General features: G+C 69.5%; 39 protein-coding genes and 1 pseudogene (2 of these 40 cut by a window edge). 16 read left to right on the top strand and 24 right to left on the bottom strand.

Annotated features, from left to right (window positions below; all coding sequences use genetic code 11):
* The 6 genes from D7Y04_RS30810 to cysS form a co-directional block, all read right to left on the bottom strand.
* A protein-coding gene (locus D7Y04_RS30810; RefSeq protein ID WP_121761603.1) for a hypothetical protein crosses the window boundary here: on the bottom strand, positions 1–141 show its 5' end (the start). The gene continues 1,272 nt to the left of window position 1, outside the view; only the first 141 of its 1,413 coding nucleotides appear in the window; the start codon lies at positions 139–141; its stop codon lies off the left edge, out of view.
* Between the two features lie 61 nt (positions 142–202).
* Entirely contained in the window at positions 203–721 is a 519-nt protein-coding gene (locus D7Y04_RS30805; protein ID WP_014398200.1) for a DUF507 family protein, read from the bottom strand.
* Positions 722–859: 138 nt separating this feature from the next.
* Entirely contained in the window at positions 860–2,800 is a 1,941-nt protein-coding gene (gene uvrC, locus D7Y04_RS30800) for an excinuclease ABC subunit UvrC (protein ID WP_120596537.1), read from the bottom strand.
* Between the two features lie 11 nt (positions 2,801–2,811).
* Complete coding sequence (gene uvrB / locus D7Y04_RS30795; RefSeq protein ID WP_233601648.1) at positions 2,812–4,977, bottom strand: excinuclease ABC subunit UvrB; 2,166 nt, start codon at positions 4,975–4,977, stop codon at positions 2,812–2,814.
* Between the two features lie 79 nt (positions 4,978–5,056).
* Positions 5,057–6,742, bottom strand: a complete 1,686-nt coding sequence (locus D7Y04_RS30790) for a M28 family metallopeptidase (RefSeq protein WP_121761601.1) — start codon at positions 6,740–6,742, stop codon at positions 5,057–5,059.
* 45 nt (positions 6,743–6,787) lie between these two features.
* Positions 6,788–8,257, bottom strand: a complete 1,470-nt coding sequence (cysS, locus tag D7Y04_RS30785) for a cysteine--tRNA ligase (RefSeq protein ID WP_121761600.1) — start codon at positions 8,255–8,257, stop codon at positions 6,788–6,790.
* 128 nt (positions 8,258–8,385) lie between these two features.
* Between cysS and D7Y04_RS30780 the strand changes: the two genes are divergently transcribed.
* Positions 8,386–9,978, top strand: a complete 1,593-nt coding sequence (locus D7Y04_RS30780) for an FHA domain-containing protein (protein WP_121761599.1) — start codon at positions 8,386–8,388, stop codon at positions 9,976–9,978.
* Between the two features lie 112 nt (positions 9,979–10,090).
* Here the strand turns inward: D7Y04_RS30780 and D7Y04_RS30775 are convergent, their stop codons facing one another.
* Entirely contained in the window at positions 10,091–10,585 is a 495-nt protein-coding gene (locus D7Y04_RS30775; protein ID WP_120533482.1) for a CarD family transcriptional regulator, read from the bottom strand.
* A gap of 338 nt (positions 10,586–10,923) precedes the next feature.
* Between D7Y04_RS30775 and D7Y04_RS30770 the strand changes: the two genes are divergently transcribed.
* Positions 10,924–13,236 carry a DNA internalization-related competence protein ComEC/Rec2 gene (locus tag D7Y04_RS30770; protein ID WP_233601647.1) on the top strand — a complete coding sequence of 771 codons (2,313 nt, stop codon included), beginning with the start codon at positions 10,924–10,926 and terminating at the stop codon, positions 13,234–13,236.
* The gene (locus tag D7Y04_RS30765) at positions 13,236–13,496 is read left to right on the top strand and encodes a hypothetical protein (RefSeq protein WP_120566442.1); all 261 of its coding nucleotides are present in this window, start codon (positions 13,236–13,238) and stop codon (positions 13,494–13,496) included. The genes D7Y04_RS30770 and D7Y04_RS30765 overlap by 1 nt, the downstream gene beginning before the upstream one ends.
* A 9-nt stretch (positions 13,497–13,505) precedes the next feature.
* On the opposite strand, the gene D7Y04_RS30760 is transcribed toward D7Y04_RS30765, so the two are convergent.
* Entirely contained in the window at positions 13,506–14,711 is a 1,206-nt protein-coding gene (locus D7Y04_RS30760) for a carbohydrate-binding family 9-like protein (RefSeq protein WP_121761597.1), read from the bottom strand.
* Positions 14,712–14,897: 186 nt separating this feature from the next.
* Between D7Y04_RS30760 and D7Y04_RS30755 the strand changes: the two genes are divergently transcribed.
* Positions 14,898–15,533, top strand: coding sequence for an outer membrane beta-barrel protein (locus D7Y04_RS30755; protein ID WP_120581394.1), 636 nt, complete (start codon positions 14,898–14,900; stop codon positions 15,531–15,533).
* Positions 15,534–15,662: 129 nt separating this feature from the next.
* Positions 15,663–16,499, top strand: a complete 837-nt coding sequence (locus D7Y04_RS30750; protein ID WP_121761683.1) for an FHA domain-containing protein — start codon at positions 15,663–15,665, stop codon at positions 16,497–16,499.
* 13 nt (positions 16,500–16,512) lie between these two features.
* Here D7Y04_RS30750 and D7Y04_RS30745 read toward each other — a convergent pair whose 3' ends face one another.
* From D7Y04_RS30745 to D7Y04_RS30720, 6 genes are all read right to left on the bottom strand, one after another.
* Positions 16,513–16,953: a PH domain-containing protein gene (locus D7Y04_RS30745; RefSeq protein WP_120581395.1), complete on the bottom strand. Its 441-nt coding sequence runs from the start codon at positions 16,951–16,953 to the stop codon at positions 16,513–16,515.
* A gap of 64 nt (positions 16,954–17,017) precedes the next feature.
* A complete protein-coding gene (locus tag D7Y04_RS30740) occupies positions 17,018–17,923 on the bottom strand; it encodes a lipopolysaccharide assembly protein LapB (protein WP_120598905.1) in 906 nt (301 codons plus the stop codon).
* A gap of 56 nt (positions 17,924–17,979) precedes the next feature.
* On the bottom strand, positions 17,980–19,290 hold the full coding sequence (locus tag D7Y04_RS30735) for an adenylosuccinate synthase (protein WP_120598904.1): 1,311 nt from the start codon (positions 19,288–19,290) through the stop codon (positions 17,980–17,982).
* Between the two features lie 12 nt (positions 19,291–19,302).
* Positions 19,303–22,971, bottom strand: coding sequence for a UvrD-helicase domain-containing protein (locus D7Y04_RS30730; RefSeq protein ID WP_121761596.1), 3,669 nt, complete (start codon positions 22,969–22,971; stop codon positions 19,303–19,305).
* The gene (locus tag D7Y04_RS30725) at positions 22,968–26,213 is read right to left on the bottom strand and encodes a PD-(D/E)XK nuclease family protein (protein WP_121761595.1); all 3,246 of its coding nucleotides are present in this window, start codon (positions 26,211–26,213) and stop codon (positions 22,968–22,970) included. The genes D7Y04_RS30730 and D7Y04_RS30725 overlap by 4 nt, the downstream gene beginning before the upstream one ends.
* A gap of 653 nt (positions 26,214–26,866) precedes the next feature.
* Positions 26,867–27,220 (bottom strand): alpha/beta fold hydrolase, encoded by a 354-nt coding sequence (locus D7Y04_RS30720; protein WP_120598901.1) that lies wholly within the window; start codon positions 27,218–27,220, stop codon positions 26,867–26,869.
* 29 nt (positions 27,221–27,249) lie between these two features.
* On the opposite strand from D7Y04_RS30720, the gene D7Y04_RS30715 reads away from it, so the two are divergent.
* Positions 27,250–27,684 carry a LysR substrate-binding domain-containing protein gene (locus tag D7Y04_RS30715; protein ID WP_120598900.1) on the top strand — a complete coding sequence of 145 codons (435 nt, stop codon included), beginning with the start codon at positions 27,250–27,252 and terminating at the stop codon, positions 27,682–27,684.
* Between the two features lie 57 nt (positions 27,685–27,741).
* The gene (locus D7Y04_RS30710; RefSeq protein WP_120598906.1) at positions 27,742–28,635 is read left to right on the top strand and encodes a phosphatase PAP2 family protein; all 894 of its coding nucleotides are present in this window, start codon (positions 27,742–27,744) and stop codon (positions 28,633–28,635) included.
* Between the two features lie 145 nt (positions 28,636–28,780).
* Here the strand turns inward: D7Y04_RS30710 and D7Y04_RS45905 are convergent, their stop codons facing one another.
* Positions 28,781–30,223 (bottom strand): GntR family transcriptional regulator, encoded by a 1,443-nt coding sequence (locus tag D7Y04_RS45905; RefSeq protein WP_233601646.1) that lies wholly within the window; start codon positions 30,221–30,223, stop codon positions 28,781–28,783.
* 893 nt (positions 30,224–31,116) lie between these two features.
* On the opposite strand from D7Y04_RS45905, the gene D7Y04_RS30700 reads away from it, so the two are divergent.
* Genes D7Y04_RS30700 through D7Y04_RS30685 form a run of 4 tightly spaced genes read left to right on the top strand, consistent with a single transcriptional unit; the run spans position 31,117 to position 37,177 of the window.
* Complete coding sequence (locus D7Y04_RS30700) at positions 31,117–34,563, top strand: response regulator (protein WP_121761682.1); 3,447 nt, start codon at positions 31,117–31,119, stop codon at positions 34,561–34,563.
* A complete protein-coding gene (locus D7Y04_RS30695; RefSeq protein ID WP_233601645.1) occupies positions 34,560–35,399 on the top strand; it encodes a protein-glutamate O-methyltransferase CheR in 840 nt (279 codons plus the stop codon). The genes D7Y04_RS30700 and D7Y04_RS30695 overlap by 4 nt, the downstream gene beginning before the upstream one ends.
* A gap of 16 nt (positions 35,400–35,415) precedes the next feature.
* Positions 35,416–36,030, top strand: a complete 615-nt coding sequence (locus D7Y04_RS30690; protein WP_121761593.1) for a chemotaxis protein CheB — start codon at positions 35,416–35,418, stop codon at positions 36,028–36,030.
* Between the two features lie 31 nt (positions 36,031–36,061).
* Positions 36,062–37,177 carry a hybrid sensor histidine kinase/response regulator gene (locus D7Y04_RS30685; protein WP_199749758.1) on the top strand — a complete coding sequence of 372 codons (1,116 nt, stop codon included), beginning with the start codon at positions 36,062–36,064 and terminating at the stop codon, positions 37,175–37,177.
* Here the strand turns inward: D7Y04_RS30685 and D7Y04_RS30680 are convergent.
* Together D7Y04_RS30680 and D7Y04_RS30675 are read right to left on the bottom strand one after the other, a co-directional pair.
* Entirely contained in the window at positions 37,167–38,090 is a 924-nt protein-coding gene (locus D7Y04_RS30680; RefSeq protein WP_121761680.1) for a metallophosphoesterase, read from the bottom strand. The genes D7Y04_RS30685 and D7Y04_RS30680 overlap by 11 nt on opposite strands.
* An 84-nt stretch (positions 38,091–38,174) precedes the next feature.
* Positions 38,175–41,114 carry a choice-of-anchor D domain-containing protein gene (locus D7Y04_RS30675; protein ID WP_121761592.1) on the bottom strand — a complete coding sequence of 980 codons (2,940 nt, stop codon included), beginning with the start codon at positions 41,112–41,114 and terminating at the stop codon, positions 38,175–38,177.
* Between the two features lie 417 nt (positions 41,115–41,531).
* Between D7Y04_RS30675 and uvrA the strand changes: the two genes are divergently transcribed.
* Positions 41,532–44,405: an excinuclease ABC subunit UvrA gene (uvrA, locus tag D7Y04_RS30670; protein ID WP_121761591.1), complete on the top strand. Its 2,874-nt coding sequence runs from the start codon at positions 41,532–41,534 to the stop codon at positions 44,403–44,405.
* Positions 44,406–44,427: 22 nt separating this feature from the next.
* The gene (locus D7Y04_RS30665) at positions 44,428–45,876 is read left to right on the top strand and encodes a POT family MFS transporter (protein WP_120598167.1); all 1,449 of its coding nucleotides are present in this window, start codon (positions 44,428–44,430) and stop codon (positions 45,874–45,876) included.
* Positions 45,877–45,898: 22 nt separating this feature from the next.
* On the opposite strand, the gene D7Y04_RS30660 is transcribed toward D7Y04_RS30665, so the two are convergent.
* The 3 genes from D7Y04_RS30660 to D7Y04_RS30650 form a co-directional block, all read right to left on the bottom strand.
* Complete coding sequence (locus tag D7Y04_RS30660; RefSeq protein WP_121761590.1) at positions 45,899–47,560, bottom strand: phosphatidylserine/phosphatidylglycerophosphate/cardiolipin synthase family protein; 1,662 nt, start codon at positions 47,558–47,560, stop codon at positions 45,899–45,901.
* Positions 47,561–47,643: 83 nt separating this feature from the next.
* On the bottom strand, positions 47,644–47,874 hold the full coding sequence (locus tag D7Y04_RS45900) for a hypothetical protein (protein WP_233601644.1): 231 nt from the start codon (positions 47,872–47,874) through the stop codon (positions 47,644–47,646).
* Between the two features lie 276 nt (positions 47,875–48,150).
* Complete coding sequence (locus tag D7Y04_RS30650) at positions 48,151–49,038, bottom strand: LysR family transcriptional regulator (RefSeq protein WP_121761589.1); 888 nt, start codon at positions 49,036–49,038, stop codon at positions 48,151–48,153.
* 82 nt (positions 49,039–49,120) lie between these two features.
* Here D7Y04_RS30650 and D7Y04_RS30645 point away from each other — a divergent pair, with 82 nt between their 5' ends.
* From D7Y04_RS30645 to D7Y04_RS30635, 3 genes and pseudogenes are all read left to right on the top strand, one after another.
* Entirely contained in the window at positions 49,121–50,317 is a 1,197-nt protein-coding gene (locus D7Y04_RS30645) for an MFS transporter (protein WP_121761588.1), read from the top strand.
* Between the two features lie 24 nt (positions 50,318–50,341).
* Positions 50,342–50,677, top strand: a pseudogene (locus tag D7Y04_RS46845) (SDR family NAD(P)-dependent oxidoreductase); the annotation flags it as partial.
* Between the two features lie 85 nt (positions 50,678–50,762).
* Complete coding sequence (locus tag D7Y04_RS30635; protein ID WP_199749755.1) at positions 50,763–51,890, top strand: metallophosphoesterase; 1,128 nt, start codon at positions 50,763–50,765, stop codon at positions 51,888–51,890.
* Positions 51,891–51,898: 8 nt separating this feature from the next.
* On the opposite strand, the gene D7Y04_RS30630 is transcribed toward D7Y04_RS30635, so the two are convergent.
* From D7Y04_RS30630 to D7Y04_RS30615, 4 genes are all read right to left on the bottom strand, one after another.
* Positions 51,899–54,121, bottom strand: a complete 2,223-nt coding sequence (locus tag D7Y04_RS30630; RefSeq protein ID WP_121761585.1) for an ATP-binding protein — start codon at positions 54,119–54,121, stop codon at positions 51,899–51,901.
* A 16-nt stretch (positions 54,122–54,137) separates the two neighbouring features.
* Positions 54,138–55,304, bottom strand: a complete 1,167-nt coding sequence (locus D7Y04_RS30625) for an FIST signal transduction protein (RefSeq protein ID WP_171811825.1) — start codon at positions 55,302–55,304, stop codon at positions 54,138–54,140.
* A gap of 124 nt (positions 55,305–55,428) precedes the next feature.
* On the bottom strand, positions 55,429–56,817 hold the full coding sequence (locus D7Y04_RS30620) for a peptide MFS transporter (protein WP_121761584.1): 1,389 nt from the start codon (positions 56,815–56,817) through the stop codon (positions 55,429–55,431).
* Between the two features lie 172 nt (positions 56,818–56,989).
* A protein-coding gene (locus tag D7Y04_RS30615; RefSeq protein WP_121761583.1) for an ATP-binding protein crosses the window boundary here: on the bottom strand, positions 56,990–57,671 show its 3' end. The gene runs 2,246 nt beyond the window's last position; the window shows 682 of its 2,928 coding nt (coding positions 2,247–2,928); its start codon lies off the right edge, out of view; the stop codon is at positions 56,990–56,992.

The following is a 57,671-nucleotide window of genomic DNA, read 5'->3' as shown; positions in this document are numbered from 1 at the left end:
CGGTAGGGGACCTTCGAAGAAGTAACCGTCCGGCCGCTCGGTCCTCGCGCTGGCCTCCCGGCCCTCGAACGTGAACCCGTCGCTCCCTGGCGCCGCCGCCAGGACACCGGACAGCAAGATGCTCGTGATTGAACCCGCCATCGACGCTGCCTCCCTTGAACTTGAAGGTAGGCAGCGGAGCGGGCCGTGGCACGCCCCGGAACTAAATCAGACCGCGGGCGCGGCGGATCTGCTCGACCGTCTTGTTGTACTCGATGTCGAAGGCGCTCGTACCTTCCTGCAGGTGCTTCAGCCGCGAGCGGGCCTCCCGGTCGATCTCGTCGTCGACGTCCAGGTGCTTCTTCATGCCCTGGAACATCTTCTGACGCAGCACGTTGTCGGGGGAGTAGACCTCCTCGACGTTCCGGCTGATGAGGAGGAACTCAATCATCTGGTTGATGACGTACTCGATGCCCTCGTCCCCCATCTTGAAGCCGCGCACGTCCGCCATCTCGCGCTTCACCTGGTTGAACTTGGAGTAGTCATATCCCCGACGCTCCAGGGCCTCGCGCGTCGCCTGGTTCACACGCTCTTCGTTGGCGAGGTACTCGCGCATGATGGCGGAGAGATCCATCTCGGCGTCGGCCACGCGCATCGGCTCCACCTCGATGTCCCCGTCCTGCATGAGCTGCTGAATGGCCTCGCGCGAGATGATCGGGATCACCTTCGGATACAGCCTCATGTCGGTCCCTCGTCCTCTTCAAACGTGCTCGGATCTTCAACCGCTATAAATCAGCGCCGAGCATGGTCGCAATGAAAAACCCTAGGAACGTCGCGGGTTCCAGCGGCCAGTCCCCCCGGCGTCCGAAGCGGAACTTAATCATGCCGCACCGGGTGGCGACCCTCCATCCGCTTTTTCGTGCACGGGTTCGGAAGCGTCATCCAGGGACGCCTCGCGCACCGGGTCCTCGGTGTCGTCCTCGGGGTCGCCATGCAGACCCGCGTGGACGCGCTCGGCCATCGCCGGGCCCACGACCTCGGTCAGCTCCTCGATGCTGGCCTCGCCCACCCGCTTGAGAGAACCGAAGTGGCGCAGCAACATCTTCCGCCGGCCTTCCCCCACGCCCGGAATGTCCTCCAGCGCGGAACGCAAGGAACTCTTGCGCATGGATTTGCCCTGGAAGGTGATGGCGAAGCGGTGGGCTTCGTCCCGCATGCGCGTCAGCATGAACATTTCCGCTGAATTCTGCGGCAGGACGATGGGATCCTTGCGACCCAGGACGAAGACGCGCTCGGGGCTCTTGGCGCTCTCCGCGTCGCGGTCAAAAACTTCTTGATCGCGGCTCTTGGCCAGGCCCACCACGTCCACGCCCTCAACGCCCAGGTCCTTCATGGCCGCGTGCGCGCTGGCGAGCTGACCCTTGCCACCGTCGATGACGAGCAGGTCCGGCAGTTCGTTGTCCTCCAGGCCGCGCTTGAGCCGGCGGGTGATGACCTCGTACATGCTGGCGAAGTCGTCCTGCTTCTCCACCGATTTGATCTTGTATTTGCGGTAGCGCGACTTGTCCGTCTCCCCATCCGTCACGGCCACCTGTGAGGCCACGATGGAAGAACTCTGGAAGTGGGAGATGTCGAAGCACTCCATGCGACGCGGGAAGTTGCGCAGGCCCAGCTTGGACTGGAGGCGGGACAGGACCGTGTCCGTTTCGTCCTTGGTGCGCTTTCTCTCCACGAACGCCTGCTCCGCGTTCTTCACCGCCATGTTCACCAGCTCATGCTTCTCCCCGCGCTTGGGGACGAAGACGCGCACGCGCTCGCCCTTGCGCTCCGTGAGCAGGGCCTCCAGGCCGTCGGTGCCGTCACCGGGCTCCAGGGGCAGCAGGATCTCCTCGGGCACGAAGCCGCCCTGGTCGTAGTAGAGGTTCACGAACGAGGCGAGCAGCTCGTCGTCCGGGAACTCCTGGCTGCCAAAGGGGAAGGCCTGACCGCCGTTGAGCCGGCCCTGACGCACGTGCAGCACGTAGAACAGGATGCGGTCGCCCTCGCGGAACAGGGCGAACACGTCCTGGTCCTTGAAGTCCGTGGTGGCCACCTTCTGGCGCTCCAGGCTGCGCTCGATGGCGAGCAACTGGTCACGCACCCGCGCGGCCTCCTCGAACTTCAGCTCCATGGACGCGCGCTTCATCCGCGCGCGCAGCCCTTCGATGAGCTCCCCCGCCTTGCCTTCCAGGAACATGGCCACCTCGTCCACGCTCTTGCGGTAGTCCTCCGGTGGCACCGGATAGACGCACGGGGCCGGACACCGTCCGATTTGATGCAGCAGGCACGGCCGCTTGCGGTTGGCGAGCACGTGGTCCGTGCAGGTGCGCAGGCGGAAGAAGCGGTTGATGAGGCGCAGCGTTTCGCGGATGGCGCCCGCGCTGGAATACGGGCCGAAGTAGCGCGCGCCGTCCTTCTCGTACTTGCGCACCACCTCCAGCCGGGGGAACGACTGGGTGCGGTCCAGGCGCAGGGAGATGAACTGCTTGTCGTCCTTGAGCAGGACGTTGAAGCGCGGCTTGTGCTTCTTGATCAGCTCGTTTTCAAGAAGCAGCGCCTCCTTCTCGTTGTGGACGAGCACCGTCTCCAGGTCGCCCAGCATCGTGTCCAGCAGGGACACGAAGACGCGGGTGTCTCCGGAGCGGTTGAAGTAGCTGCGCACGCGGCTGCGCAGGTTGATGGCCTTGCCCACGTAGATGATGGTCCCGCGCTTGTCCTTCATCAGGTACACGCCGGGCTCGGTGGGCAGCGCGTCCAGCTTTTCCTGCAGCCGGATGTCCATGGCGGGCCTCGCTAGTTCTTGCGTGACCGCGAACGGGCCGAGGGCTTGGACGCCCCAGACGCGCCAGAAGAACCGCTACCCGACGGGGACGGACGGCCGCGTCCGCGCCCCTTCTTGGGCGTGGTGCCGGGCTGGTCCACCGCCTTGGGCGGCGCGCGCAAGAGCGAACGCGAGGCGGGCTTCAGGCCCAGGTCCATGTCCTTGAGCAGCTGGACGCGGTCGCGGAACTCGGCGGCCTTCTCGAACTGCATCTCGTCCGCGGCCTTGAGCATGTCGGCGCTGAACTCCTTGATGAGGCGCTGGATCTCCTTGGGCTCCAGGAGGTCGTTCTCCCCTTCCGCCGCCATGGGCAGCGCGCCCGCGCCCGCGTCGTAGTCCGGGATGTTCGCCGTGAAGTCGGTGATGTTGCTCTTCACGGACCGCGGCGTGATGCCGTGCTCCAGGTTGTACGCGCGCTGGATGTCGCGGCGGCGCGTCGTTTCATCCATGGCGCGCTTCATGGAGTCGGTCATCTGATCCGAATACATGATGACGCGCCCGTTCACGTTGCGCGCCGCACGGCCAATGGTCTGGATGAGCGACACGTGGCTGCGCAGGAAGCCTTCCTTGTCGGCGTCCAGGATGGCCACGAGCGACACCTCCGGGATGTCCAGGCCCTCACGCAGCAGGTTGATGCCCACGAGCACGTCGAACTCACCCCGGCGCAGGTCGCGGATGATGGCCATGCGCTGGATGGCGTCGATGTCCGAGTGCAGGTAGCGGACCTTCACGCCCACGTCGCTGTAGTACTCGGTGAGGTCCTCCGCCATGCGCTTGGTGAGCGTCGTCACCAGCACGCGCTCCTTGCGCGACACGCGCACGCGGACCTCTTCCAGCAGGTCGTCCACCTGGTTGCCGGCGGGGCGCGTCTCCACCTCCGGGTCGGTGAGGCCGGTGGGGCGGATGATCTGCTCCACCACCACGCCCTTGGACTTCTGCAGCTCGTACTCGGCGGGGGTCGCGGAGACGAAGACGGCCTGGGGGACCATCTCCTCGAACTCGACGAACTTCAGCGGCCGGTTGTCCAGCGCACTGGGCATGCGGAAACCGAAGTTGACCAGCGTCTCCTTGCGGGCGCGGTCGCCTCGGTACATGGCGCCAATCTGGGACACCGTCTGGTGGCTCTCGTCGATGAGCACCAGCAGGTCGCGCGGGAAGTAGTCGATGAGGCACGGAGCCGATTCACCCGGCGCGCGCCCGGTGAAGTGGCGCGAGTAGTTCTCGATGCCGTTGCAGTAGCCGACCTGTTCAATCATCTCCAGGTCGAACATGGTGCGCTGCTCCAGCCGCTGCGCCTCCAGCAGCTTGCCCTCCGCCTTGAACTTCTGGAGCTGTTCGGAAAGCTCGTCGCGGATGGTGCGCATGGCGTTCTGCCGCGCTTCCGGGCCCGCGACGTAGTGGCTGGCGGGGAAGATGACGATCTTCTCCAACTGGCCCAGCGTCTGGCCGCGCAGCGGGTCGAACTCGGTGATGCGCTCCACCTCATCGCCAAAGAAGCTGACGCGCACGGCGCGCTCTTCCTCGTAGGCGGGGAACACCTCCACGGTGTCGCCGCGGGCGCGGAAGGTGCCGCGGTGGAAGTCCAGGTCGTTGCGCTCGTACTGGGCCTCCACCAGCTTGCGCATGAAGCCGTCGCGGCCCATGTCCTCGCCTACGCTGGCGCGGATGGCCAGGTCCACGTAGCTGCGCGCGGCGCCCAGGCCGTAGATGCAGGACACGCTGGCCACGATGATGACGTCGCTGCGGGTGCGCAGGCTGTGCGTCGCCGAGTGGCGCATCCGTTCGATGTTGTCGTTGATGGACGAGTCCTTCTCGATGAAGGTGTCCGTCGACGGGACGTAGGCCTCGGGCTGGTAGTAGTCGTAGTACGAGACGAAGTACTCGACGGCGTTGCTGGGGAAGAGCGACTTGAACTCGCCGTACAGCTGCGCCGCCAGCGTCTTGTTGTGCGCGATGACCAGCGCGGGCCGCTGCACGTTGGCGATGAGGTTCGCCATCGTGAACGTCTTTCCCGAGCCGGTGACGCCCAGGAGGGTCTGGTAGCGGTCGCCGCGAAGGAGGCCCTCGGTCAACTCCCCGATGGCCCTGGGCTGGTCGCCTTCTGGCTTGTGCTCACTGACGAGTTCGAACTCCGGCATAGGGGACAGATCTAACATCCCCGCTGCTTGTGTACTGAACCTTCGTGCACGTCCGTCCGACAAAGGACGGGGCGCCCGCCTACTTCACGGCCGGGGCCTTCAGTGCCTCCAGGGACTTCAGGCGAGCGGCCTCGAACTCGTCCCCCTTGTTCCACACGGGCATTAGCGGGGCCTTCGCCACCTGGGCGCCCACGAGGAAGAACAGCCGGGTGTCCTCCACGGCGCCGGACAGGTCCCACTCCGGGCGGACCTCGTCGGAGGGCTGATGGTAGTGCTTCGCCTCCCACTGGCCGCGCTGCGCCTTGCCCCACCCTTCTGGCCGGCCAATGAAGTCCATGCCGCTGCCGAAGTAGGCGGCGGGAATGCCCTGCCGCGCGAAGTTGAATTGATCCGAGCGGTAGAAGAACCCACGGTCGGAGAGCTGATCCGCCTTCACCGTGCGGCCCTGCGTCTTCGCCATCGCGGTGACGAAGGTGTCCAGGGACGACTTGCCCAGGCCGATGACGGTGATGTCGCGCGTGCGGCCCAGCACGTTGCCACCGTCCACGTTGATGTTCGCGGCGATGCGGCCCGGGGGCATTGGCGGATGCGCCGCGAGGTACGCGGAGCCCAGCAGGCCGTACTCCTCCGCGGCCACCGCGGCGAAGAGGATGGAGCGGCGCGGCGGCGTGGGCAGCGAGGTGAAGGCGCGGGCCACGGACAGCATCGAGGCCACGCCCGCCGCGTTGTCCAGGGCACCGTTGTAGATGACGTCCTCGCCGGGCTTGCCGTCGTCCTTCTTGCCCAGGTGATCATGGTGCGCGCTGTAGAGCACCACCTCCTTCGCCAGCGTGGGGTCGCTGCCGGGGAGCAGGCCCAGCACGTTCGCGGTGGGCCGGCGGCGCACCTCGTTGGTGAGGCCCAGGGACACCTTCACGCCCAGCGGCACCGGGCGGAAGTCGCGCTTCTGGGCGGAGGCGCGCAGCGCGTCCAGGTCCTGCCCCGCGAGCTTCATCACCTGCTTCGTGGCGTCCTCGGTCGTCCACGCCTTCACCTGGAGGCGGGGCGCGTCGCCCGCGGGCAGTTCGAACTGCTCGCCGGTCCACGACGTGCGCACCACCTGCCACGGATAGCCGGCGCTCGGCGTGGTGTGGATGATGATGGCGCCCGCCGCGCCCGTCTTCGCCGCCTGCTCGTATTTGTAGTCCCAGCGGCCGTACCAGAGGCGTGCCTTGCCGCCGAAAAGGCGCGGGTCGTCCTCCGGATCATTGTTGAGGATGACCAGCGTCTTGCCCTTCAGGTCCGCGCCCTTGAAGTCGTCCCACTGGTACTCCGGCGCGACGATGCCGTAGCCCACGAACACCAACTCGGACGCGTCCAGCTTCGCCTCCGGGGCCTGCACGCCGGACACGGCGATGAAGTCCTCGCGCGGCTGGAGCTCCACGCGGCCCTCCTTCGCCTGGAAGGTCATGGGGCCCGGGCGGCTGTGGATGCCCATCAGGTCGAAGCGCTGGAGGTAGCTGCCGTCCTCCGCGCCCGGCTTGAGGCCCAGGCCCTCGAACTGCGTGGCGATGTACTCCTGCGCCAGCGCGTCGCCGCGCGTGCCGGGGCCCCGGCCTTCCAGCAGGTCGCTCGCGAGGAAGCGCACGTGCGCGCGCAGGAGGTCCGCGGTGATGGCCTGTTCGGCCGTCTTCTCCTGCGGCGTGACAGAGGGCGCGCCCGCCGCCAGGACGGGCACCGAGCCCAGAGAGCACAGCGAGACGAACAGCGCGGGGAGGAGCCTCATGCGCCCGTGCGTAGCATGGCCGCACGGGCGCCCCCCAGCGGGTTTTCAGGAGGCGGGCGCCGCCACCTTCCAGGAGGTGCCGGCAGGCGTATCCATGATGTCCACGCCCAGGGTCTTGAGGGCGCCTCGCACCTCGTCCGCCTTCGCGAAGTCCTTCGCGGCGCGCGCGGCGGTCCGCTCGGAGAGCAGCCGCTCCACCTCCGCCACGTCGATGCCACGCTCACGCACCGCGCGGTCGCGACGGCGCAGGAGCCACTCACCCGGGTCGTCCTCGAAGACGCCCAGGACGCGGGACGTCTCGCGCACCTGCTCGCGCAGCGCCTGGAGCGTGCGGCCCACCAGCGGCTTGTCCTTCACGGGCGGCTTGTCGGTCAGCTCGTTCATGAAGCCGAAGAGCCCGGACAGCGCGCCCAGCGCGCTCGCGGTGTTGAAGTCGTCGTCCATGGCGGACTCGAACTCCGTGAGGAAGCGCGCGGGGTCGCCGTGCAGCGGGCCCTTGCCGAAGTCCTTGCCCGCCACGCGCTCGTCCACCTTGCGCAGCGTTTCGTAGAAGTACTCCATGCGCCCTTCCGCGTCCTGGAGCGCCTTCTCCCCGAAGTTGAGCGGGTGGCGGTAGTGCGTGGAGAGGAAGAAGAAGCGCAGGGCCTCCGCGTCCACCTTGGCGAGCGCGTCGCGCAGGCGCACCACGTTGCCCAGCGACTTGGACATCTTCGCGCCTTCCAGGTCCAGGAAGCCGCAGTGCATCCAGTACTTCGCCATCGTCTGGCCGGTGGCGGACTCGCTCTGGGCGATCTCGTTCTCGTGGTGGGGGAAGATGAGGTCCAACGCCCCGCCGTGGATGTCGAAGGTGCGGCCCAGGAACTTCTCGCTCATCGCGGAGCACTCGATGTGCCAGCCCGGACGGCCCTTGCCCCAGGGGCTGTCCCACGACGGCTCACCGGGCTTCGCCGTCTTCCACAGCGCGAAGTCCAAAGGCTGGCGCTTGAGGTCGCCGGGATGCACGCGCTCGCCCTGGCACAGGTCGTCCAGGTGGCGCTTGGACAGCTTCGCGTAGTCCTCGTCCTTGTCGACGGCGAAGTACACGTCGCCCTTCGCCTCGTAGGCGTAGTCCTTGTCCACGAGCGTCTGGATGATGGAGACAATCTCCGGGATGGTCTCGCTCACGCGCGGGGACACGTCCGGTTCACGCAGGTGCAGCGCGCGGGCGTCCTCGCGGAAGGCCTCCACGAAGCGCGAGGCCAGGTCCACGGGAGCCTCACCCGTCTCGTGCGCGGCCTTGATGATCTTGTCGTCGACGTCCGTGTAGTTGCGCACGTACGTCACCTTGAAGCCCCGGTAGCGCAGGTAACGGACCACCACGTCGAAGGACGTGAAGGTGCGCGCGTTCCCGATATGGATGTAGCTGTAGACCGTAGGCCCACAGACGTAGACCTTCACTTCGCCGGGCACGAGCGGCTCCAGCGGCTCCTTCTGCATGGACATCGTGTTGAAGAGCCGGATGGATGGGGGGGCCACGGTGGAGGGTCCTCCTTTGGGAACAGGGCGGGCGCGGCACTTGCGCAACGCGATACACACTCTAGGATCCCGGGTCCCACACAGGCCAGCACTTGGCGTTGGAAGCGTCGGATAGGGAGAATCGCCGCATGGCTCCGCCGAATCCGAAGCGTCCGCCGCGCCCTCCCCGCCCTCCAGGGCAGCAGGCGTCGTCGGATGACCCGTCGGAGGAGCTCCCGTTCGACGACGACGAGGTGGCCCCCCTTCAGGCGGATGACCCTCGCCCGCAGCGCGTGCCCCAGTATCCGGCAGGCCCCCGGAAGGCGAAGCGGCGGGGCCCGGGCGAGCGCGCCCGGTCCGACCGCGAGCTGTCTCCCCGGTATGACTGGGCGAAGGAGTACTCGGATCCGGGCCTGACGCCCGCGTTCGTGTACGTGGAGCGAGGGCCAGGTGCCGGGCAGCTCGTGCCCCTGCGCCAGGGCTCCATCACGCTGGGGCGGTCCTCCACGTCGGACCTGCGGCTCCAGCATGCGTCCATCAGCCGGCGCCATGCCCAGCTGACCCGGCGGGGCAATGTCTTCATGGTGCGCGACCTGGGCAGCCAGAACGGCACCTTCGTCAACCGCCTGCGCATCAAGGGCGAGGTGGAGATCAAGCCCGGGGACGAGCTGAGTCTGGGCAACGCGACCTTGCGGCTGCGCGGCTCAGGGGCCGGGCCAACGATGAGCCGGACGTCGCTGGATCCGCTGCTGCCTCGCATGGCGAAGCGCCGGCTGAACGGGGTCGCCGTGGCGGTGGCCGCGGCGGTCGTGGGCTCCGCGGTCGCGGCGTTGATCAGCGTGGTGGCCATGCGTACAGCGGACCGGAGTCCCGCGCAGGCACCGGCGGAAGGTACGCCCGCCAGGGCCCCTGGACCTCCAGCGGCGCCCGCGAAGGAAGCCCAGGAGACCGGGGCGGCGGCGCCCGCGAAGGAGGCCCAGGAGACCAAGGCAGCGGCGCCCGCGAAGCAGGCCACCAGCGTTGGTGGGGAGGCGCCCGCGAAGGGGCCGAATCACGGGACTCCGGGAGCCGCGAAGGTCGTCAGCGCTTCGGACATCGCGCGGAGGGCCCAGGCGGGACAGGTGACTCCAAGTGCCTCGGACATCGCTCGCGGCCTGCATCCAGGCACCGGTGCGATGACGAGGGACACGGCTCCGAGCGCCCAGGAGGTCGCGAAAGGCTCTGGACCTGCGAAGGCGAGCGAACCCCATACGCTCTCTTCGAGCGCGGGCCAGGTCACTTCCGCGTCCGGGCGGAAGGCGCTTCCTTCGATCGAGCCGTCAGGGCCCTCGGACGAGAGCAAGCGCGCGGACATCCTCGCTCGCTATGAAAATGGCGACGTCGCCGGGGCGCTGGCCCAGGCGAAGCGCGCGAACCTCACGCCCCTGGTGCAACAGCTCACCCGCTTCCAGACCGCCAACGCCGCGGCCCGGACCGCCCTCGAGCAGAAGGACCGTCCCCGGGCACTCGATGCGCTCAGCGCCGCAGTGCGGGCGGACAAGGAATTGTCCCAGGGCTGGAGCCGCCAGGGAAACAGCCTCCGCCGCCAGCTCGTCGGGCTGTACGTGCGCACAGGCCAGGAGGCCGTTCGCGCCCAGCGCTTCGACGACGCCCGAGCGGCCTTCACCGCCGCCCTCCAACACGACGCGGAGAACGCCGAGGCCCGGGCACAGCTCGCGGCGCTCGAGACGCAGGCGCCTTGATTGAGCAGTCCCGCCGGGCTCCGGAAACACGACGCCCCGGATTCCATCGAGGGAACCCGGGGCGCGGGGTGCGAACGCGACGGCCACTGGGGCCTTCGCGCTACGCGGGGACTCAGGCGAGGTTGAAGATCTTCTTCAGGTCGGACTCGACCTCTTCCTCGGTGCAGTCCTTGGCCAGCGACAGCTCCTTGATCAGCAGGGAGCGCGCCGTGTCCAGCATCTTGCGCTCGCCGAACGACAGGTCCTTGTCGCCCTTGAGCAGGTAGAGGTCGCGGAGCACCTCGGCGATTTCGAAGACGGAGCCCGTCTTGATCTTCTCCATGTACTCGCGGTACCGGCGATTCCACGTGGTGGAGTCGACGGAGATGTCCTTCTCGCGGAGGATGGAATAGACCTGCTTGACGTCCTCTTCGCTGATGATTTCCCGGAGACCGACCGATCCGACCTTGTTGATCGGGATCATGATCCGCATCCCGTTCTCCAGGATGCGCAGCACGTAGAACGACTGGCGCTGCCCGGCGACCTCGGTGTGCTCGATGCCCATCACCTCACCGACGCCCTGGCCCGGATAAACCGCCTTGTCACCAGTCTTGAAGCTGGTCTGCACTAACTGCCTCCTTGGAGAAAGCTTCGACCCCGGCCTTCACGCCCGCCACTACTACCACAAACTACATCCACGGGCAACGAAATCGCCTTGACCACCCGATGACAGCCACACTACGGTGTCCGGTTTTGTGTGCGGTGTCGCTCGGTGTGTGAGCGCCACGAGACGGACGGGGCGGTGGGTGGGGGTGGGTGTTGGTTCGTTTTTCGTGGCGTGACCTGGGTACGCGTCCGTTGTTCTTTCCAGCGCTGAGCCTCTTGCTCGGCGCCCTCTGGGCAACCGGAACAGAGAGCTTCGCCGGGGTATTTCTCCTCTGCGCGCTTTGCCTGGGTGGGTTGGGCGTGGCGCTCGGCCCCTTGCCTGGCGCGCATCTGGCGGTGCTCGGCGCGCTGGCCCTGACGGGCGCGGGGCTTTCCGCCCTGGAGGCCCGGGTCGACATCCCTCCTTCCCTGAATGAAGGCGGCAGCGCGGTCCTTGAGGGCGAATTGGAGCGCGTGGAGCGCTTCGATGGCGCCGTGAGGCTGCGGCTCACTGTGGCCCGCGCAGGGCTGATTTCGGAGCTTCCGGCCGCCGCCCGCTTCCGCGTCAGCCTTTCCGGACGGGGTGAGGGTCTGGAATTGCACCCCGGGCAGCGCGTGCGGGTGGAAGCGAAGCTCGTGCCGGATGCGCCTCCTTCGAATCCGGGCGAGCGGGACTTCTCGTCGGCGCGGCGGCGGCAGGGCGTGGCCTTCACGGGCGGCTTCGTTCCGGGGCGCGTGCTGGCGCTCTCCCCTGCCCCCTCGTGGCGACTCGCGCTGGAGGACGTGCGCGGGCGGCTGACGACGGCGGTGCATGGGGTCGCGCCCTCGGCGGACGCGGCGGCGCTTTTCCTCACGTTGGCCGCCGGGCAGCGCGCGGACCTGGATGCCTCCTGGGAGGACGCGTTCTCGCGGGCAGGGCTCGCGCATGTGCTCAGCGTCAGCGGGCTGCACGTGGCGGCGCTCGCGCTGATGACGCTCGCGCTGCTCAGGCTGGGGATGGTGCGGCTGGGTGGGCGCTGGAGGACGCTGGAGGCACGGCGGTGGGCGGCTCCGGCGGCGGTGCCCTTCGTCTGGGCCTATGTGCTCTTCACGGGGAACCAGGCGCCCGCGGTGCGCTCGGCGGTGATGGCCACGGCGGTGCTGCTGGGCCTGTCGCTGTGGCGGCGCGCGGATGGGCTGAATGGCTTGTCGCTGGCGGCGCTGGTGCTCGTCGCCTGGGCACCTTCCAGCGTCGTGGACCTGTCACTCCGGCTGTCATTTCTCGCGGTGCTGGGGCTGGTGCTGCTGTCGCCCGCGCTGCGCGAGGCCCTTCCCCTGGACCGGCCGTCTCCTTCCGAGCCCCGGCGGCTGAAGCGGTGGGCCGCCCAGGCGCGGGAGACCGTGGCGCAGACGTTGTGCGCGAGCGGCGCGGCGACGCTCGTGGGGCTGCCCGTGGTGGCGGCGGCGTTTGGCCGGGTGAGCCTGGCGGGGCTCGTGTCCAACATCGTAGCCCTGCCCCTGTGCGGACTGCTTACCGGGCTCGCGGCGGGCGGCGCGGCCCTCTTCGTCGTGGCGCCGGTCATGGCGACGCCGGTGCTGTGGTCAGGCGCCTGGGCGTCGGAGCTCCTCCTCGTGCTGACGCGCGTCTTCGCGGCCGTGCCCTTCGCGGCGGTGGAGGTGCCGGGCCTGGGGCCATGGCTTGGCGGGGCGTACGCGGCGGGGCTGGGCGCCTGGGCCCTGGGTTCGGGGCGCTGGCGATGGCTGGGCCTGCTCGTTCCGGGGGCCGTGCTGGGTGCACTGCTGCTGCCCGTGCTCACTCCGGAGCCCGCGCTGCGGATCACCTTCCTCTCCGTGGGCCAGGGGGACGCGGTGGTGCTGCGCTCCCGGGGACACCATGCGTTGGTGGATGCGGGTGGCGTTCCGGAGGGCGCGGATACCGGGGAGCGGTTCGTCCTGCCCTTCCTCAAGGCCGAGGGCGTGTCACGGTTGGATCTCGCGGTGCTTTCCCATCCGCATCCGGACCATGCGCTCGGGCTCGTGTCGACGCTGGCCCAGGTACCCACCGAACGCCTGTGGCTGTCCGCGGGGAGCGCGGACGGGCCGCTGTCCCGGCGGATCATCTCCGCCGCGAAGGGAGCCACGGTGGAGGAGGTGGAAGTGGGGCATCCCGCGTTCGTTCTGGGCGAGGCGACGCTGGAGGTGCTGGGGCCTCCCGTGGACCGCGAGCTGATGGAGGGCGCGAACGACCGGAGCGTGGTGCTGCGCGTGCGCCATGGCGACGTCACCGTGCTGCTGGCGGGCGACGTGGAGGCGGAGGGCGAGGCCGCGCTCGAGGAGGCGCTGGGGCCGGTGACGGTGTTGAAGGTGCCGCACCACGGTTCACGCACGTCATCCACCGCGCCGCTCCTGGAGCGCACCCGGCCGCGTCACGCGGTGTTCTGCGTGGGCCGGCGCAACCGCTACGGGTTCCCCCATCCGGAGGTGGAGGCGCGCTACCGGGCCCTGGGCACCGAGTGCTGGCGCACCGACCGCGATGGGGCCATCACCCTGGAGAGCGACGGCGAGGACGTCCGGCTGGTGTCCTTCCTGCCACGCGTGGATTCCGCTTCGCCCCCCGTTGCCGGGAGTGGGGGGCAGGCCCAGCTTGAACGGTGATGATCTCCGACGACCTGGATCTCCGGCAGCTCACCGCGCAACTCAAGGCCCGCCTGGGCCCTGGCGAGCCCGTGGGCTACCTGCGCGGCAAGTCCCTCATGCGCGACATGCTGCTCGACATGAGGGACAACCGGTTCTCCGAATTGGAGGCCGAGGAGCTCGTCGACACGCTGGAGTCCCGAGGCTTCGTGCGCTTCCTGGGCGACCCGGCGGAACGCTCCGTGGCGGATGCTCCGTGGGACATCTCGCCCCACGCCTGACGCGCCGGCCTACTGGAAGACGAGCCACCCGAAGCGCGGCAGCGCGTGGAAGTCTCCGATGAAGAGCGGGGAGAAGGACTGGCCTTCCACCTGCCGGCGGTCGTGGTGCTCCAACCGGTAGAGGTTGAAGCGCCAGCGCTCGCCCGGCTGGGGCGGAATGTGCGGCACCTCCGCGAGCCGGTTGAACGGGATGGCCATCTCCACCGTCCAGCCCTCGTCGCGGTCGGACGCGTCGTCCAGCGTGCCGCGCACCTTCACCGCCGTCCTCATGCCTGAGTCCCACGAGCGGTCCATGCCCTGGCGCCGCGCGGGGAAGTACGCGTCGAAGATGACGTTGTGCGGAGACACCTGCAGCTCGTTGTACGTGCGCCCATCCGCGTTGGCGTCGAGGAACACCTCCACGACCTCCTGCTCGTAGATGGAGTCGTCGCGGTTGCGCATCGTGCCCCAGATGTCCGGGTCCTCCACGTCGAAGGCCACGTACAGGTTCGCGTCGTCGTAGACCATGCGCGCCTGGGTGCGCAGCCGCACGGGCCGGCCGTCGAAGCTGCCTGCGAGCGTCACCGGCTTCGCGCTCTTCCAGGCCTCGTCGTCCAGCGCCCCGTCGACCACCGGCGCCTTCTTCACGCGCGTGACGGCGTACTCCGGCAGCGCGGGGGGCTCGCCGCCCAGGAGCGGGCCACGCATCCGGTTGTCACCCGACTGCATGCGCGGATCATCCACCGCGAGCCGCTCGTCGCCCTTCCAGAAGCCCAACGCGAGGCGTGCGGGCGTGGCGGGCATGGCGACGGTGTGCACGTCCTCCAACACCCGGCCCACGGGCCAGGTCTCCAGCGGCGCGGCGCCGTCCTGGAACTCGTGATCCGCGTTGGCCAGCATCTGGCCGCTCTCCGGATCCACCACATGCACGAAGAAGTGGAAGCCCTGGGGCGGCGGGCGCACGGCCTGGAAGTAGTGCGCGATGCGCACCGGCTGCCCCGGCGGAGCCTGCTCCGGCGTCACGCGCGCGCCCAGGTAGACGACAGAGCCTCCGGCGAAGGTGGCGCCGCTGCGGAAGGTGAGCCCCTCCGGAGCCGCGTCGAGCGTCCGCAACGTCGTGGGCGCGGGCAGCTTGGGCGTGCGGTGGGCGGGGCCCGCCTGTTCATCGCGGCAGGCGCCACCCACGAACAGGACGGAGGACAGCAACGGGACGAGGGCAAGGGAGCGGAGGCGCATCGAAGGCGCGGAGTCTACCCTTCCCTGCCCTCCTGGAAGCGTTCTTCCTCGGGTGGGGCAGCGCGCTTCCCATGCATGGGCAACCCGTCCGCAAGGGAGGGCGGCCGAGCCTGCGGGCCCCCGAGACCCGGTTGGCATGGACGAAAGTCCACCCCACTTTTCGGTCCAACACAGGGAGGGGACCACATGAGCAAGGGATTGTTGGCTGGCGCGGCGGCGGTGGCGGTGTTGGCGGCGGGTTCCGCACAGGCGGCTTCGACGGAGCTGCGCAGGTCGGCGGACATGCGCGGCCTGACGTTCCTCGTGGGCGGCGGTGTGGAGGGCTACACCAGCGGCCTGCGAGACCAGATTGATCCAGGCCTGGCCTACGGCGTGACGGTGGCCATCAAGCCGACGAACGTGCTGGGCATCGAGCTGGGCTACACGGGCGCCATCAGCAACTTCAACGACAGCCGCGTGCTGACGACGGACACCAGCGGACCGGACATCGTGCGCAACGGCGCGCAGGCAGCGGTGACGCTGGGCCTGACGGCCACGCCGCTCCAGCCGTACGTCATGGGCGGTGTGGGCCTGAGCCGCTACAACGTGCGCTCCGCCGCCCTGGGCTTCCAGGACGACACGGTGGGCAACGTGCCGGTGGGCGCGGGCCTGCGCCTGCACATCGGCAGCTTCACCGCGGACGCGCGCGTGAACTACAACTTCCTGTTCGACCAGGAGTTCGCGCTCACCGTGCCGCCGTCCGACGTGAACCTGGGCGGCGACGAGACGTTCAGCAGCGGCGGCCGCTACGTGGGCACCATCAACCTGGGTGCCACCTTCTAGACAGAAGCGATGGCCCGCCGCCGTCCCGGCCTCCGGACATGGGGGGCCGGGGCTGGATGGGGCCTGGGGGCAACCTCGCGAAAATGCGACGTCCGGTGGCAGGCGTGACGCTTGCTGCCGGGCGTCCGCATGCGCTTCGAATTCGAGCACCTGGGCACCCCCACCCCGTTCGAGCTGACCGAGGGCCACCACCTCCTGGGCGGCGGTCCCGACGACCATGTCCACCTGGAGGGCCTTCCTCCGGGGCTGTTGACCCTGCGCATCGGCTCCGGGCGGCTCATGGTGGAGGCGGTGCGCAGCTTCACCGTGAACGCGGTGCGCGTGCTGCCCGGCGTGTCGCGTCTGGTGGTGCCCGGCGAGGTGCTGGGCCTTCCGGACGGCATGTGCCTGCGCGTGCTCGCCGAGCCGAGCGCCCCCGGGCGCGGCGTGGGCACCGTCGCGGTGCTCAAGGGCCTGCTGACGGACGCGGACACCCCGCCGTCGCGCGCCGCCTCCCTCACCTGCCTCACCGGACTGGACGTGGGCCGCTGTCACGCGCTCGCGGAGGCGTGCACGGACATCGGCCGGGGCGACGGCGCGGCCCTGCGGCTGCGCGACCGGGCCGTGTCGCGGATGCACGCGCGGATCCGCCGCGAGGACTCGGGCTTCTTGCTGGAGGACCTGGGGACGCCCAACGGCGTGTTCCTCAACGGCGTGCGGCTGGAGGCCTCCGCGCGCCTGGCGGACGGGGACGTCGTGGAGCTGGGGCGCTCGCTGCTCCGCTTCCAGGCGGCGTTTGACGAGGCCTCAGGGGAAGCACGGCCCGTGCCCCGGCCGGTCGCCGTCGTGGAGGGACCCTCGGACACAGGAACGCCGCGGCCTCCCGAAGGAGGGCCACGGCGCCTGGAGGGATGGATCATCGCCGGGGCCGTCGCGCTGGCCCTGGGTGCTCTGCTCGTCACCTCCCTGGTGGCGGCGACAGGCTGAAAGTGCGCGCGCCCTACGCAGGCAGGGGCGAGAGGCCCGCGCGCTCCACCAGGAGCCGGGCCAGGTACCGGTGGTGAAGGAAGAAGCTGGTGAAGTGCACGAAGCCCTGGCTGCCCCGAATGGCGTAGACCGTCACCGGCCCGGGGAGGACGTCCAGCTTGCGGATGTCCCTGAAGGAGAAGCGCCGGGTGCGCACCATGCCCCGGCAGGTGATGCCCCGGGCGTCCACTTCAATGCGGGTGCGGCCGTAGTAGGTGACGGCCACCCCGAAGAAGACGACGAAGAAGGCCGCGGACAGGAACGTCTGTAGCGGCACGCCGTCGAAGTGGAACAGCCAGGCGAAGATGCCCAGCCATAACAGGCCTGCCGCCGCCATCACGGCGGCGAGCACCCTGCGCGGGCGAAAGACCTGCTGCTGCTGCTTCCCCTCCACCGTCCGAGCGCGTCCGTCCATGCCCTTTAAAATAGTGGGCCGGACAGTCCCTCGGACCATGCCCGTCTGCTCACCAGACGAGCGGTCAGCGCAGGCGCTCGGCCTTCTGGCGGGACTCCTCTTTCAGCTCGGGTCGCACGTCGGCGGCGGTGGAGCGCGCGTAGCGCTCGTAGAGGTCGCGGGCCTCCAGGTTGCGGCCCAGCGCCCGGTACGCCTCCGCGAGTCCGTACAGCGGCGAGGCCGCGTCCGGCTCCAGCTTCAGCGCGAACTGGTAGTCCGCCGCGGCCTCCGCGTAGCGCCGCAGCCCGATGTTGGCGCTGCCCCGCGCGATGTACGCCACGGTCAGGAGCGGCTCCTGCTGAAGGGCCTGCGACAGCGTCTGGAGCGCGGGCGCGTAGGCGCGCTGGCTGATGTGCTGGACGCCCTGCTCGTAGGCGCGGCGCGCCTGGGCCCGCGTCGTGTCCGCCACCGGCCCGGAACCGGGCACCTGCCCCACGGCCTGCGGCGACGCTCCGAGTTCGCCCTGCTTCACGCGCGCGCGGGTGATGTTGTCCTGCGCGCTCTGGCGGATGGCGGCGTCCTGGGTGAGGCGCGACGCGGCCTCCCACTCCTCGATGGCGCGCGCGTAGTAGCCGAGCACCGCCAGCGCGTTGCCCAGCTTGAAGCGCGCCTCCACGTGATCCGGTGCCGCGTGCTCCGCGTCGAGGAAGGCGAAGGCGGCCTCTCGGTAGCGGCGCTCGCGCATCAGCGCGTCCCCGTCGCGGATCCGCGTGGCCGCCAGCACGGCCTGCGACGTGCGCTGGGGCTGGGACTCCACCGCGCCGGGAGGCGTGTCGGTGGCCGGGCCCGGGGCGCGCGCTGCCGGAGCGGCGGACTTCGCCTGGGGGGCCGGGGGCTGAGCGCTGGGGCCCTGGGCCCAGGCCGGCACCGCCAACGTGCCGAGCCACACCACCGCCGAGACCCCGAGCTGGAACCTGCGCGTGCGAACCATGTCCCTCTCCCGTCCTGGCCCCCGGCGGGCCAGGACCACTGCGGCCTGCGTCCTTCCTAGCTGCGGAAGGGGTTCTGCAGGAGCACCGTCTCGCCGCGGTCGGCGCCCACGGAGACACACACCACGGGCACGCCGCTGACCTCTTCCACGCGGCGCACGTAGCGCTTGGCGGCTTCCGGCAGCTCGTCGAAGGTGCGCACGCCGGCGATCTTCTCGTCCCAGCCGGGCAGCGACTCGTAGATGGGCTTCACGCGCGCCAGGTCCTCGTAGTCACCGGGCAGCTCGGTGACGCGCTGGCCGTCCAGTTCGTACGCGTTGCAGATGCTGAGCGTCTTGATGCCGCTGAGCACGTCCAGCTTGGTGAGCGCCAGGCCCCACAGGCCGTTGACGCGCACCGCGTAGCGCAGCACCACGCCGTCCAGCCAGCCGCAGCGGCGCGGGCGGCCCGTGGTGGCGCCGAACTCGTCGCCCACCTTGCGCAGCCGGTCTCCCAGCTCGTCGCTGAGCTCCGTGGGGAACGGGCCTCCGCCGACGCGCGTGGTGTACGCCTTGCTGATGCCCATCACCTTGTCGATGGCCGTGGGCCCCAGGCCCGAGCCCACCGCGGCGTTGCCCGCCACGCAGTTGGAGCTGGTGACGAACGGATAGGTGCCGTGGTCCACGTCCAGCAGCGTGCCCTGCGCGCCCTCGAAGAGGATGCGGGCGCCGCGGCGGACCTGCTCGGAGAGGAAGAGGGACACGTCGTGCACGTAGGGGCGCAGCCGCTCGCCCAGGGCGGTGAACTCCGCCAGCACCTGCGGCGTCTCCAGCCGAGGCACGTCCACGCCCGCCTGGGCGCAGAGGTCCTTCAGCTCCTCCAGCGCGGCCGGCAGGCGCTCGTCGATGCGGCGGCGCAGACGCTCCGGGTGGAGCAGGTCGCGCACGCGGATGCCCCGGCGGGCGACCTTGTCCTCGTACGCCGGACCAATGCCCCGCCCCGTGGTGCCGATGGCGCTGCCACCGCGCGCCTTCTCACGGAAGCTGTCCAGCAGCTTGTGCCACGGGAAGATGACGTGGGCGTTGTCGGAGATGAGCAGTTGGGCGTCATCCTTGAGGAAGCCGCGCGGCTTGAGCGCGTCGATCTCCCCGACGAGGACGGCGGGATCCACCACCACTCCGTTGCCAATGACACACGTCTTGCCCGGGTGAAGGATGCCGGACGGAATCAGGTGCAGGACGGTCTTCTGCCCACCCACCACCAGCGTGTGCCCCGCGTTGTTGCCGCCCTGGAAACGGACGACCACCTGGGCATGCTCGGTGAGAAGGTCGACGACCTTGCCCTTCCCCTCATCTCCCCACTGCGCTCCGATGACGACGACGTTCGGCATGGTGCCCGCCGCTTAGCACGCGGGAGGGGCCGGGTGACAGTGTTCCGCGAAGCCGCAGTGAAGGGCCTGGCAGGCCGCCCTGTCCCACCCCGGCCATGCCCGGGACATTTCGGCCTGGACAAGCGCTCGGACGCCCTCGGCCAGCCGGCGCACCGCCCCGGCGTCAGCGGATCCGGCCGGGAGGAATTCCGGCTCTGGGGAGGCGTCACCCATGAAGGCCACGCCCACCCGCACCGGCACTCCGTCACGCACCATCCGCGCGGACGCCAGGGCCAGGGCCGTCAGCTCGTGGACACACGCGGCCGGGCCCAAGGGGTGGCGAGCGCCCGGGCGAAGGAGCACCGCCACGGCCTCGCCGTCCGGCGACTCCCAGAGCAGATCCACCGCGCCCTCCACGCTGGCGCCGTCATCCAGGTCCAGCACGAAGTCCAGCCCCCGGTGGATGGTGGACGCGGGCACCGCCGCGAGCTGGCGGGCGAACGTCGTGTCCAGGAAGCGCTCCACGGTGGCGAGCACGCCACCCAGGTCGCCCTCGTCCGGATCCCGGCCCGCGCTCCGCAGCAGGTTCTCCAGGTGCGCGCGCCGCTCGGAGGCCTCCACGTCCGAGCCCGCGAGCGACAGGTCCACTTCGCGTAACAGCCGTGTGACGAGCTGGTCCGGACGCTCCACGGGCAGCCAGCCGTCGGGCTCCACGAAGAGGGGCGCGGCGCGCACGGGGGCCTCCCACGGTTCGGATCCGACGGCGAGCCCCAGCCGGTGGAGCTGGTGGTAGCGGCGAGGACAGGTGAGGAAGTCCTGGACCGCGCGCACGGAGGCGACCGCCGGGGTGTCGGTGAACACTTCGGCACCGGCGCCAGAGGCTTCGACCGACATGCGCTCCAGCGCGGACTCCAGGCGGATCCGCGCCTGTTCGAGCTGCTCCTCCGTGGGCGGCTCCGGATCCGAGGGCGGCGGCAACTGCTCCACGTCCACGTCGTTGGCGAGCGCCCGCAGGTCCGGATCCGCGTCCAGCCGCCGGTCCACACGGTGCCACCACGTGTCGGTGCCCGCGCGCTTCTCCTCGCCGCCGGACAGCACGAGCAGGTCCTTGGCGCGCGTGAGGGCCACGTAGAGCAGGCGCAGGTATTCGGCGTCCTCGCGGGCCTTCAGCTCGGCGCGAACGGCCTCGAAGCGTTCGGAGGTGAAGGTGTCCAGCGAGTCCGGCATCCACGGCCGCAGGGCCAGTCCGAAGGAGCGCTCGAAGTACGCCCGAGCGGACGTGGTGCGGCGGCGTCCGCCCATCCCGGGCACGATGACCACCGGCCACTCCAGGCCCTTGGCACGGTGGATGGTGAGCAGTTGCACGGCGCGAGGGTCACCCTCGTCCAGCAGGTCCGCCTGGGCCTCGTTGGGGTCGGAGTCCGCCAGCTGGCGCAGCTCACGCGCGAAGGCCACGCAGCCTCCCGTGCCGCGCTCGTCCCTGCGCGCCGCCAGCGACAGGAGCTTCTCCACGTTCGCGCTCGCCTGCTCCGCGTAGGGAGAGCCCGCCAGCGCTTCGCGGTAGCCGGTCGCGTCCAGCGCGGCCTGCAGGAGGGCATGCACGCCCAGCCGATCCCTCTCGCGCCGCAGCACGGGGATGAGTTCCAGGAAGCGCGCGAGCCGCGACTGCTCGCGCGCGGACATGGCTGCGCGGACCTCTTCATCCACCAACCGGGATGAGCCGAGCGACAGCGGCAGGTCCCCCGCGAGCCGGAACAGCGACGCGTCCGACAGGCCGACCAGCGGCGAGCGCAGCACCGCGGCGAACGCCAGCGCGTCGTCCGCGTCCGCGAGCAGCGCCAGCAACGAGGCGAGGTCGCGCACCTCCTGCGCCCCGTAGAAACCGCGGCCTCGCAGCACCCGGTGCGGCACGCCATGGCGGATCAACGCCTGCCGGTACTCCTCCAGGTGCGTGAAGGTCCGGAAGAGCATGGCCACGTCGCCGCCGCGCGCGGGACGCAGGCCCTTCTTGTCCTCCGCCATCACCACCGGCGGAGCACCCGGCGCGAGCATCACCCGCAGCCTGCGGGCCACCGCGTCCGCTTCGTACTCGCGCAGCTCCGGGGCGGTGTCGGCCTCCGGCAGGGTGAGCCGCTCCACCACGGGCCCATCCGCCAGGTCCGGGCGCGTGGGCGACAGGTCGTCGGTCTCGGGTTCGTAGACGACCTCGAAGGGACGGGGCGTCGACTCCTTCGCCACGAGCAGCCCGGCGAACGCGCGGTTGAAGAAGGACAGGACACCGGGCAGCGAGCGGTAGTTGTTCTGGAGGAAGCCGCGCATGCCGCCCTCGGCGTCAATCTTGTCCGCGAGGACCTTGAACACGGACACGTCCGCGCCACGGAACTCGTAGATGGACTGCTTGCGGTCACCCACCGCGCACAGGAATGCGGGCTCCAGGGGCAGCGCGGCCACGAGGTCCGCGTCCGGCGTCAGCTCGCGTGGGCCGCCTTCGCGCTTCTCCGACAGGAGCAGCACCAGCTCCAATTGCAACCGGTTGGTGTCCTGGAACTCGTCCACCAGTAGCGCGCCCTGCCGCTCATGCACCTGCTGCCGGAACTCCGGATGGTCGCGAAGCAGGTCGCGCGCCTTCACCAGCAATGAGGTGAAGTCGAACACATTGCGCCGGGTCAGCTCCGCGTCGTGCCGCTCCTCCACCTGGGTCAACAGGTCGCGGAAGGACGCCTCGAAGGGTGCCGTGCGCCAGGCGGCGTAGGCATCCTCCAGCCGCCGCACGGAGCCGTCGCTCTTGCCCTTCACCCGCCAGAGCAGCTCCTTCAAACACGCGCCCGCGCCCTTGCGCAGGTTGGCCAGGTTGCGCGGCTCCGACAGCAGCACATTGCGCAGCGTCGGGAAGTGGGCCGGCTGCATGAACGTGTCCGGCGTCATGCCCTTCAACGCGGGCTCGCACGCGGACAGGAGGTTGCTCCACTCGCCCTTGGTGTCCTGGGAGCGGGCGTCCAGACAGAGGCGGCGGCAATCGTCGATGAGGGCTTCGAGCTGCGCCTTGTCCGCCACGCCGTCGCCCACGCGCGCCGTGGCGGCCTTGAGGCCCTCTTCGCGCAGCGTGCCGTAGACGTCCATCAGCGCGGCCACGAGCCCGTCGGAGAAGCCGGAGCCGGAGAAGCCCAGCTCCGCGCACAGCTCGCGCACGCGTGCGTCGCCGCCCTCCAGCGCGTCCAGGACGACGCGTTCGGTGACGTCCTCCAGCAGGCCCGAGGCCTCCAGTTCGTCGAGCACCTCGAAGGCGGGATCAATGCCCACCGCGGGCGGCGCGCGGCGCAGGAGCTGACCGCAGAGCGAGTGGAACGTGCCCACCGTCGCGGCGCCCAGCTCCTCGCGCACCTTGCGCCACGCGTCCTGCGTGGGGAACGGGCGCTCCAGCCTCGCGAGCGACGCGCGCAGGTCCTTCTCCGCGTCGAGCGGGACGTCCCCCTGGGCCAGCGCGTCCAGGCGCTCGCGGACGCGCTTGCGCATTTCGGCGGCGGCCTTGTCCGTGAACGTGAGCATGCACAGCCGGGAGGGACGCAGCGGCTCCGCCTGCCGCGCTCCCGCGAACAGGTGCAGCGTCATCGTGACCAGGCTGTACGTCTTGCCCGCGCCTGCACCCGCCATCAGGGCCAGGTTCTTCTCCAGCGCGAGCATGTGGGGCGCGGTGTCGCTCATCCGCTCCCCTCGTCCGAGATGCGGCGCTCGGTGATGCGGCACACCGCGCGGTAGCCGCACTTGCCGCAGTCATTGGGCCGCGCCGGAAAGTCGCCCTTGCGCAGCTGGCGCACCAGGGATTCCACCGCGTTGGGCAGGTTGAGTCCGGCGGCGTCCGCCACGCGCTGACGCACCTCCGGGTCGGTGGACAGCAGGTCCTCCAGCTCCGCGGGCGGCATCACGGAGGACAGGTGGATGGCGTCACCCGTGCGCAGCGAGAACCACGCCGCGTTGCGCGCGCCCACGTGGCCGGCCTCGCGCGCGGCGTAGAGGTACAGCGGGAGCTGGAAGTCCGAACGCAGCAGGTTCTCCTTCAGCGTGCGCTTGTCCAGGCGGCCCGTCTTGTAGTCGATGACGCCCACTTCCACACCGGCCGTGTCCAGCCGGTCGATTTGCCCCTCGAAGACGATGGCGTCCTCCGCCACCATCAGCTTCACGTCGCTCCAGCGCTTGTCCTCTGCGGCGGGGCCGAAGCGCAACTCGAAGCCTTCGGGCACCAGCGGATCGAACGGCAGGCCATGCCGAGGATCCGTCAGGATGCGCCGGGCCATGGCCTGGGCCTTCTCGCCCGCGAGCTTCCACAGCTCGTGGTGGCCCACGTGGTACAGCTCCGCGAAGTGCCGGCTGGCCTTCTTGACCGCCTTCTCCAGCACCTCCTCGGGGATGTCCTCCGGCGCCTGGCCCAGGAGCTTCTTCTCCTTGAGCGCCTTGAAGACCTCCTCCATCACGCGATGCCAGAAGGTGCCTCGGCCCCGAGCGTCGAACTCCTCGTTGGCGACCACGGGCTCGGCCACCTTCAGGCCGTACGCGATGAAGCCCTGGAAGCCGCAGTTGCCGAACTTCGACAGGGCGCTCGCGGACAGCGGGCGCTCCAGGCCGAAGTGGAACGTGTCGCGCAGCTTCTGCTCCAGTTGGGGGCCCTGCACTCCGCCGGTGAACTCGCCGGGCAGTTCGTCCTCGCGGCCGAAGAAGCGCAGGCGCGCGGCCTCCATGTGGGCCAGCTCTCGGGCGCTGCGAAACCAATCGTCCGTGCCGAAGCGGTCCTTGAGCACCTGTCCCGCGGGGTCCGGTTCCGTAACACGCAACGAAGGGAACGACAGGCCCGCCAGCGCCTCCAGCGCCACGGTGCGCCGCAGCTCCGGCAGCGTGAGCACTTCGTCCAGCGGCAGCACCGGAGGCAGCGTGCGAGTGGACCACTTGTGGCCGGTGAGCCGGCGCACCTCTTCCAGGAACGCGGAGGGCACCTGCTCCTGTCCGCCCGAGGCCTTCACCGCGAACGACAGGCTCAACGAGCCTTCCGCCGCCGCGAGCGCGCTGGCGAAGAGCAGCCGATCTTCCGTGAGGCGCCAGGGCGCCCGGTCGTCGAACTCGCCGCCGGTGAGGCGGAACACGTCCCGGGTCAGGTGCTGGTTGAGCGCCACGCGCTCCGCGTCTCCGAGGAGCGGCGACGGCGGGTCTCGTCCGGGGAGCCGGCCTTCGGTGAGCCCGGCGACGAAGAGATGCCGGAAGGTGCGGCCTGGAACCTCCGACAGGTCCAGCACCTCCACCGCGCCCGTGGACGAGCCTCGCGCGGGCAGGTGCACATCGCGCAGCGCGTCCGCCAACCACCGGCCCAGCACGCGCCGGGTGATGCGGGGACCTCCGCCCACGGCGCGCAACGAGCGCAGCAGCGCTTCCATCCGTTGACGGAACGCCGCGAGCGCCGCGTCGTCCCGGGCCCTCGCGTCCTCGATGCGCGCGCCCAGGGACCCGGCCTCGCGAGCCTCCAGGGGCCCCGCGGAGTCCAGCAGGCCCAGCCGCTCCACGACCTTCCACCACGCGGCGAGTGCCTCCGCGGCGGGGGCCTCCTGGGGGATGTGGCGGCATTCATCGATGAGCCGCATCACGCGGTCGCGCAGCGCGCGCACGGCCATCACCTTGACCGTGTCCTCCTTGTGCTTGCCGCCCTGCGCGGCCATCCGGCGCGCGAGCCCCTCCAGGCGAACGTCGTAGGCGCCCTTCCCTCGCGTGGCGCCCAGGCGGTCGTCGCGCGCGGCGGCGAGCGCGAAGAGGGTCGCGGGTGCATCCGGCCCGCCGCGCGACAGCGAGGGCACGTAGCGGCTGGAGACGAGCTCCGCCACGCGTTCGGCCGGGAAGCCGTCCTCCATCAACACCGGCAGCTCCAGCGCCAGCCGCACCGGCCCCGCGAGCGCGAGTGGTTCACCCCACGGCAAACGCACCGGTACGCCCAGGTCGCCCAGGGCCTCCGCGAGCCAGCCCGCCTCCGGGCCCAGGTCCCGGTACGCGATGGCGATGTCGCCCGGCGCGCTGCCCGCGTCGATGAGGCGGCGCACGTCGCGGGCCACCACGCGGGCCTCCTCGCGCGCGTTCGTCGCGTTCCACACGGACAGCCCGTCCACCGCGCCCTTCAGCACGTCGCGAGCGGCGCGGGGCGAGAACAGGTGCCGGCCCAGGTCGGTGAAGGGGCGGCCCTCGAAGGTGACGTCCGCCTTGAAGAGGTCCACGTGGGGCATGGTCTCGCCCCGGTTCTCGAAGGCGCGGAACAGCGCAGCGAGCGCCGCGTCAGCCACCGGCGAGCCGCCCACCGGCGTCTCCACGCGCAGCGACACGCGCCGGGCCTCGCACGCCGCAGCGAGCCCCATCAGCAGCTCCAGCTTCGACGGGCGCACGTCGTAGACGCCGTGGAGCACCAGCGCCGTCACCCCGTCCCAGCCCGAGGGCCACGCGCCCCGGTCCAGCGCCTCGCGAGCCCCGCGGAGCACGTCCTCGCGGTCCGCGAGCCCCAGCTCCGCCAGCCGCTGTTCGTACAGGTGATAGAGCCGGGCGAGGACCCGCGCGCGGGTGCGGCGCTCCGGAGGCAGCACCTCCGCGGCGTCCTGGAGTTCGCGAGGAGAGAGCCGGCCCGCCTTCAGGTCCAGCAGCACGTCCGCCGCGGCGCGGGCGAAGGCGGGCTCGCGCACGTAGTCGCCGAACGGCGTGGGGCCGAGCGTGGCGCCCAGGCCCGCCACCACGGCGCGGACGGTCATCGCGGGACAGGGCCGCCGGTTGAGCTCGCGCGCCCCACCCAGCGCGTGGACGAAGTCGTCCCAAGTGAGCAGGTGGGTCCCCACGGAGATGCCCCGCGCACGCCGCTCCGACCGCAGGGCAGCCTGGCGGCGCGCGGCATCGGGGAAGACGTGGAGTGTGCGGCCAGGACGGGGCATGCGGGGCGAGGACTCTAGAACGGCCAGGGGCGCCGTTTTCATGCTCCTTTCTGCGCATTCCCACACCCTGGCCCGTTGTCCGCTCGCCTGCCGCCCTCGGAACCCGGGAAGTCCAAGGACGCAAGCCTTTCCGCCCGACCCGGGACAGCTCCGTCCAGGCTGGAGGCGCCCAGGTCTTCAACCTGTCCGGCAGTCGGGCAGGGTCTGGACCACGGCAGCGGGTGCCAGGACGAGAAACCCATTGGTCCGTTGGACAGTTCTGGAGCCCCACCACCACAGGCCCCCCGGCGCTGCGAAAACCTGTCGGACCGACGGACAGGTGCTGGAACGCAGCGGCTGGCACCACAGCACTGCGAAACCCCGTCGGATCGTCGAAGCCGAGCAAGCTCACGCTGACTGGTGCTGGCGTCACGGCGCCGCGAAAATCTGTCCGACAGTCGGACCAGGCTGGCCCACCGGGGCTGGCGTCACGGCGCCACGAAACCTGCCGGACCGTCGGACAGGTTCTGAAACACCGGGGCTGGCGTCACGGCGCCGCAAAACCTGCCGGACCGTCGGACAGGTTCTGGAACGCTGCGGTTGGCGCCGCGCTGCAGCTGGGAGCTGCCCGACAAGCCGCCGTGGTCGTCAGGGCGTCATGCTCCGCAGGCGATTCAACGCGCGGAGAGGAAGTCCTCCACCTCACGGGCGAGCAGCGCGGGTGCGGAGACATGGGCCACGTGGCCCTGTCCCGGTAGCACTCGGAGCGATGCGTGCGGGAGGACTTTCGCCAGGGCATGAGCAGGGTCCGCGAGAAACACCTGGGGACTCTGGTATCTCAGGAGCACGAGGGTGGAGGTGTCAACGGCGCGGAAGCGCTCCACGCCCATGGGGAGGTCCACCACCGCGCCGATTTCGCGCAGGAAGGTCTCCCTCATGCCGAGCTGCTTCGCCCACTGCGGCATCTGACGGAAGGCGTCGAGTTGCTCCGGCGTGAGCATCCGGAAGATGTGGTGCTGCGCGACCACGAGCGCCGCGTCCGGGCCCCAAGCGCTTCATCCTCTGCGCCTCTCGCGCCTGCCTCCAGGCACACGGCACGCCGCGCTCGCTCGACGCGCTCCAGGAACACGACTGCATCGAACACGACTGCATCCGCTACCGCTTCGTGTTCACCGGCCGCGTGGAGTCCTGGGCCTTGCGCCAACCCGGGGGCGACTCCTCGCCGCGCATCCCGGAGACCTTCGTCTTCAACAACAGCGAGGCCGTCACCCACGCAGCCCGGGCGGGCTTCGGTATCGCCCAGTTCGAGGAGCTGAGGATCCGCCCGGAGCTGGACGCCGGCACGCTGCGCCCCTTCCTCCGCGAGCACTCCCTGGAACGCGGCGCGCTGTGGCTGGTGTGGCCCCAGGCCCGGCGCACTCCGCCAAAGGTGAAGGCCCTGGGCGACTTCCTGGCGCGGCTCGTCGAAGAGTCCGAGGCCGGGGCGTGCTGAGCCCGCACCACCCGGATTGCGGGAAAAGGGCGGAGCGCCCTTATGCTCCGCCGCCCCATGCTTGCTTCCTACCGGACCCTCGCCACCTTCTGCCTGCTCGTGCTGGCGCCGCTGACCCCGGCCGCCGCACAGGACACCTCCGACGCGCCGCGCGCGCTGCGCTTCAACTGGACGCGCGACGGCATCATCACCGGCACCGCGGGCGTGCTGTGGATCTCCAGCGAGTCGGTGTTCAAGGACAACCTGGCCCCGGCACAGTGCCGCTGGTGTGACCGTGCTCCGGACGGCACCGACCGGCTCAACCGCCTGGACCGCTGGGGCCGAGGCATCGCGGGCAACTCGGAAGCGTCCCGCAAGCGAGCGGACACCTGGAGCAACATCATCGGGTTCGCGGGCCTGCCACTGGGCCTTCTGGGCACCCAGTACGCCGTGGGGCGCAGCAGCGGCGCATCCACGGAGTTCTTCGCCCAGGACGCCACCATCATGGTGCAGAGCGCCGTCCTCGCCTCCGTCGCCAACCAGGCGGTGAAGTTCGCCGTGGGCCGCGAGCGTCCCTTCGTCCACGTCCTCCCGGAGGCGGAAAAGGGCCTCACCGCGCACCCCACCGACAACAATCTGTCCTTCTACAGTGGCCACACCAACCTGGCCTTCGCCCTGGCCGTGTCCGCCGGCACCGTCGCCACGATGCGCGGCTACAAGCACCAGGCCGTCGTCTGGGGCGTGGGCCTGCCGCTCGCCGCCTCCGTGGGCCTCTTGCGCATGGGCGCGGACAAGCACTACCTGTCCGACGTGATCACCGGCGCCGTGCTGGGCACCGCGTTCGGCGTCGCCGTGCCCCTGCTCCTGCACGGCCGCGTGGATGACACCCCGCCCACCACCGCACGGGCATCCTCGGTGTCACTCAACCCGATGGTCGGGACGCAGATGGTGGGCCTGTCCGGAGCGTTCTAGCCACGCTCCGCCAGAAGTTCACGAATACATCCTGCGCGGCGGCAACGCGCGGGCGGATGAGTCCTCGGTCCATCAGAGCATGCGCGCCTCTTCAGGGGTCCGCGCAGAGCCTCATGAGACAGCGAGCATGAAGGGCTGTCATCGCTCACGAAGCAGGAGGGCCTGGGGAATGGGCCATGGACCGCCAGAAGCGTACGGCCCAGCGCCCCAGCGAAGCCCAGGGGTCCATGAAGCGTCTCGCCCACGTTGCGACACGCCCCGCGGAGGATTCAGCGGGAACCAGTAGGTCGAGCCTCGGGCTGATGGAGGCTTCCTCCGAAGGCGAAGCGCCAAAACATCTCTGACGGTCGGCCAGGTTCCCCCAGGCTGCGCCCACCCCGTCCCGCCCTGCGTGCTCCCCACCGGCCTCACAGGGGGCAAGCCCCGGCGCGGATGAGACCACCCACTGCACGCTGTCCGGCTCCACAAGGAGGGCCTGCGCATCGAGGCAAGGTGCAATCCCAATTCGCCCGGTGCCCTCAGCGAGGGTCGTGAGGCAGCAGAAGCCATGAGCATCAACGCTTGGGCATACTTCCAGCGCCTCGGCCGGCTCGATGGTTGGCGTGGGACCTCCGATGCCACAACACTCCCCACAGGGGCGTGCCTCCGGCACATCATCCTGCTCGGCGGCGGACGCGACGCATTCGGCGCCACTCGCCTCAATGCAAGGACATGCCTCCAACGCTTCGTCTTGCGTGGTGGATGACGCGGGGGCGCTGGGGCAACGCGCCTCAACGCAAGGGCGTTCCGCCGGAGCTTCCTTCAGCCCGTTGGCTGACGCAGGCGCACCAGCGAAGCCTTCTTGAGTGAGGTGGGCGTCGGGGGATGCAGGTTCTTGGGGCGCAGGGGCGAATGCGTTCAGCACGCGCTCATCGCGCGCCTTCAGCAGTGCTGGCAACTCATGCTGAAGCGCCTGCATGTCGCGCTCGCTCAGAATCGCCATCACGCGGAAGGCCCACTCGCGCAGCGCCTCTCCGCCCATGAGCGGCAGCAACTGGGCTGCGCCTCCCAGGAAGGCCCGCTGTAGGGACTGAACGAGGAGCACGTGCCCCGGACGCGCCGCCACCCGCGCCGCATGCCGCAGCAACTCGAATTCCGCCTGCGCGCAGGTTTCCCCCGACTCCCAGCGCGCCGCGTCCTGGAGCTGGAAGCACGTGCTCCCCAGCCGGTCCAGGTCGAGGTCCGAGGCTCTCGCACAGCAGTCGGCCAGCAGCTCCACCAGCACCTGCCGCTTGAGGCTGAAGTAGCCCTCCAGAAGCCACCGGGCATCCGGGTTGCTCGCGTCATGCAGCGCCAGGCCCAGATTCTCCAGCGTCAGCGACTCATCCAACGCCACCGCGCGCGTCTTGCGTCCGGCGCGCTGCACCACCAGGCCCCGCGCCGCCAGCCGCCGCAGCGCCTCGCGGATGGTGCCCCGGCACACCTCATAGCGGCGCGCCAGCTTCGCTTCGGAGCCGAATTGCCCGCTCGGGTGCAGCCGCCCCAGCGCGATATCGCGCTCGATTTGCGCCTCCACATAGGCCACGAGTCCTCGCCGTTCCATCCCCATCCTCCTCCTCGTCCCAGCATCGCCATCCAACCACAGGGGTCTGACATGGACGTGCGGGCCCACCCTCCGAGTTGATTGCCGGGCCAGCGCGCCCCCGGGCCGCATGGGCTGAAAACCTGTCCGACAGTCGGACAGGTTTTGAGGCAACCGGGCCCGGGCGGGGACCTCTGCCCGCGCCCCCAATTTGGCGTTTGCGAGCTCATGACGTCGCGCCCCCGCCGGGCGGGAGCGGCCTCGGGCCCAAGCGGCGAAATCTGTCCCACCGTCGGACAGGTCTTGAGGGAACCGCGCCTATGCGGGCGGCTCTGATCGTGGCCCCCCTTGGTGTCCGCGCCCGCACGACGTCGTGGCCCACCGCTCCGTTCCGCGAAGCGAGCGTCTTCGGATGCATGCGGTGCGAAGCGGTCCGACTGTCGGACAGGTTTTGCGGCGACCAGCCCCAGGTGGGCGACGCTGCTCGTACACATGATTGGGTGACCGCACGCGGACGACGTTGCGGTTCGCCGCTGCTTCCGCCAGGGGCGCGGCCTCGGTTTCATTCGGCGCGAACCTGTCCGACTGTCGGACAGGTTTTGCGGAAACCGGGCCCGGGCGGGCGCATATCTCCGTGCCCCAGCTTGGGCTTCGCGCATGCGCGACGTCGCGGTCCACGGCTGATCCGTGAGGCGCGTGCCCGCTTGGGGAACTTCGGGTCGCGGCCTGGGTTGACGAACTACTGGCGCCCTCCCGGGTCACGCGTCTTCGGCGGGCGCGCACAAAGCGACACTTCGGCCCCTCGGGTCCCGGGCGCCCTCTCCTGACATGGTAGTCAATCCGTTCACCTTCGTCGGACGGGTTCCTTCCGTGCGCTCCACTGTGACTGCTTGCCTTCCGTGCGCCCCTGGGCGGTGTCCATGAGCCCGCCCCGCGTGAAGGATGCTCCGCGCGTCGAGCGCTTCGGACCGGCGCTTCCCCCTTCCACGTTCACTGGCTTCGCCGTGGCGGCGCTGGCCGTGCTCGCCATCGCACTGCTCTCCTACCGCACGCTCAAGACGCGCGCGGCCACGGGCGAGATGGTGACGCATACGCTCACCGTCGCGGCGAAGCTGGAGGAGGTGCTGTCCACCGTGAAGGACGCGGAGACCGGGCAGCGCGGCTTCCTCCTCACGGGCGCGGAGAGCTACCTCAGCCCCTACACCCTCGCGAAGAAGACACTGCCGGAGAAGCTCGCGGAGCTTCGCGGACTCATCGCCGACAGCGCCGTGCAGCAGCAGCGATTGGACCGGCTGGAGGGCGCGGTCGCGGAGAAGCTGGCGGAGCTGCAGGAGACCGTGGACCTGCAACTGCGCGGTGAGGGCCGGCAGGCCATCGCCGTAGTGAAGGAGGACCGCGGCTTCGCCGCAATGCGCACCATCCGAGCCACCGTGGAGGAAATGGAGCTGGAGGAGCGCGCGCTGCTCACGAGCCGCTACGGGGAGTTCCAGGCGTCCGCCAACCTGTCCCTCGCCGTCACCCTGAGTGGCTCCGTGCTGCTGTTCGCGCTGCTGGGCATCGCCGCGTATACCGCCGCGCGCGATTTCCGGGCTCGCGCCATCGAGTCGTGGCTCCAGACCGCCCAGGCCGAGCTCGGCATGCGCATGCAAGGCGACCAGCGCATGGACCGGCTGGGAGACAACATCCTGCGTGTCCTCGCCGACACGCTCGACGCCCAGGTGGGCGCACTCTACGTCGCGGACACGACGCACCACTTCCGCCGCGTCGCGGGCCACGCGCTTTCCCCGGACCTGGATGCGCGGCATGACACGCTGGCTCCCGGCGAAGGCCTGGCCGGACAGGCCATCAAGGACGGCCGGGCCTTCCACCTGCGCGACGTGCCCGAAGGCTACCTGCCCATCTCCTCCGGACTGGCTCGGGGCCGTCCGCGCCACGTGCTCATCGCGCCCGCCCAGGTGGACGGACAGGTCAACGCGGTCGTGGAACTGGGCTTCCTGCACCCGGTGCACCCGTCGGACCTGGAGCTGCTCCAGCAGGTGTCGGACGCCATCGGCGTCGCGGTGCGCGCCTCGATAGACCGCACCCGCCTGGAACAACTCCTGGAAGAGACGCAACGCCAGGCCGAAGAGCTCCAGGCCCAGCAGGAGGAACTGCGCGTCTCCAACGAAGAGATTGAAGAGCAGAGCCGCGTCCTCAAGGAGTCCCAGGCGCGACTTCTCAACCAGCAGGTGGAACTGGAGCAGACCAACGCGCAGTTGGAGGCCCAGGCGCGCCTTTTGGAAAACCAGCGCGACGACCTGGCCCTGGCGCAGGTCACGCTGACGGAGAAGGCCTCGGAGCTGGAGCGCACCAACCGCTACAAGAGCGAATTCCTGGCCAACATGAGCCACGAGCTGCGCACGCCGCTCAACAGCTCGCTCATCCTCGCGAAGCTGCTGGCGGACAACAAGGAGGGCAACCTCACCGCCGAACAGGTGAAGTTCGCGCAGACCATCGGATCCGCGGGCAACGACCTGCTCGCCCTCATCAATGACATCCTGGACCTGTCGCGCATCGAGGCGGGCCGGGTGGACGTGCAGCTGGAGTCCGTGGGCCTCCAGCCCTTCGTGGAGAACCTGGGCCGCACCTTCCAGCCCGTGGCCACGCAAAAGGGCCTGCGCTTCACCGCCACTATCGCGCCGGGCGTGCCCCCCACGCTGGAGACGGATCCCCAGCGGCTGGGTCAGGTGCTCAAGAACCTGCTCGCCAACGCCTTCAAGTTCACGGAGGCAGGCGAGGTGACCCTCACCGTCGCCACGGAGGGCCCGGGGCGCGTGACGTTCAGCGTGCGCGACTCGGGCATCGGCATTCCGGGCGAACTCCAGGGGCTCATCTTCGAGGCCTTCCGACAGGCCGACGGCAGCACCCACCGCAAGTACGGCGGCACCGGCCTGGGACTGTCCATCTCCCGGGACCTGGCGCGGCTGCTGGGCGGCGACGTCACCGTGCGCAGCACGACAGGCGAGGGCAGCACCTTCACCGTCACCCTCCCCCTTCGCCCGGGAACGCCCGCGCCCGCGGTTCGCGAGCCGCTCCCCGCGCCTCCCCCAGTCCCCGTCCAGCCCGTGGCCACGCCCCGCCCGATGCAAGCCCCGCCCCCCGGCCTGGAGGACGACCGCGAGCGGCTCACCTCCGGCTCGCGGGTGCTGCTGGTGGTGGAGGACGACGCCCGCTTCGCCCTCATCCTGCGCGACCTGGCGCGCGAACTGGGCTTCCAGTGCATCCTGGCCGCAACCGCCACGGATGGTCTGGAGGCCGCGCTCGGCCACGCGCCCCATGCCATCATCCTGGACATGAACCTGCCGGACCACTCCGGCCTCACGGTGTTGGATCAGCTCAAGCGCAATCCGCGCACTCGCCACATCCCGGTGCACGTGGTGTCCGCGGCGGACCCGACGCGTGAGGCACTGGAGCTGGGCGCGGTGGGCATCGCGCTCAAGCCCGTGCAGCGCGAGCAACTGCTGGACGTCTTCCGCACGCTGGAGACGAAGTCCGCGCCGGGCCCCCGCCGGGTACTGGTGCTGGAGGATGACGCCCGTCAGCGCGAGAGCATCCAGAAGCTGCTGGGGGCGGAGGACGTGGTGGTGGAGGGCGTCGCCACCGCGCACGACGCGCTCCAGCGGCTTCGCGAGCACACCTTCGACTGCATGGTGATGGACCTGCACCTTCCGGACTTGAGCGGCCAGGACTTCCTGGAGCGCATGGCCGCCGAGGAGGCTGTCTCCTTCCCTCCCGTCATCGTCTACACCGGCCACACGCTCAGCCGCGACGAGGAGCAGCAGCTGCGCCGCTTCTCACGCTCCATCATCATCAAGGGCGTGCGCTCCCCGGAGCGCCTGTTGGACGAGGTGACGCTGTTCCTGCACCAGGTGGAGTCGCGCCTGCCTCCGGAGCACCAGCGCATGCTCCAGGCCGCTCGCGACCGCGAGTCCACGCTGGAGGGCCGCCGCATCCTCGTGGTGGAGGACGACGTGCGGAACATCTTCGCCCTCTCCAGCGTGCTGGAGCCCCGGGGCGCGAAGGTGGAGATTGCCCGCAACGGCAAGGAGGCCCTGGCGCTGCTCACGAAGAGCCTGGCCCAGCCCCAGCTCGCGGTGGACCTGGTGCTGATGGACATCATGATGCCGGAGATGGATGGCCTCACCGCCACGCGCGAAATCCGCAAGCAGGAGGCCTGGCGCAAACTGCCCATCATCGCGCTCACCGCGAAGGCCATGCGCGACGACCAGGAGAAGTGCCTCCAGGCGGGCGCCAACGACTACATCGCCAAGCCGCTCGACGTGGAGAAGCTGCTGTCGCTCCTGCGCGTCTGGATGCCCAAAGGGTGAGGCCGCGCATGCTCGACGTGGCGACAAAGGAGTTCGACATCGAGCTGCGGCTGCTGCTCGAGGCGCTCTACCTGAAATACCACTACGACTTCCGCGGCTACGCGGAGTCCTCCCTCAAGCGCCGGCTGGCCCAGGCCGCCGAGCACCTCGACTGCGCCACCCTGTCCCAGCTCCAGGACCGGATGCTGCACGAACCCGCGCTGTTCCCCGTGCTGCTGGACTACCTCACCGTTCAGGTGAGCGAGCTGTTCCGCGACCCGTCCTACTTTCGCAGCCTGCGCGAGCACGTGGTGCCGGTGCTGCGCACGTATCCGTCGCTCAAGGTGTGGATCGCGGGGTGCAGCACGGGGGAGGAGGCCTGGTCGCTCGCCATCCTGCTGCGCGAGGAGGGGCTCTTGGAGCGCACGCTCATCTACGCCACGGACATCAACCCCACCGCGCTCCAGCGCGCGGAGGCCGGCGTGTACGCGGTGGACCGCATCGCGTCCTTCACCCAGAACCACCGGCTGTCCGGCGCGCGTACGTCGCTGTCGGACTACTACACCGCCGCGTACGGCGGCGCGGTGTTCGACCGGTCGCTCAAGGGCCACATCGTCTTCTCGGACCACAGCCTGGCAACCGACAGCGTCTTCGCGGAGGTGCAGCTGCTGTCGTGCCGCAATGTGCTCATCTACTTCAACCGCGAACTGCAGGAGCGCGCGCTGGGATTGTTCGCGGAATCGCTCTGTCACAAGGGGTTCCTGGGCCTGGGGGCGCGCGAGTCGCTGCGCTTCTCCTCGCACGAGTCCTCGTTCACCCCCGTCGTCCCCGAGGATAGGCTCTACCAGAAGCGATAGAGGAGGCCCCACCGCCATGCCCACTCCGCGCCCCGCTCCGCCCGCTGGCCGCGTCGACGCCATCGTCATTGGTGCGTCCGCGGGAGGGGTGGATGCCCTGACACAAATCCTGCCCGCGCTGCCCACGAACTTCCGGCCCGCGGTCCTCGTCGTCCTGCACCTGCCGCGCAAACTCCCCAGCCTGCTGCCGGAGGTCTTCACCGCCCGGTGCACGCTGCCGGTGCACGAGGCGACGGACAAGCAGCCTGTCCAGCCCGGGACCATCTCCTTCGCGCCCCCCAACTACCACCTGCTCGTGGACCGGGACGCGAAGGGGCCGTCGCTCGCGCTGTCCGCGGATGCCCCCGTCCACTTCTCCCGCCCCGCCATCGACGTGCTCTTCGAATCCGCCGCGGCCGTCTATGGCCCACGCCTGGGCGGCGTCATCCTTACGGGCGCCAACGCGGACGGGGCGCTGGGGCTCCAGGCGGTGAAACGGCGGGGCGGCGTCACAATGGTGCAGGCCCCCAACACCGCTCGCTCGCCTGCCATGCCCCAGGCGGCGGTCGCGGCCGGGCCAGTGGATTTCGTGCTGCCTCTTGAACAGATGCCCGCCGTCTTCCGGGCATGGGGAGATGGCGGTGCTATCTGACCTGTCCGTTCTCAGCAAGGAGCCCCTGCTCGTGGCTTCCCGGGTGAAGTGCCTGCTCGTCGATGACCTGGAGGAGAATCTCCTGGCGCTCTCCGCCGTGCTGCGGCGTGACGACGTGGAGGTGCACTGCGCCCGCTCCGGCGCGGAGGCACTGGAGCTGCTGTTGCGTCACGAGTTCGCGCTCGCGCTCGTGGACGTGCAGATGCCGGAGATGGACGGCTTCGAACTGGCGGAGCTGATGCGCGGCTCCGAGCGCACCCGCGACGTGCCCATCATCTTCGTCACCGCGGGCGGGGGCGACCCCTGGCGCACCTTCAAGGGCTACGAGGCCGGCGCGGTGGACTTCCTCTTCAAGCCGCTGGAGGCCCACGCGCTCCGCGGCAAGGCGGAGGTCTTCTTCCAGATGCACCGCCAGAAGCAGCAGCTGGCGCAGCAGTTGGACACGCTCGCGGAGACCCTGCGCCTCAACGAGATGTTCACCGCGGTGCTGGGCCACGACCTGAGAAATCCCCTCTCCGCCATCCTCACCGCGGCGGACCTGCTCCAACGCCGCTCGGAAGATGAGGCCGTGAAGAAGACGGCCTCGCGGATGATGACCGCCGGCAAGCGCATGGGCCGGATGATTGAAGACGTGCTGGACCTGGCGCGCGCGCGGCTGGCGGGCGGGATTCCGCTGCGCCGGGGAGAGACGGACTTCGGGCAGCTGGTGCAGCGCATGGTGCAGGAGCACCAGACGGCATGGCCCCGCCACCGCATCGAGGTGCGGCAGGACGGCGACCTCGTGGGGGACTGGGACGCGGACCGGCTGGCGCAGGTGGCCTCCAACCTCATCGGCAACGCGCTCCAGCACGGCGACGCCGCGGAGCCGGTGCGCATCCTCGTGGACGGCACGCGCGACCACGCCCTGCACTTCACCATCACCAACGTGGGCGTCATCCCCGCCCACCTGCTGCCCTTCCTCTTCGACCCGTTCCGCGGCGGCCAGCAGCGCCGGGGCCGGGGCGAGGGCCTGGGCCTGGGGCTCTATATCGTCCAGCAGATCATCCACGCGCATCAGGGCGGCGTGGAGGTGCTCTCCGGCACCGGGCCCTACACGGAGTTCCGCGTGGAGCTGCCGCGCAAGGGCATGGACGTCGTCAAGCTGTAGCGCCGTTGTCCACGGGCACGCTGCCCGGCCCGTCAGACTCCTCCAGCGGCGGCAGCGTGTGCAGCCCCCAGCGCTGTCCCGCCTGCCAGGTGGCCACGCCGGAGACGCCCCAGCCGGCGCGCTGGGCCTCGCGCCCCTCGAACTCCAGCCAGAAGACGGCGGTTTCCGGCCGCGCCGCCTGGTCCAGGCACGCCACGCGCGACAGCGTGCGCCCGTGCGAATCCAGCGCCACGGCGAAGGGCTTGTGCGAGTGGCCGCAGATCACCCACTTCGGGTGCACCGTGTCCACCAGCTTGCGCGTCACCGGGTTGCCAATCCACGGCGAGGGCAGCGGGCGCGAGGGGGCCAGGCGTTCGTCACGGGCCCTCTGCACGATGCCCCGGGGCCACTCGTGCACGAGCAACAGGTCCACGTCCCGCATCGCGGACACCTGCTCCACCTCTGGCGTGCGGAAGTAACCCGCCTGCTTCGCCGTATCCAACGACGTGGGCCGCTTCAGCGGCTGGTCGATGAAGCGCGGCGCGTGGATGCCGGACAGGTACGCCACGCGCAGGGGGCCCAGGGTGCGCAGGCCGGCGCGCCCCAGGTAGTGGACGTCCGGGGCCAGCTCGCCGCCGTCGGGCAGGTCGTGCAGCGCCTCGAAGTCCTCGTTGTTGCCGCCAATGAAGTACAGCGGCCGCTTCACGCGGCGGATGCCGTCCGCGTACTCGGCGAACTCCGCGGGCATGGCGCGCTTGGCGGCCTTGCGCCGGTGGTCGTCCGCGTGGCGGAAGGCCTCCACGTCCCCCACCGCCAGCACCAGGTCCACCCTGCGGCCACGCGCCTGCTCCAGCGCATCCAGCCACGCCTCCACGCGGTGGAAGCGGCCATGGATGTCACCCAGCGCGGCGACGAGGAGGGAGTCCTGCGGCATGTCCTTCACTCAAGGCCTCCCGCCCCTCCCTGTCGAGTCATCCGCCTCTGTCACTTTCCAGTGACGGACGTATGGCCGCCCCGGCTACGGGCAACCCAGCGGATAGGTGACCTCCACCACCGCGCCCGGGGCCGGGGCGCGCAGCCGGTCGAAGATGACAGCGTTGGCCCGCGCGTCATAGGACCAGCCGTCCGTCACGGGCAACCCGTCCACCCGGACGGCGATGGCGCCGGGGTCCTCCGGTACCTCCGACAGGGGGAAGGCGCGGTTGGGCCCGAAGGCGCTCTCCGACAGCTTCTCCAGCGACGCGGCCCAGTTGGGCGTGCAGATGCTGTCCACCACGCCGTTGAGCTTCCGGGCCAGCTCCATGTACCGGCTGCCGGAGCTGCTGGAGGTGGTGCAGGTCGTCAGGTCCTCCGGGCCCACCACGGCGTTGAAGCTCACCTTGGACGGGTCGTTCCCCTTCAGGGCCAGGAGGTAGGTCTCGTAGAAGGACACCGGCTGGGAGCTGAAGTCCTCCTCGTCCGACAACACGATGATGGCCAGCTTCGCCTCCTCGCGCAGGAAGCCGCCGTTGCCGTCGCTGGACTGGGGCGTGCGCGGATCATCCAGGTCGTAGAGCAGCGGATCCGACAGCGCTCGGTACGCCGCGTCCAGGCCCTGCTCGTTCCAGTGGCACACGCCCACGTGCGTGTTGTTGGCGAAGACGCCGGCCGCATTGGGCGTTTCCGGCGTGATGATGCGCGGGCTGGAGCCGTCCACGGGGAACAGGCGCCCGTTCTCACCGCCCAGCGCGCCGCCCGGGCACTCGGACCAGCCGCCCGGAGACGGATCCAGGCCGGTGGTGGTGACGCCGATGCGGTAGTCCACCTGCGCGGCGGTGGCCGCGGACAGGAAGGCCGAGAAGTTATCCCCCAGGCTCTGCTGCTCCTCCATCATGGAGCCCGAGTTGTCCACGACGAAGAGCACGTCCACGCGCGCCTCCGACTGCTGGACGAAGCGGTCCGTCTGGTCCGTCTTCGCCAGGCCCCGCCCCACGAGCCCTGCGTTGTAGACGGCGCCGTCCCTCAGCGTGAAGCGCACCGTCGCCGCGTCCTCGCCCTCCTCGCCGGGCGCGTACTTCGCGGTGAGCTTCACGCGCCCGCCCGCGGGAATCGTGGCCGGCAGCGCGCCGGACACGGCGAACTCCTGGCCCGGCTGCTCCAACTTCATGCCCGTCACCTTCACGTCCCCCGGACAGTCGTTGTAGGCCATGAACTCGCGGGTGCGAGGGCCGCACGCCAGCCGGCTGATGCCGAAGTCCACCGTGGTGGGCTGCACGGAGAAGCACCCCTGCACGCCCCGGCCCACCAGGTTCACCAACGGGTGGCCTCGCGTGGGGTGGCTCACCCAGCCCTCCGCGAGCCCCTGGAACTCCCCTTCACCGGACGGGCGGAAGCGCACGAGCAGCGTGGCCTTCTTGCCGGGCTCCAACACGCTGTTGGCCACCGTCGGCGCGCGGAACGCAGGGTCCGACCCCGACGCCAATTGGAGCCCCGCCAGGAAGCACGCCTGCGTGCCGGTGTTGCGCAGCGTCACCCCCAGCGCCACCTCCGAGCCCACCGGCACCTGACCGAAGTCCAGCACCGAGGGCAGCGCGTACTCGCACGGCGCGAAGGCCTTGCCCTCGCCCGCCAGCGTCACGCCGTCCGTGGCGCTGGAGGTGCGCTGGGTGGAGGTGACGGCCAACTGCCCGCTGCTCGCGCTGCCCACGCCCGCGCGAGGGCTGAAGGTGATGCCCACCTTCAGCGTGCCCCCCGGCGCCACCGGCTGACTGGAGGGCGGCTGCGCGAGCGTGAAGTAGCCCCCCGCCTGCGTGGTGAGGTGGAGCCCGGTGACGGTGGTCTCCTCGCGGCAGTGGTTGTTCACGGTGACGTCGCGCGTGGCCATCATGCCGAAGGCCACCGGCCCGAAGTCCAGGTGCGCGGGCGTCACCTCCACGCACGACGCGCCACCCTCGCCCGTCAGCGTCACCTTGGGGCCGGGCGACGTCGTCTTCGGCTTGCGCACGGACACCTCCACGCGGCCGTCGCGCACCCGGCCAGCCACCGCGGGCGTGAAGGCCACGCGCAACTCCACCACCCCGCCCGGCGCCAGCACGTCGTTGGGGAGCGCGGGCGCGCTCACCACCTTGAACACGCCGGACGGGTCCTCCAGGAGCGACGCGCCCTTGTAGCTGAGCGGCTCGGAGCCCAGGTTGCGCACGGTGATGCGCTCCTCGGCGGTGGCGCCCACCGCCACGCGGCCGAAGTCCACGCGCAGCGGCGTCACCTCCAGCGCGCCGGCCACGCCCATCCCCGTCAGCCTCACCACCGCGGGCTCGCAGCCGTCGCACACGGCGACGTGCAGCTCCGCCTCCCCGTTGCCCAGCCGCACCGGGCTGAAGGCCACCGGCACCTTGCGCGTCTCATGCGGCGCCAGCGTGGACGGCATCCCCGCGCCGGCGGAGAACTCGTCCTTGTCCGCGCCCTCCACCGACAACACCAGCGGGCTCTCCACGTCGGAGGGGTTGCGCACCGTCACCTCGCGCATCTCCACCAGCCCCAGGTTCACGTTGCCGAAGTCGAGCGCTGACTCCGGCACCTCCACCAGCGCCTTCACGCCGCGCCCGCTGATGGGCACCTGCGTCGCCGCGCCGCCGGACGCGTCCGTGAACAGCTCCAGTTGCCCCTGCACCGCGCCCTCCACGTCGGGGGTGAAGCGCACTTCCAGCTCGTGCTCCGCGCCGGCCGTCAGCGTGAAGGGCTCGAACACGGGGACGCTGACGTTGGGCAGCGACGAGCGCGCTCCCTCCACGCGGTACGACGCGCGCCCCTGGTTCGCCAGCCGCAGCGTCATCGTCTTGGTGCGCCCCACGGCGGCGGGGCCGAACTCCAGGAGCTCCGGGCGTGCAGCGAAGCCCGTGCGTGCCTGCTGTGAAGTGGGCCGCTCACACGCCGTCGCCGCCGCCACCAACGCCAACACCAGCCATCGGAGTCCACGCATACAGAGTCCCCCATTTCCTACGCACGGCACCGGTGTCCCCCCACACAGCACTGCGCGTGGATCCGGTCGTCGTAGAAAGGTGCAACCCTGGTGCCTGGGCGTCCCAACGAGGCGCCGTCACGCCGCCAACACGGCAAACGGGCGCCCACGCTGGGGAACGGCATTTAACGGGTAAAGCAGGAGATTCCACGTTTCGTGGAAGCGACTGCAAAAGCTTCACAAACGGTCGATGCCACACCGACCCCTGACCCTCGGGGGCCGTGCGATTTCCAGAGGGGACGAGTGGCGCGCGCAGGACGGCCGCGTGCCCGTTTGGCGGTGGGGATGCGGGCGGCGGTTTCGCGTGTTTCCGCTGAACCTCTCCGGTAGTGCGCCTTTGCGTGCACCGGAACACCCTTTCAGTGATAAAGCGCCCCCATGTCCGAGCCCGACGTCATTTCCATCCGTGGTGCCAGGGAGCACAACCTCAAGACCGTCTCCCTGGACATCCCGAAGAAGAAGCTCGTGGTGTTCACCGGTGTGTCGGGCTCCGGCAAGAGCTCGCTCGCGTTCGACACGCTCTACGCCGAGGGGCAGCGCCGCTACGTGGAGAGCCTGTCCTCCTACGCGCGCCAGTTCCTGGGGCAGATGGAGAAGCCCCGCTACGACACGCTGCGAGGCCTGTCGCCCACCATCTCCATCGAGCAGAAGGCGGCCAGCAACAACCCGCGCTCCACGGTAGGCACCGTCACGGAGGTGCACGACTACCTGCGAGTGCTCTACGCCTCCATCGGTGTGCAGCACTGCCCCCAGTGCGGCCGCAAGGTGGGCAAGCAGAGCGCGCAGCAGATCGTCGATGAAATCATGAAGCTGCCCGCGGGCACCAAGCTCCAGGTGCTGGCGCCCATCGTCACGAACCGCAAGGGCGAACACAAAGATTTGCTCGCGGAGGCGCAGAAGCGCGGCTTCTCCCGCGCGCGCGTGGACGGGAAGGTGCGCGAGCTGGAGGAGCGCATCGAGTTGGACAAGAAGTCCAAGCACGACATCGCGCTCATCATCGACCGTCTGGTGTTGAAGCCGGACCTGCGCACGCGCCTGACGGACTCCGTGGAGACCGCGCTGCGCGAGGGCAAGGGCACGCTCATCATCACGGATGAGAAGGGCACGCTCGCGTCCGACCGCGTGATGAGCGAGCTGAACGCGTGCCCCGCGTGCGGCCTGTCCTTCGGGGACCTGACGCCGGCGTCGTTCTCCTTCAACAACCCGCTGGGCATGTGCACGGACTGCAACGGCCTGGGCACCCGTCCGGAGATGGACGCGGACCTGCTGGTGCCGGACCCGTCGCGCACCATCCGCGACGGCGCGATTGAGCCGTGGGCCAGCGGCATGAACCGCGGCGAGGGCTGGACGGCGGACTTCGTGGAGAGCCTGGCGTCCGCGTTCAAGATTGATTTGGACGTTCCCTACGCGAAGCTGACCAAGCGGGAGAAGGACGTCCTGATGAACGGCGCGAAGGGCAAGTCCTTCACCGTGCAGTGGGGCGACAACGGCCAGTACGACATGGAGTGGGAGGGCCTGCTCGCCCGCACCATGCGCAACTTCAAGACGACGACGTCCGAAGCGCGCAAGGCGGAGCTGCAGAAGTACTTCAGCGACAAGCCCTGCCCGTCCTGCAAGGGCGAGCGCCTGCGTCCGGAGAGCCGCGCGGTGAAGGTGCACCTGCGCACGCTGGTGGAGCTGAGCCGGATGACCATCACGGAGGCGCGCACCTTCCTCACGCAGATGGGCCTGAGCGCGCAGGAGGAGAAGATTGCCCAGGAGCTGCTCAAGGAGATCCGCAGCCGCCTGTCCTTCCTGGTGGACGTGGGCCTGGGCTACCTCACGTTGGACCGCACCGCGTCCACGCTGTCCGGCGGTGAGAGCCAGCGCATCCGGCTGGCGTCGCAGATGGGCAGCGAGCTGACGGGCGTCATCTACATCCTGGATGAGCCCTCCATCGGCCTGCACCAGCGCGACAACGGCAAGCTGCTCACCACGCTCAAGCGCCTGCGTGATTTGGGCAACTCCGTCATCGTCGTGGAGCACGACGAGGAGACGATGGAGGAAGCGGACTACCTGGTGGACTTCGGCCCCGGCGCGGGCGAACTGGGCGGTCAGGTGGTGTCCCAGGGCACGCCCAAGCAGGTGATGGCGGACGAGAAGAGCCTCACCGGCGCGTACCTGTCCGGCCGCCAGGAGATTGAAATCCCCGAGTCCCGCCGCCCGGTGAACCCCAAGCATCAAGTCTCCATCGTGGGCGCGACGGAGAACAACCTGAAGAACGTGGACGCGGACATCCCGCTGGGCATCTTCACGGCGGTGACGGGCGTGTCCGGCGCGGGCAAGTCCACGCTGATCAACGAAATCCTCTACCCGGCCCTGGCGCGCGCGCTCTACGAGAGCCGCGAGCCCATGGGCAAGCACAAGTCCATCAAGGGCCTGGAGCACCTGGACAAGGTCATCGACATCGACCAGCGGCCCATTGGCCGCACGCCGCGCAGCAACCCGGCCACGTACACCAAGGTGTTCGACGCCATCCGTGAAGTCTTCGCCATGACGCCGGAGGCGCGCACGTTCGGCTACGGCCCGGGCCGCTTCAGCTTCAACATCAAGGGTGGCCGCTGCGAGGCGTGCGAGGGCGACGGCGTGAAGCTGGTGGAGATGCACTTCCTGGCGGACGTGTACGTCCCCTGCGAGGTCTGCAACGGCAAGCGCTTCAACGAAGCCACGCTGCGCGTGCGCTACAAGGGCAAGAACATCGCGGAGACGCTGGACCTGAGCGTCCGGGAAGCGGTGGACCACTTCGGCGCGCACAAGGACATCCTGCGCGTGCTGACGACGCTCACCGACGTGGGCCTGGGCTACCTGCGGCTGGGCCAGCCCTCCCCCACCCTGTCCGGCGGTGAGGCGCAGCGCATCAAGCTCGCCCGCGAGCTGGCCCGGGTGGCCACCGGGCGCACGCTCTACATCCTGGACGAGCCCACCACGGGCCTGCACTTCGAGGACATCCGCAAGCTCTTGTCCGTGCTCAACCGGCTGGTGGAGGCGGGCAACAGCGTGCTCGTCATCGAGCACAACCTGGACGTCATCAAGAGCGCGGACTGGCTCATCGACCTGGGGCCGGAGGGCGGCTCGGGCGGTGGCAACATCCTGGCCATCGGGACGCCGGAGGACGTGGCGAAGGTGGAGGCCAGCCACACCGGGCGTTACCTCAAGCACGTGCTGGGCAAGGCGCGCCGGGCCCGCATTGGCAAGCGCGTGGACGCGGCCTGAGGGGCCCCGGTAGGGTGGGGGCATGGCCGAGACCTCGACCGCCCCCACCTCCCAGCGCTTCCCGCCTCAGATTCCCTACATCATCGGGAACGAGGCCTGTGAGCGCTTCAGCTTCTACGGGATGCGGAACATCCTCGTGGTGTTCTTCATCGACTACCTGCTGCGCACGCACGTGCCGGAGACAGGGGCGCGGGAGGCCCAGGCGAAGTACCTGATGCACCTGTTCATGGCGGGCGTGTACTTCTTCCCCCTCCTGGGCGGCTACCTGGCGGACCGCTTCTTCGGGAAGTTCCACACCATCTTCGTGCTGAGCCTCGTGTACTGCGCGGGGCACGCGTGCCTGGCGCTCTTCGAGGACAACGCCACGGGCTTCTACACGGGCCTGACGCTCATCGCGATTGGCTCCGGCGGCATCAAGCCGTGCGTGTCCGCGATGGTGGGCGACCAGTTCACGGAGACGAACAAGCACCTGGTGAAGAAGGTCTTCGCCATCTTCTACTGGACCATCAACTTCGGTTCGTTCTTCGCGTCGCTGTTCGTCCCCGTGCTGATGAAGAACTACGGGCCGGCGGTGGCCTTCGGCGTGCCGGGCATCCTGATGTTCCTGGCGACGATCATCTTCTGGGCGGGCCGCAAGCACTACGTGCTGGTGCCTCCCACGGGCCCCAATCCGCACTCGTTCTTCAAGGTGCTGGGCAGCGCGTTCCGGGGCAAGGACGTGGCGGGCGGCACCTGGCTGGACAAGGCGAAGGCGGAGCACCCGGCGGAGTCGGTGGAGGGCGTGAAGGCGGTGTTCCGCGTGTCCGCGCTGATGCTGCCGTTCGTGCCCTTCTTCTGGATGCTGTTTGATCAGAAGGCGTCCACCTGGGTGGTGCAGGCGCGCTCCATGGACCCCAACGTGGGCGGCATCGTGTTCCAGCCCAGCCAGATGCAGTTCATCAACCCCATGCTGGTGATGCTGCTCATCCCCTTCCTGACGGCCGTGGTGTACCCGGCCTTCCAGCGGATGGGCTGGGAGCTGACGCCGCTGCGGCGCATGCCGCTGGGCCTGGTGATTGGCGCCGCGTCGTTCGTCATCGCGGGCTTCTTCCAGGTGGCCATGGAGGGCGGGACGACGCTGAACATCGCGTGGCAGCTGCTGCCCTACATCGTGCTGACGGTGGCGGAGATTCTGGTGTCCACCACGGGCCTGGAGTTCGCGTACACGCAGGCGCCCCGGCAGATGAAGGGCACCATCCAGAGCGTGTGGCTGGTGACGAACACGCTGGCGAACGTGGCGGTGGCCATCGCCGCGGCGCTCAACGTCTTCACGGGCTCCGCGCAGTTCTTCTTCTACGCGGCCCTGGCGACCGTGGCGGCCGTGGGCATGGCGCTGGTGGCCCGCCGCTACGTGGTGCGCGACTACTACCAGACGGACGCGCAGGCCCCCATGGACGGCCGCAACCCGGGCGTCGAGCCGAAGCCGGCGTAGCCCCAAGCCCCCGGGCCCGTCGTCAGATGAAGGTGTGGTTGATCTTCTTGTACGACGGGTCGTCCGGGAGGACGCGGGGGAAGTCCTCGACGCGCAGGGCCACGAGCGCGTGCTCACCGCGATTGACGCTCTCGCGCTTCGAGTAGGTGTAGCGGGGGTCCGCGATCCAGCTGGACTTCACGGCGTTGTAGTTGCTCACGTAATGCGCGTTCAACGCATCGCGGATGCGCCGGGTCGTGGCCTCGTCCCGGACGAAGGCGCTGAGCTCCCCGTCATAGACCATGCTCCGGTAGGTGAAGTTGGCGGAGCCCACCACCGCGACCCGGTCATCGAACAGGGCCAGCTTGGAATGGATGTAGATCGCGGTCTTGCCGTGGAACGGCGAGAGGAAGCGCACCCGCGCCCGGTCGAAGCACTCGACGTCCTTGTCGACGGGGGCGATGTCCTCGAACCCCTCGATCTGTAGGAGGGGCACGGTGGTGGAGCTGCCTCCCTTCGGATGGAAGGTGAAGGTGTCGTTCTCCAGCCACTTGTTGCTGACCATGGAGGTGATGCTGCGCAGCGTGCTCCACGCGTTGAGGCTTTCGTTGACCTTCCAGACGGAGCAGTCCGCGCGCGCCACCCGCTTTCCCGCCACCGTGACGTGCGTGCAGGACGCCAGGGACAGCTTCGCGAAGGAGATGGAGTTCAGGTAGTCGAAGGGGAATGGGTTCTTCGCGTAGGGATAGGGCACCATCACGCAGACCTTCGGGGGATGGGACTTCTGGAGCCGGCTGCACAGCTCGGAGACGAGCGTCGGGTCACTGAAGGCGAAGCCTTCGAAGTAGATGGTGTCCTGAGCCCTGCGGATCTCCTCGACCAGCAGCGCCTGGATGTCCGTCGCGCGGCCCAGGTAGCTCTCTGAGTTCGTGGTGGCGATCTGCACCGGGACCTTCTGGCTCGAATGGAGCTGATCGCCGCGCCGAGCGCGGGGAAGCCGGTCGAACTCCTCGGGGTCGGTGATGGGCGAGGTGGCCCGGCCGATGGAACCGGACACGGTGCCCACCTCGTAGAAGCGCTTCTGGTACCGGCGCAACCACTCCGCTTCGATGTCCGTGGCCGCGGGGCCGGTGATGCGCAGCGCGGTGTCGTGAACGGTGTTGCCCAGAGGGGGCTCGCCCATGCCTCCGCCCTGAGTCCCGGCGTGGGCCTCGTTGTCCCAGTAGAAGTTCGCCAGGTTCAACCCGCCGATGAGCGCGGTGAGCTTCCCCGCCACGCAGAACAGCGCGATCTTCTGGTGGACGGAGGACCCGTTCCAGCCGTTGTAGACCTCCATCAGGCAGCGGATCCGCCCGCCCTGCGTCGTGCCGTCGTAGCGCCCCAGCGCGGCGGCCGTCGCCTCGTTCTCCTCGAGGATGCCGGCGCTCATGTTCTTGTCGAAGTGGACGTCCAGCCGGGCCGGGCACCACATGATGAGATCCACCGGGTGGCCCGCGTTCGCGACCTGCTTCAGCTTGGGAGCCAGCGTCGTCCCGCTGGGAAGCCGGAGGCCCTTGCTGATCTCCCAGTACGCCAGGCGCACGTAGGTCTCCGGCCCTGGGTCCGCGTCCGCGACCGCGTCGAGCAGATCCTCCAGGGCTCCAAAGAAGTTCTCGCCATCGAGGACCAACTCCACCGCATTGCCTTCGCTGACCGCGCTCTTCATCGGGCACTCCCCACGGGATGAGCTCCACCCACAGTAGCGGAAGGACCAGCGCCGGAGCACTCCAGGGCGCGCTCCGGCATTCATCAGGCCCGCTTCATGACGAACTCCGCGTGGATGCGTCGTGCCTCGATGACACCGGCATCCCTTGAGTCGGGGGCTTCCGCCCTGTCGTCATAGGGGTCGAGCGAGAGGTAGACCGAAGCCGATTCCAGGATGAAGGCCGTGTAGCCCGGGACGAAATAAAACGCGGAGCCCTCGTCCCATGCCAGGTCGAACCGGGTCACCCCACTGAGCCGCAGGCGCAACTCCGCCACGGGGCTCTCCGGTCGCGGGACACAAGTGATGTCAATGACCACCCCTGCCCCTTCCACCGCCTGGACCGCGAACGCACGAAGCGTCCCGTCGTGTAGGGCCCAATGCCCCGCAATCTCGTCCAACGACTGCCTGCCTTCGGATGTGCTCATTTCAAGTCCAGGGAACTCCGAAGCCAACGTGGTGCGGAACTCCTACCAGACGGACGCGCAGTCCCCCAGGGACGTCCGCAACCCGGCGGTGGCGCCGAAGCTGGCGTCTGCCGGCTTGTGAGCACGTCACGCTCGCAGGTGATTGAGAAACGCGCGCAGCGCGGACGGCACCTGGCGATGTGACGAGTAGTACGCACAGAAGCCGGGGCCGAACGAAGACCACTTCGACAAGACGACCTCCAGCGTCCCCGCGTGGAGTTCCTGCTCCACGCGGGCGCGCAGGCAGTAGACGAGCCCGCCGCCCGCGACCGCCATCCGGATCGAAAGCTCCGAGTCCCCGAGCGTCACGTTCCCCGGGACGTCGATCTCCACGGCGCGGGGGCCGTCGCCGAGCTCCCAGCGGTACATGCGCTGAGTGCCGGTCCGGATCCGGATGCAGCGGTGGCGAAGCAGATCCCCGGGCACCTTGGGACGTCCGTGCGCGTCGAGGTAGCTGGGGGAGCCGACCACCACCCACTCCAACTGCTTCGTGAGCTTCGCGGCGATCATCCCTTCCGGCACGGTGCCGCCGTAGCGGATGCCTGCGTCGAACCCCTCGGCCACCATATCGACCATGCGGTCTTCGACCGCGATCTCCACGTCCACGTCGGGGTAGCGGGCGACGAAGCCCGGGAGCTTCGGCGAGATGAGGAGCCTGGCCGCATCATTCAGCGTCGTCACGCGCACCCTGCCGCGGGGGCTCTCGCGAAAACACGCGAGCTTGTCGACGGCTTCGTCGATCTCCTGAAAGCGGGGCGCGAGCTCGGCCGCGAGTTGTTCGCCCGCCGAGGTCAGCCGCAGGCTACGGCTCGTGCGGTGGAAGAGGCGAACGCCGAGTCGCGCCTCGAGCCCTCGGATGGAGTGGCTCACCGCCGATCCGGACACGCCGCGCACGGCGGCGGCACGCGTGAAGCTGCCCGCCGACGAGACCGCGAGGAAGACGTCCAGGTCCATCAGGTTATCACGCCGGTTCATGAGTCAAACATGAGCGACGTTCATTCCTCGCGCAACCGTGGGTTGCGGCGAGGGTTGGCCGCCGCGCCTTATCTTGGGCGGCATGAAGCGATTGAACACCTCGAAGTCAACCGCCGTGTCGGTGCTGGGCCTGGGGGGCCTGAGCATCGGCACGGGTGAGTTCGCGGCAATGGGACTGCTTCCCGATCTGGCGGAGTCGACGCACGTCTCAATCCCCCGAGCGGGCGCGTTCATCAGCGCCTACGCGCTTGGCGTCGTCATCGGCTCACCGGTGCTCGCGGCGTGGACGGCTCGCATGGAGCGCCGGCGCCTGCTGATGGAACTCTCCTTGCTGCTCGTGGTGGGCAACGTGCTCTCGGCGCTCGCACCATCCTTCGCCGTGCTGCTGGCCGCCCGCTTCATCGCCGGGGTTCCCCACGGCGTTTACTACGGCACCGCGTCCATGGTGGCCGCATCCCAGGTGCCCCCGGCACAGCGCACGCGCGCCATCGGCCAGGTGATGTTGGGGCTCGCGGCCGCGAACGTCGTCGGGGTTCCGCTCATGGCCTTCGTGGGTCAGGCACTCGGGTGGCGTGTCGCCTTCCTTTTCCTCGCGGGGCTGAGTCTCGTCGTCGCGTTGCTGCTGCCGCTCGCGGTGCCTCGCGTCGACGCACCCACGGGGGCCTCGCCACGAGGTGACCTCCAAGCACTCCTTCGCCCACGCGTCTGGCTCACGCTCGCCACCGCGACCGTGGGCTTCGGCGGCATGTTCTCCGTCTATAGCTACATCACGCCGACGCTCACGGAAGCGACCGGACAACCGCTCTCCCGGGTGCCGTGGTTCCTCGCCGCATGGGGCCTTGGGATGGTGGTCGGCAACGTCGTGGGCGGGCGCCTCGCTGACCGTGCACAGACCGCGACCATCATCGGCACGCTGCTGTGGAACGTGGTGTGTCTCGGCGCGTTCGCGGTCTCCACGTCGTCGGCCGCGTGGATGTTCACAGTACTCTTCCTGCTGGGCATCGGCTTCGCGCTGGTGCCAGCCCTGCAGGCGCGGCTCATGGATATCGCCGCCGACGCGCAGTCGCTCGCGGGCTCGCTGAACCACTCTGCGTTCAATCTGGCCAATGCCATTGGTGCGTGGGCCGGAGGACTGGCCATCGCCGCGGGACTCCCCTGGGCGTCGACGGGGGCGGTCGGAGCCGCGCTGGCGTTCGGCGGCCTCGTCGTCTTCGTCAGCACCGTGGCCCTGCGCCCCCTGTCGATTTCATCCACCCATCCTGAAAGGAAGTACTCATGAGGACGGAGAAGAGCCGCCGAGAAGCACTTCGGTCGCATCGATGCCCTGCTGAACAACGCGGGCATCGGCTACTTCGCGGCCGTCGAGGAGAGCGAAGACCGGGAGGTGCGCCGGATGCTGGAGTTCAACCTCTTCGGGCTCGCGGCCATCACGAACGCACTCCTGCCAGGGCTGCGAGCGCGTCGCTCGGGCACGATCCTCAACGTCTCGTCCGTGAGCGGCCTGCGGCGGTCGCAATCGTGGACGTCGCACATGATGCGAAGCCACCGGCGCGGCTCCCGCTCGGGAACTACGCCTACGACGGGCTCCTCGAGAAGCTCGCCTCGGTCCGCGCGGATATCGCCGCGCGCGAACAGGTAAGCCGTGGCGCCGACCGTTCCTGACGCACACGTGCCCGCCGTCGACGTTGGGTTCGGCGGCGGGGCACGGCTTCCCTGGACACTACGTGGAGTGGAAAACTGTGTTTCATCTGGCTACAGGCATTCTTGGCCTCTTCGTCATCGTCCGGTTCATTGCCCCCCTGCCGTGGTCCATGCGGCTCAGGATGGCGCTGTCGGTGGCCACCGCGCTCGTCTCCCTCCACCATCTCTTCAGCCGTATCGCCGGAACGATGTTCTCACCGGAGGTCCCGCGCGCGGCGATAATTGCCGTGAACTGGCTGTTCGACACCATCCTGCTGATTGCCGTGTTTCAGCTTGTCCTCGACATCGCGACGGCCCTTCGTGCGCTCGTGCGCCGCCGCTGGGTCTCCGCTCCCACGGTGGCGCGCTACGTGCTCGGAATGGCCGCGCTGTCATTGGCGGCCTTCGGCGTGAACCAGGCCGCCCGCGTCCCTCCCGTCAAGCACATCGAAATCGCCATCCGCGATCTGCCCAGGGAGTTCGATGGCTTCCGGGTAGTCCAACTGACCGACCTCCACCTGAGCCGGCTCTTTGAAGCACCGTGGGCAGAGGCCGTTGTTCGCGAGACCAACGCATTGAAGCCCGACCTGATCGTGATCACCGGAGACCTGATCGACGGCACGCTCGAGAACCGCCGTCACGACATCGAACCCCTGAAGAAGCTGAGTGCCGCCCATGGCGTCTACGTGAGCCCCGGCAACCACGAGTACTACTTTGGCTACTCGGATTGGATGGCGCGGTTCAAGGAGTTGGGGTTGCGCCCCCTGGCCAATGCGCACACGGTCCTTCGACGAGGTGGAGCGGAGCTCGTCCTGGCGGGCGTCACCGATCCCACCGCGCTCGCTTCGGGTCTTCCCGGGCCGGATGTGCATCAAGCCATCGCAGGGGCTCCCGCGGGAGTCCCCATCCTCCTGCTCAATCACCAGCCCAAACAGGCCGCCCTGAGCGCACGCGCGGGAGCGAGCTTGCAGCTCTCCGGGCATACCCACGGCGGGATGATCGTCGGGTTCGATCGTCTCATCGCGCGGTTCAACAACGGCTACGTCTCCGGACGTTACGATGTGGAGGGCATGCCGCTCTATGTCAGCAATGGGACAGCGCTCTGGCTCGGCTTCGCACTTCGCATGGGAGTCCCTTCAGAGCTGACGAGCATCGTCCTGCGTGCGGCTTAGAACCACCGTCAGGGCCCCAGCTGCACTGTCGGGTCCGCCGAGGGAGACGTGTGAGGCCCCCGGCGGGGCAGCTCCACAGTGAAGGTGGCGCCCTGCCCCGGCTCGCTTTCGACCTGGACCGAGCCGCCCAGCCTCTCCACGAGCTGGTTCACGATGTGGAGGCCCAATCCCAGCCCCCCGTAGTGGCGTGACGACACCGCGCGCTCGAAGGCTCGGAAGATGCGCGCGTGCCGCTCCGCCGGGATGCCGATGCCCTGATCCCGGACCTCCAGGCGGGCCATCTCCGCGTCCCCTTCCACTCGCACTTCGATGGGCCTTCCTTCGCCGTACTTGATCGCGTTCGAGAGCAGGTTGGTGACGATCTGATCCAACCGCGACCGGTCCCACACGCCCGGCATCGCCGTGTCTGCGTGGACCTGGAGCCGGGTTCCGGACGTGGCCAGCTCGGGGACGAAGCGCGCCGCGACGTCCCGGACCAGCGCGGCCAGGTCCACCTCCTCGAACTCCAGCTCGAGCTTTCCAGCATGGATGCGGGAGACATCCAGCAGCGTGTTGACGAGCTTCGCCATCCGTTTCGCCTGACGCTCGATGACCTCCAGCGAGTGCGTCACCGTCTCCACCCGCGCGGTCCGCAGCCCTCCGGTCCGGGCCAGGCGCATCAAGCCCTGCACCGACAACTGGAGGGATGTGACGGGGGTCTTCAGCTCATGGGAGGCAATGGAGAGGAACTCATCCCGGAGGCCAATCGCCAGCTGGGCCTGCTGGTAGAGGCGGGCGTTGTCCAGCGCCATCGCCGCGCGGCGGCCCAGCTCCTGCGCGAGCGCGAAATCCGCCGGGCCATACCGGCCACCGCCCTCCACGCGGGCGAGGGTGAGCGCTCCGAGCGCATGCCCCCGTGCGAGCAGCGGCACCGAAATCCACGACTGGAACTCGACGACCTCGGACAGGCCCTGCCCGTCCCGGACGCACCCCAGTGACATGGAGGCGCATCCCTCCGGGCAGAACTCCGGCTCGCCCAGGCGGAGCACCCTCCCCGGGCCATGCGCGGCCTCCAGGTCGGGCAGCGCGCAGTGCATCCGCGCGGTCGCGGTGGCGTGCAGTGCTTCGGAGCGGGCCTCGGTGATGCGCTGGAAGGAATGGCCCCCGTCCAGCAGGTCCACCACGCACCAGTCGGCGAACCGCTGGACGGTCAGCGCGGCCACGCTGCGCATCGCGTCCTCGGGGGCGAGCGAGCCGGTGAGCAGCCCGGACGCCTCCGCCAGGAGCGCGGACCGCCCCTCCTGCGCCTCCGCGCGGGCACGCGCCTGTTGCTCCCGCTGGAAGGTCTGATCGCGCTCCTGCTCGGCCCGGCGGTGCTCGGTGATGTCGATGCCGGTGCCGATGACGTACTCAATCTCTCCGGACTCGCCTCGCAGGACGTTGCTGGCCCAGGAGATGAGGCGGCGCTCTCCCTTGCGGGTCATCCAGTGGTGCTCGGCCTGCTCGAACCCCAACCCGGCCGCGAGCACGGCGAAGTTCTTCGCGACCCGCGCCGCTTCGTCCGGCGGCTGGAGTCGCGTCCAGAAATACGCGCCGCGCAGCTCCTCGAAGGAGTAGCCCGTCATCTCCTGGCACGCCCGGTTGAAGCGGATGATCCTCCCTTGGGGATCCAGGACGATGACCAGCGCGCGGGCCGTGTCCAGGACCGCCGAGCTGAAGTCCCTCTCACGTTGGAGCGCACGCTCGCTGTCCAGGGTCCGCGCGAAGAGCTGCCGGTGGACGAGCGCGGTGTGGAGCACGCCCCCAAGCCGCTCCACCATGCCCCGGTATTGCCGCGGCAGAGTCGGCTCGCGGTCGAAGTACAGCAGCAGCAAGCTGGAAGGAGCCCCGGCGTCGTCGATGGGCACGGACCACCGCACGAGCCCCGGCGAGTCCAGCTCCGGATAGGGCAGGTCCACCCAGAGGGGCGCTGGCAGTCCCGGCCGCGGGGGCAGCCCTGGAATCGGGAGCTGGCGGGAGGCCGAGGACAGTCCGCTCGCGCCCAGAAGCCCCACATGCCCCCGCGCATCCGGCTGGAGCCAGAGGGCGACCGCGCAGCCCAGCCGCTCCGCGACGCGGTCCAGGAAGTCGTCGGCGGGCTTGTGGGGATTGAGCAGATCGAGCGCCGCGACGGTGAGCTCCTGGAGCACGCTCAACAGCGCGAGCCGCTCCTCGGTGAGCTTGTGGTCCCCGTCCGCGCCGTGGTCCGCCATGCGCCACCTCACTCCCTCATCCAGGCAGGGCGACCACCACCGCTGTCTTGTTGTGGAACTGGGGGACCCCGCCTCCCATGGCCCCCACCTCGCCCAGGGTCAGACAGCCCACGACCGGGACCCCCTCTCCGAGCGCGTCCTGGAACCTCGCGAGCTCGTCCCGGACGAACTCCCCCAGGACGAGGTACCGGGAGACGCAATCGAACACCACCGCGCCGCCCAACGAGCCAGGGGTTGCCTCCCGGGCCAGGGTGGCGGCGATGCCCGCGGCGTCGAGCAGGTCCGTGCGCTTGCCCTCCATCACGCGGACCAGGGAGCCATCCGGAACCTCGGCGATGAAGCGCACCGAACCGTCGGGTTCCACGGTCAGGGGGTCTCTGATCACGAACTCGCCATTGGCCTGGGGAATCCCCAGCGGGTGGGTCATCGCGAAGCGGGGGAAGCTTTGCGCGTCCAGGGCGTCACCCCGGCTCTCGGCCGTGTGCCGGTAGACCTCGAAGGCGCGCTCGTAGTCGAGCTCGACGGCGGTCGAGCCCCGGGCCTTGGTCACCTGCGAGGGCGGACCATACGGAGACCAGCCGTGCTGGATGCCCACGCCGAACGGCTCCAGGGCATCAAAGGCAATCACCACCACCTGGTCCTGGTAGGCATGTCCGTGCGTGAACTGGGCCGTCTTCACGAACCGGACGTTGTTGCCCGCTCCGCCGCCCGCCCAGCGGATGCCCGCGCCCGCCTCCTGTTGGGCCCCGCGCACGACCTCCGTCGAGTTGCCGCTCAGCGCGTCCGGCAGGACGAACAGCGTCCGCCGGTATCCAGGGGGCTTGGGAGGCAGCTTGCTGACGGCCTCGGCCACCGCCGCGCGTCCGGCTGCTCGCGGGCTCACGCTGACCGGCCCGCCCATTCCCACGCCGACGCGGAAGTCGCCGCCGCGGAAGACCGCGATGACCAGGCCCTGGAGCAGCAGCTCCGTTCCCGCGAAGACGCCCGCCGCGCAGCACCCGGCCCAGGGGATGTCCCCGAGCTGAGCGCCGACCGCGGACGCCAACGCCACCGCGTCGTACTGGTCCGTGCACAGCACGAGCGCGAAGCTGGGGGTGTCCGCGCCGCGCAGCGCCTCCTGGCTCGCCTCCCGCGCGGCGGCGATGCAATCCGCCGAGCGACTCTTTCCAATCTGGATCCGCATGGGCTCTAGAGAATCGATACCCACGCGGGAGCGGGCGTGCAGGGCCCCCACGGCCCACGAAAAACGCCGGAGCACCCTGGGGGCGCTCCGGCGTTCGTGCTTCAGCAAGACTGCCCTACCCGGCTCAGGTGGCCGGGTGGACGGTGCCTTCCTGGTGCGCGGGCGTCGGCGCGGGCGTCACTTCGTCCGTGCCGTGCATCATCCGCTTCAGCATGGGGGCGAGGAACAGCAGGATGACGCCCGACAGGCCCGCGCCGATGACGATGGTGAGGAACACGCTGAACTCACCCATCTTCTCCGAGTAGCCACCCAGCACGCCGGACAGCTTGTTGGCCACCGCGTTCGCCAGGAACCACACGCCCATCATCAAGGAGGTGACACGCTGGGGCGCCACCTTGCTGACCATGGACAGGCCCACCGGCGACAGGCACAGCTCGCCCATGGTGTGGAAGAGGTACGCCATGATGACCCACCACGCCGCCGCCTTGCCGTCCATCGCGCTCTCCTTGGAGGCGCCCAGCATGAAGGCGAAGCCCACCGCCAGGAAGATGAGCCCCAGGGACATCTTCACCGGGATGCTCAGGTCCTTGCCCTTCGCCGCCAGCGAACCCCACACCATCGCGAAGATGGGCGCCAGCGTCACGATGAAGACGGAGTTGAAGTTCTGGAACCAGGTGGTGGGCACCTCCCAGCCGAACATCGAGCGGTCCACCTTCTGGTCCGTGTAGAGGTTCATCAGGCCGCCCGCCTGCTCGAAGCCCGTCCAGAACGCGACCACGAACAGCGCGATGATGAAGATGACGATGATGCGGTCCCACTCCTGGCGGGAGAAGGCGTGCTGCTTGCCATCCGACGTCGTCTTCTGCGCTTCGGTGGGGCGCGGCGCGGGCGCCAGGCCCACGTTGCCCAGGAACTTGTGCGCCAGCGCCATGAAGATGATCAGGCCCAGCGTCATGCCCACGCCGGCGGAGCCGAAGCCCCAGTGCCAACCCACGCGCTCACCCAGCGTGCCGCAGATGAAGTTGCCCAGCACCGCGCCCAGGTTGATGCCCATGTAGAAGATGGTGAAGGCACCGTCGCGGCGGCCGTCACCCGCGGGGTACAGCCCGCCCACCATGGTGGAGATGTTCGGCTTGAAGAAGCCGTTGCCGATGATGAGGAAGCCCAGGCCCGCGTAGAAGATGGAGATGCCGGGTAGCGCCAATAACAGGTGGCCAATCACCATCAACGCGCCGCCCAGCACCACCGCCTTGCGCTGGCCGATGAAGCGGTCCGCGATGTAGCCGCCCAGAATCGGCGTCAGGTACACGAGGCCCGTGTACGTGCCGTAGAGGCTCAGCGCATCCGCGGTGGACCAGCCAAAGCCGCCCCGCACCTTGTCGGTGAGGAAGAGCACCAGCAGGCCGCGCATGCCGTAATAGGACATGCGCTCCCACATCTCGGTGGCGAACAACAAATACAGGCCCGGGGGATGCCCCTTGCGGGCCTCGCCCGCGGCGACGGTGCTTTGCATGCCGTGAGTTCCTCGAACGGATTCTTGTGAGGGGGAACGAAAAGTCGCGCGACTGTAACAGGAGTCCCGCCCTCGGCGAGGACAGAGGACACCCCGCGTCCTTGGGAATTCCCGCCCCCTGCGCGAGCAGCCCTTCAGCCCCCCGCGCCCCGGCCGTTCGTGGCCGGGCGCGTCAGCCGAGGCGCCGGGGCCAGCGACCGCGACTCGCACCCGTGGTGGGGGTGGAGGCCAGGGGCTCCGCGTGCGCGGGGCGCATGGGCAGCCGCACCTCCACGCGCGTGCCCTTCCCCGTCTGGCTGGTGATGTGGATGCGGCCACCATGCTGCAGGACGATGCGCCGGCTGAGCGCCAGGCCCAGGCCCGTGCCTTCACCCGCGGCGCGAGTGGAGAAGAAGGGCTGGAAGAGCTTCTCCAGGTCCTCCGCGCGGATGCCCACGCCGGTGTCCTCGATGGTGACGAGCGCCTCGTCGCCCTGCTGGGCCGTCTCCACCAGCACGCGGCCGGCGTCGCCCACCGCGCGCAGGGCGTTGTCCAGCAGGTTGAGCCACACCTGGTTGAGGGTGCCCGGGTCGCCCCAGATGGGCTCCGCGCACTGGTAGGCGCGCTCCACCACGACGGCCGAGGGAATGCGCCAGCCCAGCACGCTGAGCGTGGAGTCGAGCGCCACGTCCAGCCGCACCGCCACCGGCTTCTCCGCCGTGCGCACAAAGGACAGCAGCGACTCCGCCAGGTGGCGGATACGCTGGCCGCACTCCTCCATCACCTCCAGCATCGCGGTGCCCAGGTTGGGGTCCCCGCCCGTCTGCTTCCCCAGCACGACCTCCTTCAACGGGATGAGCGCGTTCATCAGCCCG

The sequence above is a fragment of the Corallococcus sp. AB038B genome (assembly GCF_003668955.1).
Classification (GTDB): domain Bacteria; phylum Myxococcota; class Myxococcia; order Myxococcales; family Myxococcaceae; genus Corallococcus; species Corallococcus exiguus.
The sequence above is the reverse complement of the archived record's forward strand: the minus strand, read 5'-3'. Positions and strand labels throughout refer to the sequence as shown.

What these genes read in the sequence shown, in the direction of transcription:
- D7Y04_RS30805 (WP_014398200.1), bottom strand. Translation starts at nt 721, where the DNA reads ATGAGGCTGTATCCGAAGGTGATCCCGATCATCTCGCGCGAGGCCATT.
- uvrC (WP_120596537.1), bottom strand. Translation starts at nt 2,800, where the DNA reads ATGGACATCCGGCTGCAGGAAAAGCTGGACGCGCTGCCCACCGAGCCC.
- uvrB (WP_233601648.1), bottom strand. Translation starts at nt 4,977, where the DNA reads ATGCCGGAGTTCGAACTCGTCAGTGAGCACAAGCCAGAAGGCGACCAG.
- D7Y04_RS30790 (WP_121761601.1), bottom strand. Translation starts at nt 6,742, where the DNA reads ATGAGGCTCCTCCCCGCGCTGTTCGTCTCGCTGTGCTCTCTGGGCTCG.
- D7Y04_RS30780 (WP_121761599.1), top strand. Translation starts at nt 8,386, where the DNA reads ATGGCTCCGCCGAATCCGAAGCGTCCGCCGCGCCCTCCCCGCCCTCCA.
- D7Y04_RS30765 (WP_120566442.1), top strand. Translation starts at nt 13,236, where the DNA reads ATGATCTCCGACGACCTGGATCTCCGGCAGCTCACCGCGCAACTCAAG.
- D7Y04_RS30760 (WP_121761597.1), bottom strand. Translation starts at nt 14,711, where the DNA reads ATGCGCCTCCGCTCCCTTGCCCTCGTCCCGTTGCTGTCCTCCGTCCTG.
- D7Y04_RS30755 (WP_120581394.1), top strand. Translation starts at nt 14,898, where the DNA reads ATGAGCAAGGGATTGTTGGCTGGCGCGGCGGCGGTGGCGGTGTTGGCG.
- D7Y04_RS30750 (WP_121761683.1), top strand. Translation starts at nt 15,663, where the DNA reads ATGCGCTTCGAATTCGAGCACCTGGGCACCCCCACCCCGTTCGAGCTG.
- D7Y04_RS30745 (WP_120581395.1), bottom strand. Translation starts at nt 16,953, where the DNA reads ATGGACGGACGCGCTCGGACGGTGGAGGGGAAGCAGCAGCAGCAGGTC.
- D7Y04_RS30740 (WP_120598905.1), bottom strand. Translation starts at nt 17,923, where the DNA reads ATGGTTCGCACGCGCAGGTTCCAGCTCGGGGTCTCGGCGGTGGTGTGG.
- D7Y04_RS30735 (WP_120598904.1), bottom strand. Translation starts at nt 19,290, where the DNA reads ATGCCGAACGTCGTCGTCATCGGAGCGCAGTGGGGAGATGAGGGGAAG.
- D7Y04_RS30730 (WP_121761596.1), bottom strand. Translation starts at nt 22,971, where the DNA reads ATGAGCGACACCGCGCCCCACATGCTCGCGCTGGAGAAGAACCTGGCC.
- D7Y04_RS30725 (WP_121761595.1), bottom strand. Translation starts at nt 26,213, where the DNA reads ATGCCCCGTCCTGGCCGCACACTCCACGTCTTCCCCGATGCCGCGCGC.
- D7Y04_RS30710 (WP_120598906.1), top strand. Translation starts at nt 27,742, where the DNA reads ATGCTTGCTTCCTACCGGACCCTCGCCACCTTCTGCCTGCTCGTGCTG.
- D7Y04_RS45905 (WP_233601646.1), bottom strand. Translation starts at nt 30,223, where the DNA reads ATGGGGATGGAACGGCGAGGACTCGTGGCCTATGTGGAGGCGCAAATC.
- D7Y04_RS30700 (WP_121761682.1), top strand. Translation starts at nt 31,117, where the DNA reads ATGAGCCCGCCCCGCGTGAAGGATGCTCCGCGCGTCGAGCGCTTCGGA.
- D7Y04_RS30690 (WP_121761593.1), top strand. Translation starts at nt 35,416, where the DNA reads ATGCCCACTCCGCGCCCCGCTCCGCCCGCTGGCCGCGTCGACGCCATC.
- D7Y04_RS30680 (WP_121761680.1), bottom strand. Translation starts at nt 38,090, where the DNA reads ATGCCGCAGGACTCCCTCCTCGTCGCCGCGCTGGGTGACATCCATGGC.
- D7Y04_RS30675 (WP_121761592.1), bottom strand. Translation starts at nt 41,114, where the DNA reads ATGCGTGGACTCCGATGGCTGGTGTTGGCGTTGGTGGCGGCGGCGACG.
- uvrA (WP_121761591.1), top strand. Translation starts at nt 41,532, where the DNA reads ATGTCCGAGCCCGACGTCATTTCCATCCGTGGTGCCAGGGAGCACAAC.
- D7Y04_RS30665 (WP_120598167.1), top strand. Translation starts at nt 44,428, where the DNA reads ATGGCCGAGACCTCGACCGCCCCCACCTCCCAGCGCTTCCCGCCTCAG.
- D7Y04_RS30660 (WP_121761590.1), bottom strand. Translation starts at nt 47,560, where the DNA reads ATGAAGAGCGCGGTCAGCGAAGGCAATGCGGTGGAGTTGGTCCTCGAT.
- D7Y04_RS30650 (WP_121761589.1), bottom strand. Translation starts at nt 49,038, where the DNA reads ATGAACCGGCGTGATAACCTGATGGACCTGGACGTCTTCCTCGCGGTC.
- D7Y04_RS30645 (WP_121761588.1), top strand. Translation starts at nt 49,121, where the DNA reads ATGAAGCGATTGAACACCTCGAAGTCAACCGCCGTGTCGGTGCTGGGC.
- D7Y04_RS30630 (WP_121761585.1), bottom strand. Translation starts at nt 54,121, where the DNA reads ATGGCGGACCACGGCGCGGACGGGGACCACAAGCTCACCGAGGAGCGG.
- D7Y04_RS30625 (WP_171811825.1), bottom strand. Translation starts at nt 55,304, where the DNA reads ATGCGGATCCAGATTGGAAAGAGTCGCTCGGCGGATTGCATCGCCGCC.
- D7Y04_RS30620 (WP_121761584.1), bottom strand. Translation starts at nt 56,817, where the DNA reads ATGCAAAGCACCGTCGCCGCGGGCGAGGCCCGCAAGGGGCATCCCCCG.